The sequence below is a fragment of the Pseudomonas sp. R9.37 genome, assembly GCF_963878885.1.
Lineage (GTDB): Bacteria > Pseudomonadota > Gammaproteobacteria > Pseudomonadales > Pseudomonadaceae > Aquipseudomonas.
On record NZ_CAWNZA010000002.1, the window covers coordinates 57,672 to 106,176 of the forward strand.

The window sequence follows — 48,505 nt, forward strand, 5'->3', positions numbered from 1 at the left end:
AGATTGCCTTCGTGAACCCAAGCTACATGGCGTTCAAATCGAAACTGATCCCGGCTGCCGACATTGCCAAGCAAGGTCCACGCGTCAGCGAAACCGAAGGCGTACAGCCGAACAAAGGCGCGCCGTACGGCGTGATCCTCGAAGCGCTGCTGTCGCCTCTGGGCCTGCCGTGCCAGGCTCCGGCGTGGGGTTATGTGGCGGCGGTCGACCTGACCAACCACCAGACCATCTGGATGCACAAGAACGGCACCGTGCGCGACAGCTCGCCGGTTCCAATCCCGCTGACCATGGGCGTGCCTAGCCTGGGCGGGACATTCACCACCGCCGGTGGCGTGTCCTTCCTCAGCGGCACCCTCGACCAGTACCTGCGTGCCTATGACGTGAAAAACGGCAAGCAGCTGTGGGAAGGCCGCCTGCCAGCCGGCGCGCAAACCACACCGATGACCTACACCGGCAAGGACGGCAAGCAGTACGTGCTGGTCATGGCTGGCGGTCACGGCTCGCTGGGCACCAAGCAGGGTGACTATGTGATGGCGTTCAAACTGCCGGACTAAGTGTTAACCGGCGGTAAAACAAAGGCGGCTACCTGATGGGTAGCCGCCTTTTTTTGTGCCCATGTTCACTCATGTGGGAGCTGGCTTGCCTGCGATGGCGGTGCAACAGAAACAGATTTTTTGACTGCCACACCGCCATCGCGGGCAAGCCCGCTCCCACAGGGTTCAGGGGTGTTCAGGCGAGTGGGTTTACAGGGCAACCCGCTCTCGCCGCATCCACATCTCAAACGCCATGGCATTCAACGGCTTGCTGATCAGGTGACCCTGCGCCGTGTCGCACTTCCACTGCCTGAGCAGCTTCAGGCTGGGCTCGAACTCCACACCTTCGGCCACCACCTTGAGCCCCAGGTTGTGGCTCATTTCGATGGTCGAACGCACAATCACGCCGTCTCCGCTGGCGCTGTCGAGGTTGCGGATGAACGACTGGTCGATCTTCAATTCCTGCACCGGCAAACGCTGCAACTGCGCCAGGGATGAATAGCCGGTGCCGAAGTCGTCCACCGACAGGCTGATGCCACAGCTGCGCAATTGCTCCAGCACGCTGAGCGCCTGTTGCGGGTTGTGCATGATCGCGCTCTCGGTGATCTCGAAGGTCAGTTGTTGCGCCGCGACGCCGTATTGCATCAGCAAAGCGGTGACGCGAATGGCCAGGTCGTCATCGGCCAGGTCGTCCACCGAAATGTTGACCGACAGTTGAATGTGCAAACCGCGCCCTGCCCACTCGGCGATCTGCCGGATCGCCTCCTCGATCACCCACAGCGTCATGCTGCGCATGCTGCCGGTGCGTTCGGCCAAGGGAATGAACTCGGCGGGCGACACCTGGCCCAGCGTCGGATGCTGCCAGCGCAGCAAAGCTTCCGCCTGGCGTACGTGGCCATGAATGAGGTCGAGTTTGGGCTGGTAGCACAGGAACAATTCGCCTTCGACGACCGCGCGGCGCAGGTCGCGGATCAGCGTGATCTGGCGCTGGTGCGCCAGGTCGCGGTCTTGCTGGTAGATCTGCAGATGCCCGGGCAGGCTCGCCGCATCATGCCGGGCGATGGCGGCGCGGCTGATCAATTCTTCAACCTGCTGGCCGTCGGCCGGGTAGGCGGCAATGCCGATGCTGACTTCATGCCGCACTTCGTCGTTGCCGATGCGCTGGGGCTCGGTGAGCAGCGCATACAGGCGGTCGGCACGGGCGACCGCGCGGTCGATCTCGGTGTTTTCCAGCAACAGCAAAAACTCGCTGCCGGCGATCCGCGCGGCGGTGTCACTGGCCAACAGGCACATGGACAGGCACCGGCTGGCCTCACGCAACATTTCTTCCACGCCCTGCGGCCCGAAGCCTTCGTTGATCACCCGGTAATTTTCAATCCCCAGGTACAGCAACACCACCGGGCGCTGTGCACTGATCGCACTGCCCAGGCGCTCCATGGCCAACGCGCGATTGGGCAGGCCGGTGAGCGGATCATGCAGGGCGTTATGGGCCAGCTGCCGCTCGCGCACGGCGATGCCGCTTTGCATTGCATTGAAGGCCTGGGCCAGCAAGCCGAATTCATCGTGACTGCGCACCCGCACCGGTGTTCGATAATCACCGGCCCCAATCCGCTCGGCCGCTTCCACCAGGGCATTGAGCGGGCGTGACACGCGGCGCGCCAGCAACAACGCGGCGGCCAGCGACACCAACAACACCGCCAGGGCGATCCCGAGGAACTGCCGGTCCAGCGGCGCAAAAGACTCAAGCGCATGGTCCAGCGGGCTTTGCAGCAACACGCGCACCTCATCGCCCTCGCCGGTGTTGGCCAGCGGCAGCACCTGGCTGAGCACGCGTTGCCCATAGAACAGGTTGATCTGCGCATCAGGGTTGAGGTGCGCCTGGTGCAGCGTATCGATGATGGTGGCCCGATAGGCCTCTGGCTGGGTGCTGAACAACTCGCCGACCTGGCCGTTCTGCACGCTGAGGAACGACACTTCAAGGTTGCTCATGGAACGCAGTTCGTTGGCGAACAGCTTGTCCATGGGAAAGCCCATCACCACGCGGGCGATGGGCTGCGGGTCGAGGACGACATCCTGCACAAGCAGATAGGGCTGGCCGTCCATCGCGACGATAAGCATCTGCAAGCCGCTGCGTCGCGCATGACGCAAGGCCTCGTCGTATGGGAATAGCTGGCCGTGTGTCAGCACCGGCAAGGTACTGACCATCACCTTGCCATCCAGGCCCAGCACAAACACTTCGCTGGAACGCAGGCCGGTGCCATGCCGTTGCAGCGCGGCTATCACCGTTTCGGGGTTGCCCTCGGCGACCGCCAGTTTGAAGGGGCCGTCGGCGGTGAGCCAATCCAGCCCGTATTGCAGACGACGCCCGCGCAGGTCGAGCAAACGTTCGAACACTTGGCTGCCGGTGCTGAGCTGAACCTGGGCCTGGTTCTCCACGGCGCGGGTGGTGGCGGCCTTGACGGCGAAGTAGGTCGCGGCCACGACCACCAGCAGCAATAGCGCCAACACCCCGGCAATGCGGGTCTGAAATGTGTGGCGCCACTTCATTGCCGTGGCCTCTGGCAGCACGCGCCTCTCTGTGCCGATCCGTCCCTTTGTCATACGCATTCCTGGCGGCTGCTGACCTGGCGTCAAAAAAACATCCGTTTTTAATGAATGGTTGGTTCAAGCAGATTAGCTGGGGGCTGGGATATGTACACCCAACAAGGACGGGGATGTGCCTGTCAGTTTATTGGCGGCAAACGCTTGGCTTGGCGGGCTGCTGGGGCATTGCCCCTGAGGGAATGAAGGGGGAGTACTGATCACACCCGTGCGCGCATGAAGTCCCCCCACCGCCGCACCAGATAATTGTGCTCATCCATCACCGAGTTCCACACCGCAATGTGGCCCATGCGCTGCTCATAGGAGCCACCATCGCGCACCTCGCCGACGTCGATCAACGGCAAGCCATCACTGCCGAGCAGTTCCTCACGGGCGGGCTTGCCGGCATACCAGTAATCCCACTCGGCGCTGCTCAAATGATCGCGCGTGCGCGCCGGGTTACCGATGTAATAGCCCTGACGCGCCATCACCGCCCCTGGCCAGCCGGATAACCACCAATTGAGATAAGCATAAGCCGCATCCAGCACCGGCCCCTGAGCATGGCGCGACAACGACAACCCACCAAACCATCCGCGGTACCCTTCACGGGGCACCGCCAGCCGATACTTCACGCCTGCCCGGTGCAAGCGCATCAGGGTCGGCGACCACAGACTCTGGATATCAATGCTGGGGCTCAGCATCAACTGCGCGGCCTCTTCATCATCCGACCAGAACGCCGCAAAGTGCCCCTCCTTCTGCTTGCGCACCAGAATGTCAGCCAGTACATCGATCTCTTCGATGCTCATATTGCCGATGTCCCTGAACTGCGCCAGCCCTGCCCCCTGCACCGCCAATGCGGCATCCAGCGCGCCAATCGCGGCATCGCTTTGCAGCGCAGTGCGCGCGCTCCAGGCCGGGTCGAGCAGCCAGCCCCAGCTTTCATTGCCGTGGCTGAAGCCTTCGGGCAAACGCTCCGGGCGGTAGGCAAAACTGTCGGCGTTATGGGTCAACGGCAGCATGCTGATGCGCTCGGTGACGCTGCTGCCGAGGCTGCCGTCGTGCTGCACGAACAGGCGCTCGCTGGGTACGCTGCCGCTGCCCAACCGGTCATTGGCCGACAAGCGACCCCGCTTGGGCAAGTCATTGATCTCGTGCCACAAGGCGATGCGCCGCGTGTCGATAGGCTGGATCGCCCGCGCCGGCCAGACGAAATCAACGTTGTGAAACCATTGGTCGTAGAGGTCGTAGCTGTCGGGCTGCATCACGGCGATGCGCTGGGCCTGCGCCACGTCGTGCACCTGATAGACCAGGCGAATACCCAGCTCTTTTTCGGCGCGAACGCGCAAGCATTCCAGCAGGGTCACGGACGTACCGAGCACACGTAATGTGATCATGCTGCGAAGCGCCGTGAGAACACCTCGAACGAGCGCCGCAACAGCGCCGGGTCGAGGCCGCGCAGGATAAACACCAGCCGCGACTGGCGGTCGGTGCCGGGCCACGCGGGCAAGTGCACCGGGGCGTGCAGGCAATGCTGCACGCCATGAATAACGATGGGAGCCGAGCTTGCGTTCACGTTGAGCAGTCCTTTGACGCGGAGGATTCGTTCGCCGTGGCATCTTAACAGCATCGACAACCAGACCCCGAAACCGACCCAGTCCAGCGGTTGCTCAAAGGTCAGGCAGCATACTTGCGCCGCGCCGTGGCGGGCCGTGGTGGTTTGATGCAGCTGCCAGCGGCTGACTTCAACGGCCGGTTCGGCGCTGCGCAAGCCTTCGCCAAGCAGCAACTGATCGCCGCTGTGAACCTCATGGGTGTCAAGAATCGGCGTCCCCGCATTGAGTGCCCGCAAGTGCGCGCGCAGTGCTTCACAATCGCCGGCCAAGTCGGTCTTGCTCAGCAGCAAACGGTCGGCCGCCGCAACCTGGGCCAGCCATTCCGGGTGCAGGCGCTCTTGCAACGTGGCGTGACTGGCATCGACCAGCGTGATCACCAGGCCGATGTGAAAACGCCCGCGCAGTTGCACATCGTTGTTCAGCGTGGCCAGGATCGGCGCCGGATCGGCCAGGCCGGTGGTCTCCAGGATCACCCGCTTGAACGCCGGAATTTCACCGCGCTCGCGCCGTTGCAACAGGCCGAGCAATGCATCTTTGAGCTCGCCGCGAATCGAACAGCACACGCAGCCGCTGGGCAGCAGCACGGTGTCCGGCGCAATTTCTTCCACCAGCAGATGATCAATCCCGACATCGCCAAATTCGTTGATCAGCAACGCGGTGTCACCCAGGCTTTCGCCCTGCAACAGGCGCTGGAGCAAGGTGGTCTTGCCGCTGCCGAGGAAACCGGTGATGACGTTGAGGGCAATGCTCATGATGACTCCAGGTGATCAAGCAAGCGGGGATCCAGCGGATCCAGCGGGCGGCCGAGCATGCCTTCAGCCGCTTGCCAGAGTTGATCCAGGCCACTGGCCAATGCCTGCTTGCCGGTGGCGCCCAACAACAGGTAAGACGCGCCCTGGAAGTCTTCGACCTTGAGCCGGAACACCGCCAGCACCTGGTTGATCGCCGCAATCCGGCGCAGGCGTTCACGGCGTCTTGGCAGTTCATCGCCCAAAGGATCGCTCCAGTGCAGGTCTTCGCCGAGTAATCCGCAGAGTCCGCACATGGTTACACCTCGCTCATGGCATGACATCGCCGGAGTTCGGGCCCAGCGTCTGGCCCACGAACAGGTTGCCGCCCGGCTCACTGGCCAGCAGCACGGCGGTGGGCGCCACCTCGTCGGCCAGGCCGAAACGGCCCAGGGGCAACTCGGCCGCCTTGGCCTGCTTCCAGGTGTCGCTGATCCCACCCACCAATGGCGTTTCAATAGGGCCGGGCGCAATGGCGTTGACCAGCACATTGTCCTTGGCCACTTCCAGCGCCAGCGATTTGGTGAAACCGATCACGCCAGCCTTGGCCGCAGCGTAATGGGTCAGTTCAGCGCCGCCCTTGATGCCCAACTGCGAGGCGACATTGATGATCCGCCCCCAACGTTGCGCCAGCATGTGCGGCAAGGCGCGCTGGCTGGCGATGAACACGCTGGTGAGGTCAACGCGCAGCATGTCGTTCCACATCTCGATGGAGAGGTCGACGCAACGGGCCTGGGTGAGCATGCCGGCATTGTTGACTAAAATATCGATACCGCCGAAGTGCTCGACACAGCGGTCGACACTGGCCTGGGCGCCTTCGACAGTGCCGACGTCGGCCAGGCACTCGAACACCTCGGCGCCGAGATTGCGGCAAGTGATGGCGGTTTCCGCAAGGCCGGCGGCGTTGCGGTCGGCCAGCAACAGCCGCGCGCCTTCGGCGGCGTAGGCACGAGCGATGGCGGCACCGATGCCGCTGCCGGCGCCGGTGATGACGGCGCGTCGATTAGTGAGTTGCGGCATACAAAATCTCCTAAAACAAACACGGTCCCTGTGGGAGCTGGCTTGCCTGCGAAAGCGGTGGATCAGTCAGTACATGTGGGGCTGAAACTCCGCTATCGCAGGCAAGCCAGCTCCCACATTTTTTTGCACCGCGTGCGGTCAGTCAGGCCAGCGCACGGTCAAGCCACCGTCGATGACGATGCTCTGCCCGGTCAGATAACTCGATGCCTCACTGGTCAAAAACTGCACCAGCGAGGCCACCTCATCCGCCCGCCCTACGCGGCCCAATGGAATCGCGCGCGCCGCCTTCGCCAACCCTTCAGGCCCCAGCGAATTCTTCGCATCCAACGACTGCGGCGTCTCGATCAACCCCGGAATCACCGCATTGCAACGGATGCCCAATGGCGCCAACTCCACCGCCAGCGACCGGCACAACCCCGGCACGCCGGCCTTGGCCGCCGCGTAATGGCTGTGCTCCTGCCAGCCATACACGCCGCCGGCAATCGACGAAATCGCTACCAGCGCGCCGCCCTCGCCCATATGCCGGGTGGCCGCGCGAAAGGTGCGCATCACCCCCGTCAGGTCGACGTTGAGCATCTCGTTCCACAACGCATCGGTCATCTCCAACAACGGTGCGCGACGCAGCAAACCGGCATTGGCCACCGCGTAATCCAGGCGGCCGAAATGCTGCACGGCTTGCGCGGCCAGTGCGTCTACCGAGGCGGTGTCGCCCACGTCCAGCGGTAGCATCAGGCACTCACCACCGGCTTCTTCCACCCGCGCTACGGTGGAGTGCGGGTCGTGCGGGTCGGCCGGGTAATACCCGCCCACCACCGCCACGCCATTGCGCGCATAGGCCACGGCCAGGGCTTGTCCGATGCCGCTGGCGGCACCGGTAATCAGGGCAACTTTACGGCTCATCTCACACTCCTCATTGAACGGTTTCCGGGCGCACATGGCGCGCGGCAAACATCAGCGCACCGGACAAAAAGCACGGCAGCGCGCCGAACCACAGCGCGGCGGTCTGCCAGTCGCTGCCGGCGGACAACACCTGCGTGGCGCCGAAACCGGCCACCACCGCCCCTATCGGGCCCATGGCATGAATGATCGCGCCACCGGTGGCGCGGATGCTGGTGGGGAAACTCTCGCTGATAAAAAACAGCGCCGCCGAGTACGGCCCGATCAGGAAGAACAGGCCCAGGCTGTAGAGCCCCACCACCATCGCCATATTGCTTGGCCCAAACAGCATCCCGGCGAACGCCAGGCCGCCGAGCATCCAGCCCAGACCGATGACATTGCGACGGCCGATTTTGTCGCCCATCCAGCCATGACTCAGGTAACCGCAGTACCCCACCAGGTTCGACAGCACGAGGATGATCAGCGAGTTCTCGAACGAAATATGGTGCACGCTGACGATCACCGAAGTCCCCAGCACGCTGAACACCTGGATGGCCGCCCAGTTGAGCAACAGCGCGGCGCCGATCACCAGCGTGGCGCGGCGGGCCGGGCCACGGAAGGCGGCTTTGAGGCCGGCCTTGCTGTGTTCGTCATAGTCCACGCCGTAGGTCACGGCGACGTTCTGCGCCTCTTTCACTGCGCCACTTTTACGCAGTTCGCTGATGCGCTGGTGAACCTGGAACTGCGGGCTCTCCTTGAGCTTGCGCGCCATGATCGCAATCACGATGGCCGGGATGGCGGCAAAGATGAAGCAACCCTGCCAGCCGATGATCGGCAACAGCAGCGCGGTCAACCCGGCGGCGATCAACGCACCGACCGGCCAGCCGCCCTGCACCAGGCTGTAGATAAACCCGCGCCGTTTGGTCAGGCGCGGGTCTTCAGAGGCGCCATACAGCTCGCTCAAATACGTGGCGTTGACGGTTTCCTCGGCATAGCCCAGGCCGCCCAACGAGCGGATCAGAATCAGCGGCGACTTGCCCCACGCTCCGCCGATCGCGGTGAGTGCCGAGCACAGCGCGGAACCGGCCACGGTGAAAATAATGCCTTTGCGCCGTCCCAACTTATCGACAACGGGGCCAATGGCAAAGGCAACCACCGCTGTGCCCACCGCCACCCAGGTCGCGATTTCAGCTTGCTCCACCTCACCCCAGCCGAAATGCCGGCCGATTTCCGGCAACAAGGTGCCGAAGAGGATGAAGTCATACACCGCAAACACCCAGGCGAAAAACGCGATCCAGGTGGCGAAGCGCACTTCCTGGGACGTCAGTTGCCGGGGTTTCCAGCCAGTCAGGTCAAGCTTGTTGTAGATGGACATAAATCGCGCCTCGGGGGTGTGGGCTAAGGGTCAGGAACGCGGTTGGCGGCGGATAAAGTCGTCGGCGATTTCGTCGAAAGTGACGAAGCGCACGCCGGCATGGCTCTGGATGTGTTCGATCAAGCGCTCGAGCATCAGCAGCACCTGCGGGCGACCGGACACGTCGGGGTGAATGGTCATGGTGAACACGGCGTGTTCGTGTTCGCGGTAGACCCAGTCGAACTGGTCGCGCCACATTTCTTCCAGGTGGCGCGGGTTGACGAAGCCGTGGCTGTTGGGGGCTTTCTTGATGAACATCATTGGCGGCAGGTCGTCGAGGTACCAGTTGGCCGGGATCTCCACCAGGTCGGTCTCTTCGCCGCGCACCAGCGGTTTCATCCAGGTGTCGGGGTGCTGGCTGTAGTCGATCTTCGTCCAGCTGTCGCCCTTGCGCACGTAGTAGGGGTGAAAGTCGTTGTGCATCAGGCTGTGGTCGTACTTGATGCCTTTTTTCAGCAGCAGTTCGTTGGTGACCTTGCTGAATTCCCACCATGGCGCGACATAGCCGGTCGGGCGTTTGCCGGTGGCCTGAGTGATCAGCTCGATGGATTTATCCAGGACGATTTCTTCCTGCTCGGCCGTCATCGCAATCGGGTTTTCATGGCTGTAGCCATGCACGCCGATTTCGTGACCGGCGTCGGCCACCGCCTTCATCTGCTCGGGGAAGGTTTCCATCGAGTGGCCGGGAATAAACCAGGTGGTGCGCAGGCCATAGCGTTCGAACAATTTGAGCAAGCGCGGCGCGCCGACTTCACCGGCGAACAGGCCGCGCGAGATGTCGTCCGGCGAGTCTTCACCGCCGTAGGAACCGAGCCAGCCGGCGACGGCGTCAACGTCGACGCCAAATGCACAGAGAATGTCTTTAGCCATGATGTGTCTCCTTAAATAGTCATTACGGATTCGACGGACAACGCCACGCGCAACAGGCGTGCGTCTTCTCCCGACGGGGCACTGAGCAGCAGCCCGGTGGGCAGGCCCAGGGCATCGCGGCCGCTGGGCAGGCTCACGCCAGGCATGTCGAGCAGACTGCCGGGCATGGTCAGGCGCAGGGTGGCGAGGTTGGTTTTCACGAACAGCTCGTCGTCGGCTTCCAGCGGGGCCAACGGGGGGGCGACATGGGCAACGGTCGGGGTAATCAGCACGGCGCCGTCGAGCTCGTCGACCAGTTGGTACTGCAGGCGACGGCGTGCGTCGATCAGGTGCAGCAACTGACTGGCGGGCAGTGAACGCGCGGCTTCGAGGCGGCGGCGTACGCGCGGGTCGAGCAGGTCGGCGTCACCGCTGTCGAGCAAGGCCTCGTGCAGCGCGAAGGCTTCGAATGAGCCGAGCCAGCCGTCCTGCTTGATCAGGTTGAGCGTGGCCTGGAAGGTGGCAGACGGGCGCACCTCGATCAGCGCACCTGCGGCCTTGATGAGGTCCACGGCGCGCAGCAGGTTATTGCGTACGGCCGGTTCGATGTCTTCCAGCGCGCCTTGCTCCAGCACAAAGCGTTGCCCCTTGAGGCTGCGGGCAACATGGGTTTGCGCGCGGCCATTGAGCAGGTCGTCGATCACCAGTGCATCGCGCACGCTGCGGGTCAGCGGGCCGAGGCTGTCGAGGGTGTGCGCCAGCGGGAATACCCCGTCGCGGCTGTAGCGCCGGCTGCTGCTGCGGTAGCCCACCACGCCGTTGAGCGCGGCCGGAATGCGGATCGAGCCAGCGGTGTCGGTGCCCATGGCGATCGGCACAATGCCGCCGGCCACGGCGACGGCCGAGCCGGATGACGAGCCACCGGGAATACGCGGTTGATCGCTGCCGTTCGGGTTATACGGCGTGCCGAAATGCGGGTTCAGGCCCAAGCCGGAATAAGCCAGTTCGCTGAGGTTGGTCTTGCCGAGACTGACCATCCCGGCGCGGCACAACAGGCCCACACTCGGCGCATCGAGCAACGCCGCTGGCGCCTCGCGACGGTAAGCGGCGCCGGCGGTCGTGATGCTGCCGGCGACATCAAACAGGTCCTTCCAGGCCAGCGGCACACCGTCGAACACGCTCAACGGCTGCCCGGCACGCCAACGGGCGGCGGCGGCTTCAGCTTCGCGACGGGCGCGCTCGGCGGTCAGGGAAATAAACACTGTGGGCGCCATGCTCGCGTGCAGCAGCGCCTGCTCGAGGACTTGCACCGGGTCGCTGCGACCGCTGGCGAACGCTTCGGCCATTGATGTGGCGTCTGACATCAGACTGCACCTCACAAAACGTACATATTAATAAAATGTACGTTTTACAAAGGCAGCTTTCGTGCCAGTCTTTGCTGTCGGCATTTGTGCACAAGCGAGTTTTCTGGCCTTGAGCTACGGGCTAGATGGTTTTGTAGGAAACAAAAAGGGTGGCAAAGGCGTGGGCACAGGCCTTGAATGGAATAATGTATCTTTTATTAATAAGTACATTTTGGTGCAGAAAAGTAACAGGGTTACGGCCAAGGCCCCAAAAAAGTGCCAGCACCGTGGCGCAGAGTGACAGGGGTAACTATGAGAGAATCCCCAGCCACTTTCCTACAAGCCCTTCAACTCTTTACCTAGAGAAGCAGATGAAAGCAGTGTCCGCCTCGGCCTCCCGTTACGCGATGATTCACACGCTGTTGCGGGATGCGATCGTTAACGGCACCGCCCGGCACGGGCTGGTCTTGCTGGAAGCGCCGCTGGCCGAGTTGTTCGGCACCAGCCGCGTGCCGGTGCGCAAGGCGCTGGACCTGCTGCACGACGAAGGCCTGATCTGCCGCTTCAATGGCCGCGGCTACCTGATCAACCCCGAAGGCCTGGCCATGGAGCCGCTGCGCCTGCCCTTGAGCCATGCGCACCTGGGCCTCAACGGCGATGACGAGTTGGTAGACACCCGGCCGCTCGGCGAACGGATCGTCGAGGAAATCGGCGCGGCGTTGTCCACCTGCATTGCCTTCGGTCATTACCGCCTGGATGAGCAAGCCGCCGCCGACCATTACGGCGTCAGCCGCGCCGTGGTGCGTGAAGCACTGATGCGCTTGCGCGACCGTGGCCTGGTGGAAAAAGAACCCTACTCCCAATGGCTGGCGGGGCCGCTGACCGCGCGCGAGGTCACCGAAGACTACGAACTGCGGGCCTGCCTGGAACCCGAAGCCCTGCGCCAGAGCGCGCCGAACCTCGACCGAGACATGCTCGAAGCCATGTTGCAGCGCGTGCTGGATGCTCAGCAAAGCCCGCAGTGCAGCCTGCAAGCCATTGAGCAGATCGAAGAGGACTTGCACCAGCGCTGCCTCGCCGGCCTGCAAAACCGCAAGATCGCCGCGCTGATTCGCCAGGGCCAGAGCCCGATGATCATCAGCCGGATTTTCTACCGGTTACTGGGGATCGGCGCCGATCCCGCGATGCTCGCCGAGCACCGCTTGATTCTGGAGCTGCTGCTGCACGGCGCATATGACGCGGCGGCGCTGAATCTGCGTGAGCATTTGCAGCGGGCACGCCAGCGCATGCTGCAACGCTTGAAGGTGTTGTCGGTGCTGCCGGAACAGCCATTGCCGGCTTATCTGCACAAAATCAGCTGACGGCGCTCGGTACACAAGGTGGGAGCTGGCTTGCCTGCGCCCACAGGGAAGGCGGTGTTTCGTAAATATCATGCAATTTGTTGCTAACTGCGCCCCGCCATTGAAACCACCGCTGCCCCGCCCCATCTAACCTGCATACTTCCTTATGCAGGTGCCCCATGAGCGACCAGCAAGAATTCCCGGACATCGACCTGAACGATTACGCCGACCCCGAAAACGCTGAACACCAAGCTTCGTCCAACACCGGCCTGGCCCTGCCTGGGCAAAACCTGCCGGACAAGGTCTACATCATCCCGATCCACAATCGGCCGTTCTTCCCGGCGCAAGTGCTGCCGGTCATCGTCAATGAAGAACCGTGGGCCGAGACCCTGGAACTGGTGAGCAAATCCGACCACCACTCCCTTGCGCTGTTTTTCATGGACACCCCGCCAGAAGATCCGCGCCATTTCGATACCTCCAGCCTGCCGCTGTACGGCACGCTGGTGAAGGTGCACCACGCCAGCCGCGAGAACGGCAAATTGCAATTCGTCGCCCAGGGCCTGACCCGCGTGCGCATCAAAACCTGGCTCAAGCACCACCGCCCACCGTACCTGGTGGAAGTCGAATACCCGCACCAGCCGACCGAGCCGACCGACGAGGTCAAGGCCTACGGCATGGCGCTGATCAATGCGATCAAGGAACTGCTGCCGCTCAACCCGCTGTACAGCGAAGAGTTGAAGAACTACCTCAACCGCTTCAGCCCCAACGACCCGTCGCCACTCACCGACTTCGCCGCCGCGTTGACCTCGGCCACCGGCAACGAGCTGCAGGAAGTGCTGGACTGTGTGCCCATGCTCAAGCGCATGGAAAAAGTCTTGCCGATGCTGCGCAAGGAGGTCGAAGTCGCGCGCCTGCAAAAAGAAATCTCTGCCGAGGTGAACCGCAAGATCGGTGAGCACCAGCGCGAGTTCTTCCTCAAGGAACAGCTCAAGGTCATCCAGCAGGAGCTGGGCCTGACCAAGGACGACCGCAGCGCGGACGTCGAGCAGTTCGAACAACGCCTGGTGGGCAAAGTACTGCCGACCCAGGCGCAAAAACGCATCAGCGAAGAAATGAACAAACTGTCGATCCTGGAAACGGGTTCGCCGGAATACGCCGTCACGCGCAACTACCTGGACTGGGCCACCTCAGTGCCGTGGGGCGTGTACGGCGAAGACAAGCTCGACCTGAAACACGCACGCAAGGTGCTGGACAAGCACCATGCGGGCCTGGATGACATCAAGAGCCGCATCCTCGAGTTTCTTGCGGTGGGCGCCTATAAAGGCGAAGTCGCCGGTTCCATCGTGCTGCTGGTCGGCCCGCCGGGCGTGGGCAAGACCAGCGTGGGTAAATCCATCGCCGAGTCCCTGGGCCGGCCGTTCTATCGCTTCAGCGTCGGCGGCATGCGCGACGAGGCCGAGATCAAGGGCCATCGCCGTACCTACATCGGTGCCCTGCCGGGCAAGCTGGTGCAGGCGCTCAAAGATGTGGAGGTGATGAACCCGGTGATCATGCTCGATGAGATCGACAAGATGGGCCAGAGCTTCCAGGGCGACCCGGCATCGGCATTGCTGGAAACCCTCGACCCGGAACAGAACGTCGAATTCCTCGATCACTACCTCGACCTGCGCCTGGACCTGTCCAAGGTGTTGTTCGTCTGCACGGCGAACACGCTTGATTCGATCCCGGGCCCACTGCTGGACCGGATGGAAGTGATTCGCCTGTCGGGCTATATCACCGAAGAAAAGGTCGCCATCGCCAAGCGCCACCTGTGGCCAAAACAGTTGGAAAAGGCCGGTGTGTCGAAAAACAGCCTGTCCATCAGCGACGGCGCCCTGCGCGCGCTGATCGACGGCTACGCACGCGAAGCCGGGGTGCGCCAGCTGGAAAAACAGCTGGGCAAACTGGTGCGCAAGGCCGTGGTCAAGCTGCTGGACGAGCCGGACTCGGTGATCAAGATCGGCAACAAGGATTTGGAAAGCTCCTTGGGCATGCCGGTGTTTCGCAATGAGCAAGTGCTGTCCGGTACCGGTGTGATCACTGGCCTGGCCTGGACCAGCATGGGCGGCGCGACCCTGCCGATCGAGGCGACGCGCATCCACACACTCAATCGTGGCTTCAAGCTCACCGGGCAACTGGGTGAGGTGATGAAAGAGTCCGCCGAGATTGCCTACAGCTACATCAGCTCCAACCTCAAGTCGTTTGGCGGCGATCCGAAGTTCTTCGACGAAGCCTTCGTGCACTTGCACGTGCCGGAAGGCGCTACGCCCAAAGATGGCCCGAGCGCGGGCGTGACCATGGCCAGTGCCTTGCTGTCGCTGGCGCGTAATCAGCCGCCGAAAAAAGGCGTGGCCATGACCGGCGAGCTGACGCTGACCGGGCATGTACTGCCGATTGGCGGTGTACGTGAGAAGGTGATTGCGGCGCGGCGCCAGAAGATCCATGAGCTGATTTTGCCGGAGCCCAACCGTGGCAGTTTTGAAGAGCTGCCGGAGTACCTGAAAGAAGGCATGACGGTGCACTTCGCCAAGCGCTTTGCGGATGTGGCGAAGGTGCTTTTCTGACAGATCTCTAGCGCCTGAGCTGGCCTAATCGGGGGCAAGCCCCCCCCCACAGTTGACCGAGTAGATCCTTTGGAATGCAGTCAAATTGTGGGAGGGGGCTTGCCCCCGATTAGGCCAGACCTGCCAACACAAAAGCCCGCCTTGTCACACCTTGTCTCATCTTCGGTTATGCTCGCCCTTCGTCGCCATACAACGGAGCCCCCATGACCGCTGCCCGCCTGCTTCTCCCCTTGAGCCTTGCCCTGCTGGCCGCCTGCGCCAGTGCCCCCAAGCAAAACGTCACAGTGGAAAACCAGAGCGCCTGCCCGCTCCAGCTTAAAACCGGGCAAAACCTGATCCTCACCTTGCCGAGCAACCCCACCACCGGCTATCGCTGGGCCATCCAGGATTCCGCCGGCGGCGTGCTGCGTGCACTCAGCCCTGAGGTTTACAGCAGCACCGAGTCAGGTGTGATCGGCGGTGGCGGCCAATCCACTTGGCGTTTCCAGGCCTTCGCGGCCGGCCAGGGCCGTTTGCGCCTGACCTCCCAGCAACCTTGGGAACCGGAAGCCGAGCCTGCCGAAACCTTCGACTGCGCCATCACGGTGAACTGATATGCCTTGGCTGATTCTTGCGTTGATGGGCGCCGGCACCTTTGTCTACGGTTTGAGCACCCACGCGGCGTTATTGTGCCTGCTGGTCAAACCGTTGCCGGTGCTGGCGTTGCTGGGCTGGCTGCATGACGCGCCGCCCACCGACTATCGACGCTGGATCAGCCTGGGGCTGATTTTTTCCCTGGTGGGCGACGTGTTGCTCGCGTGGCCGGGCGACCTGTTTATCTTCGGCCTGGGCGCCTTCCTGTTTGCGCACCTGGCGTATTTAAAAGCCTATTTCAGCGATTGCCGGCGCCTGGCGTTGTTGCCACTGGTATTGGCACTGGGCGTGGGCGCGATTCTGCTGAGCGTTCTGATTGCCCATGGCCTGGGCGAGTTGCTGATTCCGGTGGTGGTGTATGCGCTGGTGATCAGCGCCATGCTCTGGCGTGCGTTGGCGCGCCTGGGCAGTGAGGTGCCCAAGCGCTCGGCCCTGCTGGCGGCGGCGGGTGCGGTGTCGTTTGTGTTTTCCGACACGCTGATTGGTATCAATCGGTTCGTGGTCGCCTTTGAGGCGGCGCCCTATTTGTTGATCAGCACGTATTGGCTGGGACAGTGGGGCATCACCGCCTCGGCTTTCCATCAGACAACCCGCGCACACGAGGGCCAATTTGGCTAAAATGCCGGCCTTTCCCCCCTCGTCGCCGGAACAACCGTGAGCAAAGAACCCGATCGCCTATTCGCCCAGCCCCTGCCCCAGGTGCCGGACTTCGCCTTTAACGAGGACGTGGTGCGGGTGTTCCCGGACATGATCAAGCGCTCGGTGCCCGGTTACCCGACCATCGTCGAGAACCTCGGCGTGCTCGCCGCGCAGTTTGCGCAACCCAACAGCGTGCTCTACGACCTGGGCTCCTCCCTTGGCGCGGTCACCCAGGCGCTGCGCCGCCATGTGCGCACCGACGGATGCCGGGTAATCGCCGTGGATAACTCGGCAGCGATGGTCGAGCGCTGCCGCGAATACCTCAATGGCCAGGACTCGATGTTCCAGGAGTTGCTGCCGGTTGAGGTGATCGAGGGCGATATCCTCGCGCTGCAGTTCCAACCGGCCTCGGTGGTGGCGCTGAATTTCACCCTGCAATTTATCGCCCCTGATGAACGCCTGGCATTGCTGGGGCGCATCCGCCAGTCGCTGCTGCCCGGCGGCGCGTTGATCCTCTCGGAAAAGCTGCGGTTCAACGACCCGCAAGAGCACGCATTGCTCACCGACCTGCACATCGCGTTCAAACGCGCCAACGGTTACAGCGAACTGGAAATCGCCCAGAAGCGCAGCGCCATCGAAAACGTCATGAAGCCTGACAGCCTCGAAGAACACCGTGAACGCCTGTTGGCGGCCGGGTTCTCGAAAGTCGTGCCGTGGTTCCAGTGTCTTAACTTTGCCTCGTTGATTGCCTTGCCATGATTGATCTGTCCCCCCTCGCCCGCCATCTGGTCGGCACTCCGTTGGCCGTGTGGGCCCAAGGCCTGCAAGCGCAACTCGATAGCAAGATGGAAAAGGGTCATGGCGACCTGGAGCGTTGGCAGAGTGCGCTGGATGCGCTGCCGCAGATCCAGCCCAGCGAAGTCGATTTGCTCAATGGCCTGACCCTTGATACCGATTGCGACGACGCCACCCGCGCACAGATGCGCACTGCGCTGATGGGCCTGAGCCCGTGGCGCAAAGGCCCGTTCAACCTGTTTGGCGTGCATGTGGACACCGAATGGCGTTCGGACTGGAAGTGGTCGCGGGTTGCCCCGCACCTGAATTTGAACGGCAAGCGCATCCTCGATGTGGGTTGCGGCAACGGCTACTACATGTGGCGCATGCTCGGCGCCGGCGCCGACAGCGTGATTGGCGTGGACCCGAACTGGCTGTTTTTCTGCCAGTTCCAGGCCGTTCAACGCTACCTGAACGAGCCGAAGGCCTGGCACTTGCCGTTCCCGTTTGAGGACCTGCCGCCGAACCTGGAAGGCTTCGACACGGTGTTTTCCATGGGCGTGTTCTATCACCGGCGCTCGCCGATCGAGCATTTGCTGGCGTTGAAAGATTGCCTGGTCAAAGGCGGCGAACTGGTGCTGGAAACCTTGGTGGTGGAAGGCGATCAGCAGCAAGTGCTGGTGCCGGAAGACCGCTACGCACAGATGCGTAATGTGTGGTTCCTGCCGTCGGTGCCGGCGTTGATGCTGTGGCTACGGCGTGCGGGCTTCAGTGAGGTGCGTTGTGTGGATGTGAGCGTGACCACGGTTGAAGAACAGCGCGGGACGGAGTGGATGAAGTATCAGTCGTTGAGTGATTTCCTCGATCCCGAGGATCACAGCAAGACGATTGAAGGGCTGCCGGCGCCGATGCGGGCGGTGATTATCGCGAAGAAGTGAGCACTGATTTCCCTGCTTAAACAGAGATCAAAATGTGGGAGCTGGATTGCCTGCGATAGCTATCTTTCAGTCAATTGATCAGTGACTGACGCACCGCTATCGCAGGCAAGCCAGCTCCCACATTGGTTTTCAGTGTTCGTTAGAGTGTGGGCTTGGCTCTTCTGGCCTTGAAGAACTCACTCAACACCGTCCCGCATTCCTCAGCCAACACCCCGCCTTCAAACAGCACCCGATGGTTGAGAAACCCCTGGGTAAAAAACTGCCCCTGGCTTTGCACGATCCCAGCCTTGGGCTCCAGCGCGCCGTACACCACCCGCGCGATGCGCGAATGCACGATCAGGCCCGCGCACATGCTGCATGGTTCCAGCGTTACATACAGCGTGCTGCCGACCAGGCGATAGTTGCTGATCGCCTGCGCGGCGGCGCGGATGGCGACCATTTCGGCGTGGGCGCTGGGGTCATTGCCGCTGATCGGGCAATTGAAACCCCGACCGATGATTTCACCGTCCTGCACCAGCACCGCGCCCACGGGCACTTCGCCAAGGGCGGCGCCTTGAGCGGCGAGGGCCAGGGCTTCGCGCATGAAGTGCTGATCGCGGCTGCGGTCGATAATCGCCATTGGGCGAATCTGGCGCATCACGCCACCTCGATGGCGGCCATCAGGCCGGTTTCCATGTGATCGATCACGTGGCAATGGAACATCCACACCCCCGGGTTATCCGCCACCAACGCCACGCGCGCGCGTTCGTTTTTGCCCAGCAAGTAAGTGTCGGTGAAGTACGGGATCACCTTGTGGCGGTTCGAGGCGATCACCTTGAAACTCATGCCGTGCAGGTGAATCGGGTGCTGGTACTGGGTCATGTTCTTCAATTCGAAAATGTAGCTCTTGCCCTTCTCAAGCTTGGCAATCGGGCGGTCGGCACAGGTCTTGTCGGTGATGTCCCAGGCCTTGCCGTTGATTTGCCACAAGCTCGGCGGTTTGCCGTCATCGACCGACACCGTACCGACCCATTCGAAATTGAAGTTGAGTTTCTCGGCATTCGCCAGGTCCGGCTCGGCGATCGGGTTGGCGGGCAGCGCCGGCGGCCATTCGGTGGGCGCATCGGTATTGGCGACGGAGCGAAAAGTGCCCAGGCGCACCGGACCGTTGCGGATGGAGAGTTCTTCACCGGCAGGCGGTGCCTTGATCGCCAGACAAATACGCATGCCCGGGCCCAGCCAGTATTCCTTGCCCAATGGGCGCGGCTCGACGGGGTTGCCGTCCAGCGCGTAGATCTGCGCATCGACGTCGGGAATGTTGATGCGATAGGTCAGCGTGTTGTCGAGATTGAGCAGGCGCACGCGGGTGATTTGCCCAGCCGGCAAATCGATCACCGCCTGGGGCACGCCGTTGATCGTCGACAGGCGCCCGGCGGTGCCGCCACGCGCGGCTTCACGGGGAACGCTGAACGCCACGAAGGCGCCCTCTTCGTCCACGTGCCAGCTTTTCAGGCTCAAGGTGCGTTCGTGGTTGAAACCGGTGGGCTCGCGCTCTTCGATGATCAGCGGGCCCACCAGGCCACGGCCGAGTTCTTCGCTGCTGTTCACGTGTGGGTGATACCAGTAGCTGCCGGCGTCCGGCACGCGGAATTTGTAATCGAAGTATTCGCCGGGCAACACCGGCAACTGCGAGACGTAAGGGACGCCGTCCATTTCCAGCGGCAAGCGGATGCCGTGCCAGTGAATGGTGGTGGCGACCGGCAAGTGGTTGATAAAGCGCACCCGCAGCCACTCACCCTGGCGCACACGCAACTCGGTGCCCGGCGCCGAGAGGCCAAATGCCCAGGCTTCGGTTTTGTGGCCTGGCACCAGTTCCACGTCCAGCGGCGCGGCGATCAGTTCGTAATCGTGCCCGGCTTCAGCCTCGGCAACTTTCCCCAGCCAGTAGCGATAGCCGCCACCGGCACCGACGCCCACTACGGCCAGGCCCGCGAGACCACCCAGGATTTGTCGACGGGAAAAGGATCGGGACACAACAACCTCACGTATCTGCCGCAGGCCAGAGGCCCGCAAAGGGCAGATACGATACACCTGACCCGGCTAAACAGTAAGGCTTCGCATTGCCGCATGGCTGAATTCAAAGGGTTTAGCTGGGTAACCACAACTCTGGACACACCGAAAATCACTGTGGGAGGGGGCTTGCCCCCGATTGCAGAGGGTCAGCACAGATAGGCTGACTGACACACCGCTATCGGGGGCAAGCCCCCTCCCACATTTTGATCTTCAGTGATTTTTAGACTGCGCTCACTTGGAGCCGGCAGCAGCCAGAATCAGCGCTTTCATCTCGGCCACCGCGCCTTTGAAACCGACGAACAGCGCGTGCGCCACCAGCGCGTGGCCGATGTTGAGTTCGTTGATGCCCTTGATCGCAGCCACGGCTTCGACGTTGTGGTAGTGCAAACCATGGCCGGCGTTAACGATCAGGCCTTCATTGAGGCCGCACGTTACGCCGTCGATAATGCGCTGCAGTTCGTCAGCGACTTCGGTGGGTGTGGTGGCATCGGCATAGCGGCCTGTGTGCAGCTCGATGGCCGGCGCGCCAACACGGCGCGAGGCTTCGATCTGACGCTCGTCGGCGTCGATGAACAGCGAGACTTCGCTGCCGATCTTCGACAGACGCTCGACCGCAGCCTTGATCCGCGCTTCCTGGCCGGCCACATCGAGGCCGCCTTCGGTGGTGAGCTCCTGGCGCGTTTCGGGCACCAGGCAGATGTGCGCCGGGCGGATGCGTTCAGCGAACGCCATCATTTCTTCGGTGACGCCCATTTCGAAGTTCATGCGGGTTTGCAGCACGTCCTTGAGCAGCAACACATCGCGCTCCTGGATGTGGCGGCGGTCCTCGCGCAGGTGCACGGTGATGCCGTCGGCGCCCGCTTCCTCGGCGTCCAGCGCAGCCTTGACCGGATCAGGGTAACGGGTGCCCCGGGCCTGGCGCAGGGTAGCGACGTGGTCGATGTTGACGCCAAGAAGAATGCGATTGCTGGTGCTCACGGAAGCGCTCCTGAAAAGGGATAGAAACGCCGCACAGCATACACGGGGTTGTCAGGGCTTTCGAAACAACTCGCGACTGACCAGCGGCCGCCCGCCCAAGTGCACGGCGAGCGCCTGGCGCATCAAGCGCTTGGCCGCAGACAAGGCGCCAGGGGCAGTCCAGTCGGCTTCGCTCATGGCCAGCAACTCGGTGCCCTGGAACAGGCCGGGTTGCAGCAGGTAAACACGTTCCAGGCCGGCGTCGACTTGCAGGCGGTACATGCCGTCTGCGGCGATGGGGTCGCCGTGCAGGTCGTTGCTCAGTTCAAAGCCGTAGCCCAGGTCGTCGAGCAGGCGCCATTCGAAGGCGCGCAGCAGCGGTTCCAGCGGGCGGCCTTCGGCCAGCGCAATGAGCGTCGCGGCGTAGTGATCGAAGACCCCAGGGTGTGGGTCTTCGGCGGGCAGCAGGCGGATCAGCAGCTCGTTGAGGTACAGGCCGCTGAACAGGGCTTCACCATTGAGCCAGGCGGAGTTGCCGACACTTTCCAGACGACCGACGTTTTTCAGTTCGCCCTTGCCACGAAACTCCACGTCCAGGGCCACGAACGGCCGTGCCAGCGTACCCGCCTTGCCCCGCGCGCTGCGCAAGACTGCGCGCAGGCGGCCTTGGGGCGTGAGGAAGTCCACCAACGCGCTGGTCTCGCGGTAGGCGCGGCTGTGCAGGACGTAGGCGAGTTGGCTGGTGGGTTGGGACATGGATGCTCACTGCTGCAATGCATTTTTGAAAACTACACAAACCTAATGTGGGAGGGGGCTTGCCCCCGATGGCAGTGTGTCAGTCACTTTTTGTTAACTGACCCACCGCTATCGGGGGCGAGCCCCCTCCCACATTTTCAGCCCTGTGGTGTATTCAAGACCCTACAGGTCGCCGTAGCCCAGGGAGCGCAGCGCGCGCTCGTCATCGGACCAACCACCCTTAACCTTCACCCACAGGTTGAGCATGATCTTGGAATCAAACAGTAATTCCATGTCCTTGCGCGCTTCGGTGCCGATGCGCTTGATGCGCTCGCCCTTGTCGCCAATGATGATTTTCTTCTGGCCGTCACGCTCGACGAGGATCAGCGCATGAATATGCAGGGTTTTGCCCTGCTGCTTGAACTCTTCGATTTCGACGGTGATCTGGTACGGCAGCTCGGCGCCCATCTGGCGCATGATTTTCTCGCGCACCAGTTCAGCGGCGAGGAAACGGCTGCTGCGGTCGGTGATCTGATCTTCCGGGAAGAAGTGCTCGTTCTCGGGCAGGTAACCCGCGATCACGCGCTCCAGGGCCTCAAGGTTGTGACCGTGCTGGGCCGAGATCGGCATGATCTGGGCGTTCGGCAGTTGCTCTTGCAGCCAGGTCAGGTGCGGCATCAGCTCGGCTTTGTCTTCGATGCGGTCGGTCTTGTTCAGCGCGACGATCAACGGGCCGGTGACGTACTGCACGCGCTCAAGAACCATCTGGTCTTCGTCGGTCCACTTGGTGCGGTCAACCACGAAGATCACCACGTCGACGTCTTTCAACGCCGCCGAAGCGGTCTTGTTCATGTAGCGGTTCAGGGCTTTCTCGCCACCTTTGTGCATGCCCGGGGTATCAACATAGACCGCTTGCACGTTGCCTTCGGTCTTGATGCCCAGCATGTTGTGACGGGTGGTCTGCGGCTTGCGCGAAGTGATCGCAAGCTTCTGGCCCAGGATGTGGTTCAGCAGCGTGGACTTGCCCACGTTCGGACGGCCGACGATGGCAACATAGCCACAGCGTGTTGCGGTTGAATCAGTCATGGCCATTCTCCACGCCCAGGGCAATCAGTGCTGCAGCGGCCGCTACCTGTTCGGCAATACGACGGCTCACACCCTGACCTCGGCTTTTTTCATTCAATAAGGTGATTTCACATTCCACGAAGAATACGCGGCAATGCGGCTCACCCTGGATATCCACCACTTCGTAGCGTGGCAGTTCACAACCGCGCGACTGCAGGAATTCCTGCAAGCGGGTCTTGGGATCTTTGTTGGTGTCGACCAGCGTCAGGCTCTCGATCTCCGAAGCCAGCCAGGCCACCACGCGCTCCTTGGCCGTCTCCATGCCTGCATCCAGGTAGATCGCACCGATCAACGCTTCGAGGGCATCAGCCAGGATCGACTCGCGACGAAAACCACCGCTTTTCAGTTCACCGGAACCCAGGCGCAAGTATTCGCCCAGGCCGAAACCGCGGGCCAGCACGGCCAGGGTCTCGCCTTTCACCAGCCGCGCACGCAGGCGTGACAGCTGGCCTTCGCGCGCTTGCGGGAAACGCTCGAACAGCGCCTCTCCGGCGGCGAAGTTGAGGATGGCATCACCGAGAAATTCCAGGCGCTCGTTATTACGCCCTGCAAAACTGCGGTGTGTGAGGGCAAGGACCATCAATTCCTGGTCCTTGAAGGTGTAGCCGAGCTGACGCTCGAGACGACTTAGAGAAACGGTCACGGTTTATCCATATCTAGTTGGTGGCACCGGCGGCCATCGACGATTGACGCAGTGTTCAAATTCAAATCCTGGTTGGTGCCGCTTGAGGCCGGACGACGCATTGTCCGAACCCCAGAAAAGCATTCGGCGCTGTGTTCACAGCGCCGCCTGTATTACTTGATCAGCCCGACCCGCGAGAAGTTCGGCAGGTGGCTGAGTTTGGGTTCCGGCCAACTCATCCAGACCGCAAAGGCCTTGCCGACAATGTTCTCGTCGGGAACCATGCCCAGCAGGTCCTTGGGAATATTGGGGTCATCCCAGTAACGGCTGTCGTTTGAGTTGTCGCGGTTGTCGCCCATCATGAAGTAGTGCCCGGCAGGCACTTTCCATTCGCCATCAGGCATCGCACGGTAGCGGCTCATTTCCTTACGGATTTCGTGCTCTACCGCACCGAGTTTTTCCTGGTACAGCTCGGCGCTGCCCAAGGTGTTCGGTTCGGCGCCGATCAGTTTCTCGGCCACCGACTCACCATTGATGAACAGACGCTTGTCACTGGTGTAGCGAATCACGTCGCCCGGCAGCCCGACGACACGCTTGATGTAGTTGACGTTCGGGTCGCTTGGGTAGCGAAACACCATCACATCGCCGCGCTGCGGGTCACCGACAGGGATGACTTTCTTGTCGAGCACCGGCAGGCGGATCCCGTAGGAAAACTTGTTCACCAGGATGAAGTCGCCCACGTCCAGGGTCGGTTTCATCGACCCCGAAGGGATTTGAAACGGCTCCACCAGGAACGAACGCAGCACCAGCACGATGAACAACACCGGGAAGAACGACTTGCCGTATTCAACCAGCAGAGGCTCTTTGTTCAGCTTCTCGACCACCACCGCATCGGGCTGGCTGACGCTGCCCTGATAGGAAGCGATAGCCGCCCGCCGACGCGGGGCGAAGAACACCAGATCGAGCAACGCCAGGAGGCCGCAAACGGCAACGGCGATGACCAGCAACAGCGGGAAATTTAGTGACATAGGACCTAACTATCCAACCTGAGCACCGCAAGGAAGGCTTCTTGTGGAATTTCCACGTTGCCCACTTGCTTCATGCGTTTTTTACCGGCCTTTTGCTTCTCAAGCAGCTTGCGCTTACGGCTTACGTCACCGCCGTAGCATTTGGCCAGTACGTTCTTTCTGAGAGCCTTGACGGAGGTCCGTGCAATGATCTGCCCGCCAATGGCGGCCTGGATCGCGACGTCGAACATCTGGCGCGGAATCAGTTCTTTCATCTTTTCGGTCAACTGCCGACCTTTGTAGTGCGCGTTGTCCTTGTGCACGATCAGTGCCAGTGCATCTACCTTGTCGCCGTTGATCAGCACATCCAGTTTCACCAGATTAGCCGATTGGTAACGATCGAAATGGTAATCCAGCGAAGCATAGCCGCGACTGGTGGATTTGAGACGGTCGAAGAAGTCCAGGACCACTTCGTTCATCGGCAAATCGTAGGTCACTTGCACCTGGGTACCAAGGAACAACATGTCGTGCTGTACGCCACGTTTTTCGATACACAGGGTAATGACGTTGCCCAGGTGTTCCTGCGGCACAAGAATATTGGCCCGCACGATCGGCTCGCGCATGTCCTCGATGGAGGACAGATCCGGAAGCTTGGACGGGTTGTCGACGTAAATCGTTTCACCGGTTTTCAGCGCCAGCTCAAAAATAACCGTTGGCGCGGTGGTGATCAGGTCCAGGTCGTATTCGCGCTCAAGGCGCTCCTGGATGATCTCCATGTGCAGCATGCCCAGGAACCCGCAGCGGAAGCCAAAGCCCAGCGCGTCGGAGCTTTCCGGGGTGTACTGCAAAGACGAGTCGTTGAGCGTCAGCTTCTGCAGGGCTTCGCGGAAGTCTTCGAAGTCGTCGGAGCTGACCGGGAACAGGCCGGCGTAAACCTGCGGCTGGATGCGTTTGAAACCCGGCAGCACGTCTACATCAGGGGTGGAGCTCAGGGTCAGGGTGTCACCGACCGGTGCACCGTGAATGTCTTTGATGCCGGCGATGATGAAGCCCACTTCACCGGCTTTCAGGTCGGTGGTGGCGGTGTGTTTCGGGTTGAACACGCCGACGCTGTCTACCAGGTGGATCTTGCCGGTGGACTTGACCAGGATCTTGTCGCCCTTCTTCACACGGCCGTGGCGTACACGTACCAGGGAAACAACGCCCAGGTAGTTGTCGAACCAGGAGTCGATGATCAACGCTTGCAGCGGATCTTCGTAGTTGCCGGTAGGTGCGGGGATGGTCTTGACCAGGCGCTCGAGCACTTCGTCGACGCCCACGCCGGTCTTGGCGCTGCACTCGACGGCGTCGGTGGCGTCAATGCCGATGATCTTCTCGATCTCTTCTTTGACCCGGTCCGGATCGGCCTGAGGCAGGTCGATCTTGTTCAGCACCGGCATGACCTCAAGGCCTTGCTCGATGGCGGTGTAGCAGTTGGCCACAGACTGGGCTTCGACGCCCTGGCCCGCGTCCACTACCAGCAACGCACCTTCACAGGCCGCCAGGGAACGGCTGACTTCATAGGTGAAGTCAACGTGGCCCGGGGTGTCAATGAAGTTGAGCTGGTACTTGATACCGTCTTTGGCGGTGTAGTACAGGGTAACGCTGTGCGCCTTGATGGTGATCCCGCGCTCGCGCTCGAGGTCCATGGAGTCCAGTACCTGGGCCTCCATTTCACGCTCGGCAAGGCCGCCGCACATCTGGATGAATCGATCGGCCAGCGTCGACTTACCATGGTCAATGTGGGCGATGATGGAGAAATTGCGGATATGACTCAAATCACTCACGGATCAACACTCAAAAAGGCTGCAGGCAGATTGCCCGCTGAAAAATAGCCGGGAATTGTACCTGATGCTCAGGCCAGACGTCATCTTTGCTGACCAGAACAAAAATGCCCCGATCTCTCGAACGGGGCATTTTTTGTTCATAAGCGCAGTATCAACCCGCGCGGCGCAACAGCCAGAACCCGGCCAGGGCGCAAATCGCTGTCGGCACCAGCACCGCAAACAGCGGCGAGAAACCGAACACCAGGCTCGACGGACCGAGCAAGTCCTGGGCGATACGGAAGGTAAAGCCCACCAGTACGCCGGTGAACACCCGCTGACCGAGGGTCACGGAACGCAACGGGCCGAAGATGAACGAGATCGCCATCAATACCAGCGCGGCGGTGACCACCGGCTGCAGCACCTTGACCCAGAACGCCAGCCAGTAGCGGCCATTATTCAGGCCCTGATCCTTGAGGTAGTGGATATAGCTCCACAAACCGGTAATCGGCAGGCTCTCCGGGATCATCACCACCGTGTTGAGCAGTTCGGGCTTCAGGGCGATATCCCATTGCTCGCTCGGCACATTGATCACTTCGGTGCTGGCCTTGGTGCCCTGGCCGACATTGCGGAAATACGTGGTGGTGACGTCACTCAGCGTCCATTTCTCGGCGTCGTATTGCGCGCGCCTGGCGAAACTGGAGGTCAGCATATGCCGTTCCTTGTCGAACGTATAACGCGTCACACCCACCAACAAGCCGCCCGGCTGCACGGCGTTGATGTGGATGAACTCATCCCCCTGTCGGTGCCAGAGGCCGTGCTTGGCGCTTTGCGCATCCCCCGAACCCTGGGCCAGGGCGCGATTGGCCTGAGCGGTGGCTTCGGCCGGCGGCGCCACGTACTCGCCGATCAGCACGCTGCACGCCATCAGCAGGAGCATGGGCTTCATTACCGCCCAGACAATACGCCCGATCGATACACCGGCGGCGCGCATGATGGTCAGTTCGCTGCTGCTGGCCAGGCTGCCCAGCCCGATCAGGCAACCGATCAGCGCGGCCATCGGCATCATGTCGTAGAGCCGGCGCGGCGCAGTCAGCGCCACGTAACTCAACACATCCATGACGGTGTAGGTGTCGGTGACGTTGCCCACTTCGTCAATAAAGGCGAACAACGAGGCCAGGCCGAGAATAATGCCCAATACCGCCAGAATGGCGATCAGTACGCTGCTACCAATGTAGCGATCGAGCTTAGCCACGAGCCAACTCCTTCAGGCCACGACGGCTCTTCATTTTCAAACGGATAGGTTCCCAGTAGAGCAGCCCCAGGCCGATCAACAGGAAGATCCCGTGCACGCCCCACAGGCCGAGGGCCGGCGACAACTTGCCTTTCTCCATGGAACCACGGGCGGAAATCAGCAGGGTCAGGTAGGCCATGTACAACAAAATTGCCGGCAACAGCTTGAGGAAGCGACCCTGACGCGGGTTGACGCGCGACAGCGGCACGGCCATCAACGTCACGATAAATACCAGCAGCGGCAGCGACAGCCGCCATTGCAGCTCGGCGATGGAACGCAGTTCCTTATTGTTGAACAGCGACGATGTCGGCAGCGCATCGCGGTCAGTGACCTCTTCGCTGATGTCTGGCCTGGCAAGCATGACGCCATAAGTGTCGTACTTGATCGCCCGATAATCGGCGAGGCCAGGGCTGCCGTCGTAGCGGTAGCCATTTTCCAGGATCAGGTAACGGCTGCCATCAGGTCGTACTTCCTGGCGCCCGCTGTTGGCCACCAGAATCGAAATGCCACGGTCTTTCTGGTTCTGCCCGAGATTTTTCTGCGAAATAAACACGCCGCCCAGGTTGGCACGGTCATCCGTCATGGTCTCGGTGTAGGTCACCCGCGTGCCATCGTTCAGCGCTTGAAAGCGCCCAGGCTCAAGGGTGTCGAACTCAGTCATCGCATCCTGCTTGTTCAGCAGCAGCTGGAACTGCATGGCGCCCTGAGGCGCCAGGCTCATGCTCAGCCATGCCACCACCAGGGCAACGCCGGTGGCCGGTACCATGGTCATGGCCAGCAGACGCTGCTGGCTCATGCCGGTGGCCGACAGCACAGTCATTTCACTCTCAAGGTACAGCCGGCCATAGGCCAGCAAAATGCCGAGAAACAGGCCAAGTGGCAGGATCAGTTGCAAAAAGCCCGGCAGGCGAAAGCCCATGATCAGGAACAGCGAGCCCGGATCCAGAGCACCCGAAGCGGCCTGGGCCAGGAATTTGACGAAACGACCACTCATGGTGATGACCAGCAATACCGCACTCACGGCACTCAGGGTCAACAGGACTTCGCGGGACAGATAACGGAAGACGATCAAACCAGACACTCCAGGGTTGTCAGGCTAAGGCGGCCAAACAAGCAAGCATACCGAGTCGACCCGTTTGCACAGGCCGGCTAAAAAGATGGCGCATTATCCTGTGATTGACCGCGCCTGTCACGGTGCTTGCTCATACGCGTGCACAAAGCACGCGGCAAGGGTTGTCAGGCTCCGCCGGCGAGGTTCAAACTGCGGCCTTTGTCGCTGGCGGTTTACAGAGCTGCCACGCTTTAAAGCCTGAGTACAGACTCAGGCTCACAGACCTTTATAAGGGACCCGAAAATGGAATTGGTTGTAAAAAGCGTTAGCCCCGAAACGTTGAAAACCGCCACCCTCGTGGTCGCTGTCGGCGAAGGCCGCAAGCTCGGCGTCGCCGCCAAGCAACTGGATGAACTCAGCGGTGGCGCCATCAGCGCCGTGCTCAAGCGCGGCGACCTGGCCGGCAAAGTCGGCCAAAGCCTGCTGCTGCAGAGCCTGCCCAACCTTAAAGCCGACCGCGTATTGCTGGTGGGCGTGGGCAAGGACGCCGAACTGGGCGACCGTCCGTTCCGCAAGATCATCAGCGGCATTCTCAACACCCTCAAGGGCCTGGGCGGCAGCGATGCAGCCCTGGCTCTGGATGAAATCGTCGTAAAAGGCCGTGACAGCTACGGCAAGACCCGCCTGCTGGCCGAAAGCCTGGTGGATGGCAGCTACGTCTTCGACCAGTTCAAGAGCCAGAAAGCCGAACCGCGCGCCCTGAAAAAAATCACCCTGCTGACCATCAAGGCCGCCCAGGCTGAAGTCGAACGCGCCGTGACCCACGCCCAGGCCATCGCCGCCGGCATGTCGTTCACCCGCGACCTGGGTAACCTGCCGCCGAATATCTGCCACCCGACTTACCTGGGCGAACAAGCCAAGGCGCTGGGCAAAGAATTCAAGGGCCTGAAGGTTGAGGTGCTGGACGAGAAAAAAATCAAGGACCTGGGCATGGGCTCCTTCTATGCCGTGGGCCAGGGCAGCGACCAGCCGCCACGCCTGATCGTGATGCAATACAACGGCGGCAAGAAGTCCGAGAAGCCTTACGCGCTGGTCGGCAAAGGCATCACTTTCGACACCGGCGGCATCAGCCTCAAGCCGGGCGCAGGCATGGATGAGATGAAGTACGACATGGGCGGCGCCGCCAGCGTGTTCGGCACCCTGCGTGCCGTGCTCGAGCTCAAGCTGCCGATCAACCTGGTGTGCATCCTGGCGTGTGCCGAGAACATGCCGAGCGGCGGCGCGACCCGTCCTGGCGATATCGTCACCACCCTGAGCGGCCAGACCGTCGAAATCCTCAACACCGACGCCGAAGGCCGTCTGGTGCTGTGCGATGCGCTGACCTACGCCGAACGCTTCAAGCCCCAGGCCGTGATCGACATCGCTACCCTGACCGGTGCCTGCGTGGTTGCCCTGGGCGCCCACACTTCGGGCCTGCTGGGCAACAACGACGAGTTGATCGAGCAACTGCTCAGCGCCGGCAAGGCTGCCGACGACCGCGCCTGGCAATTGCCGCTGTTCGATGAATATCAAGAGCAGCTGGACAGCCCGTTCGCCGACATCGCCAATATCGGCGGCCCGAAAGCCGGCACCATCACCGCGGCCTGCTTCCTGTCGCGCTTTGCCAAAAACCTCAACTGGGCTCACCTGGACATCGCCGGCACGGCCTGGACCAGCGGCGGCAAGGACAAGGGCGCCACTGGCCGTCCGGTGCCACTGCTGACCCAATACCTGCTGGACCGCGCCAAAGCCTGAAACTGAAGATTCCGGGGCGGCCCTCACGCCGCTCCGGTCTCAGGAACCGCAATGACCCAAGTCGACTTCTATATATTGCCCAGCGCCGATCCTTCCGCGCGCCTGGACTTTGCCTGCAAGCTCACCGAAAAAGCCTGGCGCATGGGCCACCGCATCTACCTGCATTGCAGCGATGGCGCCCAACGTGACGACCTCGATGCCCGCTTATGGCGCTTCAAGGGTGAAAGCTTCGTGCCGCACGGCCCTGCCGAGTCCGAACCCGAAGGCCTGGTTGTGCTGGGCCTGGGTGACAGCTGCGGCGATCACAAAGACCTGTTGGTCAACCTGGACCTGAAAGTACCCGCCTTTGCCAAGGCATTTGCCCGTGTGGCAGAAGTGGTGGTGGAAGATCCGGCTATTCGTCAGGCCGCGCGGGAGAGTTTCCGTTTCTACCGCGAACAGGGCTATTCTCTGCAGGATCACCGGCTACAACGACTTTGAGTACATGATGGACACGCCAAACCCTATAAAAAAAGACGACCACCTGCTGGACGACCTCGAGTCGATCCGTCAGTTGCTCGGTGATGATGGCTTGCAACCGCCGCTGCTGACCGAAACGGTCGACGCCGAGGTACAGATTCCGCTGTTGTTCGACATGGTCAGCGGCAAGCCCGTTGCGCCTGAGCCTGTCGCTGCCGCTCCCGTGGCACAGCCCGCACCCGCCGCAGAAAAAGCGCCCGACGCCTTGCTGCTGCATCTGGACAATGAGTTGCGCGCCGCTGCGCAGTTGATCATGCAGGATGTGATCGACGACTTTGCTCCGCATATCGAAACCGAGATCAAACGCCGCCTGGATGCGCGCATGGAGCGGTTGCTCAGCCAATATCAGTCCTGAGCCACACCTGGCTCTACTGTGGCAGGGGGCTTGCCCCCGATAGCGCCGGGTCAGCCAGCTTATCCGCCACTGACCCACTGCTATCGGGGCAAGCCCCCTCTCACATTTGCTTGGCGTACGCCTCAAGCCTGTCTTCGCCTCGCCCTGCGCCCTATCCCCCGTTATACTTGCCGGCTTTCCTGAATTAATGCCAACTAGGGTCCCGCCGCGCATGGATAAGACCTACCAGCCGCACGCTATTGAAACTTCCTGGTACGAGACCTGGGAGTCCGAGAATTATTTCGCTCCGCAAGGCGCGGGTGATTCCTACACCATCATGATTCCGCCACCGAACGTCACTGGCAGCCTGCACATGGGCCATGGCTTCAACAATGCGATCATGGATGCGTTGATCCGTTTCCGCCGCATGCAGGGCCGCAACACCCTGTGGCAACCGGGCACCGACCACGCCGGTATCGCCACCCAGATGCTGGTGGAACGCCAACTCGAAGCCACCGGCCAGAACCGTCATGACCTGGGTCGCGAGAAATTCCTGGAAAAAATCTGGGAATGGAAAGACCAGTCCGGCGGTAACATCAGCCGTCAGATCCGTCGCCTGGGCTCGTCCGTAGACTGGAGCCGTGAGCGCTTCACCATGGACGACGGCCTGTCGGAAGCCGTGAAAGAAGCCTTCGTGCGCCTGCACGAAGACGGCCTGATCTACCGCGGCAAGCGTCTGGTCAACTGGGACACCAAGCTGCACACGGCGATTTCCGACCTCGAAGTGGAAAACCACGACGAGAAAGGCTTCCTGTGGAACCTCAAGTACCCGCTGGCCGATGGCGCCAAGACCGCCGAAGGCAACGACTACCTGATCGTCGCCACCACTCGTCCGGAAACCATGCTGGGCGACGCCGCCGTCGCGGTTAACCCGAACGACGAGCGCTACCAGGCGCTGATCGGCAAGTTCGTTGAGCTGCCGCTGGTGGGCCGTCGCATCCCGATCATCGCGGATGATTACTGCGACCCTGAATTCGGCACCGGCTGCGTGAAAATCACCCCGGCCCACGATTTCAATGACTACGAAGTCGGCAAGCGCCACAACCTGCCGCTGCTGAACATCTTCGATAAAAACGCCGCTGTCCTGCCGGCCTGCCAGGTATTCAACCTCGACGGCACGCTGAACGAGAGCATCGACGGCAAGATCCCGGCCGAATACGCCGGCCTCGACCGTTTTGAAGCGCGCAAGCAGATCGTGGCTGCGTTCGACGCTGCCGGTTTGCTGGTGAGCGTTGACGACCACGCACTGAAAGTGCCGAAAGGCGACCGCTCCGGCACCGTCATCGAGCCGTGGCTGACCGACCAGTGGTACGTGTCCACCAAGCCTTTGGCTGAACCTGCGATTGCCGCCGTGGAAGACGGCCGTATCCAGTTCGTGCCCAAGCAGTACGAAAACATGTACTTCTCGTGGATGCGTGACATCCAGGATTGGTGCATCAGCCGTCAGCTGTGGTGGGGCCACCGGATTCCGGCCTGGTACGACGAGTCGGGCAAGGTCTACGTTGGCCGCGACGAAGCCGAAGTACGCGCCAAGCACAACCTCGGCCCGGACGTGGCGCTGCAACAGGACAACGACGTACTGGACACCTGGTTCAGCTCGGGCCTGTGGACATTCTCCACACTCGGCTGGCCGCAACAGACCGAGTTCCTGAAAAAATTCCACTCCACCGACGTGCTGGTCACCGGCTTCGACATCATTTTCTTCTGGGTTGCCCGGATGATCATGCTCACCATGCATTTGGTGAAGAACGAAGACGGCACGCCGCAAGTGCCGTTCAAGACCGTGTACGTGCACGGCCTGGTGCGTGATGGCCAGGGCCAGAAGATGTCCAAGTCCAAGGGTAACGTCCTGGACCCGCTGGACATCATCGACGGCATCGACCTGGAAACCCTGGTGCAGAAACGCACCTCGGGCCTGATGCAGCCGAAACTGGCGAAGAAGATCGAGAAGCAGACCCGCGACGAGTTCGCCGACGGCATTGCCAGCTATGGCACTGACGCCCTGCGCTTCACCTTCTGCTCGCTGGCGTCCACCGGTCGCGACATCAAGTTCGACATGGGCCGCGTCGAAGGCTATCGCAACTTCTGCAACAAGATCTGGAACGCCGCGCGCTACGTGCTGGATAAAGGCGAAGACTGCGGCCAGAACGGCGAAGCCTATGAGCTGAGCCTGGCTGATCGCTGGATCATCTCGCAGTTGCAGCGCACTGAAGCCGAAGTGACCCGCCAACTCGACCAGTTCCGTTTCGACCTGGCCGCACAAGCCTTGTACGAGTTCATCTGGAACCAGTATTGCGACTGGTACCTGGAACTGTCCAAGCCTGTGCTGTGGGACGAAAACGCGCCGATCGAACGCCAGCGTGGCACCCGCCGCACCCTGGTGCGCGTGCTTGAAGTGGCCCTGCGCCTGGCGCACCCGTTCATGCCGTTCATCACCGAAGAAATCTGGCAGCGCCTCGCGCCGCTGGCCGGTATCGAAGGCAAGACCATCATGTTGCAGCCTTGGCCGGTGGCCAACGAAGCGCGCATTGATGAGGCGGCCGAAAGCGATATCGAATGGCTCAAGACCTTGATGCTCGGCACGCGCAACATCCGCGCCGAGATGAACATCGGGCCGGGCAAGCCATTGGCGGTGTTCGTGAAGAATGCCAGCGCCGAAGATCAGCGTCGCCTCACCGAGAACGACGCGCTGCTCAAGAAGCTGGCAAAACTGGAGTCGATCACCGTATTGGCTGATGGCGCCGAAGCACCGCTGTCCGCGACTGCGTTGGTCGGCGACATGGAAGTGCTGGTGCCGATGGCTGGCCTGATCGACAAGGGCGCGGAACTGGCCCGTCTCGACAAGGAAATTGGCCGCCTGCAAGGCGAAGTGCAGCGAGTGGGCGGCAAGCTGTCCAACGCGGCGTTCGTCGACAAGGCGCCGGCTGAAGTGATCGACAAAGAACGCGCCAAGCTGGCCGAGGCTGAACAGGCCTTGGGCAAGCTGGCCGAGCAACATGCGCGGATTTCCAGCCTGTAAGGTGAACCCCGTGTAAAAAAGAGGCCTTCGGGCCTCTTTTTTTGCCGGGAATTTTCCAAGCCTTGCTGGCGATCCAGTCAATGTGGGAGGGGGCTTGCCCCCGATGGCGGTGTATCAGTCTGAATATTTTTGACTCTCACACCGCAATCGGGGGCAAGCCCCCTCCCACATTTGCCCGAGAGGGTCTCAGGATGTGTGACAATGCCCACCACTTTGAGCCAACACCAGAATCAACATGACCGCCCCCAGCACACCTAAACCGTCGCGCAAGAAGCCTAAATCCGCCGCCCCGGCCAAACCCGTGGCACCGCGCAAAGAGGCAACCCTGCACCCGCGCAACCGCCACACAGGCCGTTACGACTTCCCGGCGCTGATCAAGACCACGCCGGAACTGGCGCAATTTGTGATCATCAACCCGTACGGCAAAGAGAGCATCGACTTTGCCAGCCCGGACGCAGTGCGGGTGTTCAACCGGGCGCTGTTGAAGGCGTTCTATGGCATCCAGCATTGGGACATCCCGGCGGATTACCTTTGCCCGCCGGTGCCGGGGCGCGCCGACTACGTGCACTTCCTGGCCGACCTGCTGGCCAGCGTCAACGACGGCAAGATCCCGCGCGGTTCAATCGTCAAGGTGCTGGACATCGGCATGGGCGCCAACTGCGTCTACCCGTTGATTGGGTATATGGAGTACCGCTGGAACTTCCTCGGCTCCGAAGTCGACCCTATTGCGGTGTCCGCCGCCAAGGCCATCGTACAGTCCAATGACCTGAGCAAAGTTATCCAACTGCGTCAGCAACCCAACCCCAAGCAGATCCTGCTGGGCCTGCTGGAGCCGGGCGAACGCTTTGACCTGACCATGTGCAACCCGCCGTTCCACGCGTCCATGGAAGAGGCTACCAAGGGCAGCGAGCGTAAGTGGCGCGCCCTGGGCAAGGCCGACCCCAAGCGCAAGTTGCCGGTCCTGAACTTCGGTGGCCAGTCGGCGGAGCTGTGGTGTGAGGGCGGTGAAGCGCGCTTCGTCACGCAGCTTATCGCCGAAAGTGCGCACTTTGCCCACAAGGTGCTGTGGTTCAGCACCCTGGTGTCAAAAGCGTCGAACTTGCCCGCGATCCAGACAGCCCTCAAAAAAGCCGGCGTACTTGAAAGCCAGGTGGTGGAAATGTCCCAGGGCCAGAAGCAAAGCCGCTTCGTGGCGTGGACCTTCCAGACCAAGAACGAGCACCAGATCTGGCGTCAGCGCTGGGTGCGCGACTGAACCAGTGGCGAGAGCGCTTGTTCCCTCGCCCCGGTTGAGCCGCCACTGCAGTCAAATCGCAGGCAACAAAAAACCGTGCCCGGATTGCTCCGGAGCACGGTTTTTTTTGCTGCGTCTTACTTGTTAACAGCGTCGGTCAGGCCTTTGGCCACAACCAGCTTGATAACTTTCTTGGCAGCGATTTCGATGGCAGCGCCAGTCGAAGGGTTACGGCCAGTACGGGCTGGACGCTCAGTCACTTTCAGTTTGCCAACGCCTGGCAGAGTGATTTCGCCGCCGTTTTCCAGCTGATCAGCAACAACTTGGCTCAGTTGGTCCAGCAGAGCGCGCACGGTAGTTTTCGGTGCGTCTACTGCTTCAGCCAGGTCAGCGATCAGTTGGTCTTTAGTAATAGCCATTGTGGTGTTCCTTCCCTATCAAATTCATATGGATTGCAGAGTGCAGTGTCAGCCGTCGAGCCTGACCGTCAAGGCCTGGCACCCCCGGCCATAACCACGGGATCGGGGTTATAGATGCTTGAAACGGGGATTGGTTCGACCTGACAGATGCTGAATGCACGCTTAACGCCGAGTCTTGGCGTAAGACGGGGCAAAACTAGCACAGAGACGGGGAAATATCCGCCTCAACATACCCATTTGGTCAGCTTTATCGCTCTAAACCGTGAAAAAAAGGCATATAGCCCGTGGGAGGTCGCCCAAAACAGCCTTGCAAGCGCGTCATGGCCAATGGGTGCGGTACACTGGCGACTTTTTGGGGAGGCTTACCGCTCCCCTTCAACCAGCCGAGAAGCCTATGCCGATCCGTCACTGCATCGTCCACCTGATCGACAAAAAACCCGACGGCACACCCGCAGTTCTGCATGCCCGCGATTCGGAGCTTGCCGAGTCGGCCGCCATCGAGAACATGCTTGCCGACCTCAACGAGAGCTACAACGCCAAACAAGGCAAGGCCTGGGGTTTCTTCCACGCCGAGTCCGGCGCGCACCCGTTCAGCGGCTGGTTGAAGGAATATTTCGACGGCAGTCAGGATTTCACCCGTTTCAGCCGCACGGCGGTCGAGCACCTGCAAAAGCTGATGGAGGAGTCCAACCTGTCTACCGGCGGCCACGTGTTGTTTGCCCACTACCAGCAAGGCATGACCGACTACCTGGCGATCGCCCTGCTGCACCACAGCGAAGGCGTGGCGGTGACCGATGAGCTGGACGTGACCCCCTCGCGCCACCTGGACCTGGGCCAACTGCACCTGGCGGCGCGGATCAACGTCTCCGAGTGGCAGAACAACAAGCAATCCAAGCAGTACATCTCGTTTATCAAGGGCAAAAACGGCAAGAAGGTCTCGGAATACTTCCGCGACTTTATCGGCTGCCAGGAAGGCGTCGACGGCCCGGGCGAAACCCGTACCCTGCTCAAAGCGTTCAGCGACTTTGTCGAGAGCGAAGACCTGCCCGACGAATCTGCCCGCGAAAAAACCAAAACCCTGGTGGACTACGCCAGCAGCCAGGCCAAACTCGGCGAGCCCATGGGCCTGGAAGAACTTTCGGGATTGATCGATGAAGATCGGCCAAAAGCGTTCTACGACCATATCCGCAACAAGGATTACGGCCTGTCGCCGGAAATCCCGGCAGACAAACGCACCCTCAACCAGTTCCGCCGCTTCACCGGTCGCGCCGAAGGCTTGTCCATCAGTTTTGAAGCGCACCTGTTGGGCGACAAGATCGAGTACGACGAAGCCGCCGGCACTTTGATCATCAAAGGCCTGCCGACCCAACTGACTGACCAGCTCAAGCGCCGTAACTGATGCTCGGCGGGGTCTTCAAGAAAGTCCTGTTGGTGTTGCTGGTCGTGGTGGTGATCCAGAACTGGGGCAAGATCGAGCGGCTGTTCAACCCCTCGCAGGTGGTTTCGGAGCAAGTGCGCACATCGGCGCATGTGGTGCTCTATTCCACCGAGTGGTGTGGCTACTGCAAGCAGATCCGACGTTTTCTGGACCAGAAAGGCATTCCGTACCAGGCGCTGGACATTGAGAAGGATGCCCAGGCGCGCACAACCTATGAGGCATTGGGCGGTGGCGGGATTCCGTTTGTGGACGTGAACGGCACGCTGATTCGCGAGTTCAACCCTGAAGCGATCATGGCCGCGTTGAAATAGCTGATCTGCAAAACACTGCAGAACTAATGTCGGGGACGGGCTTGCTCGCGAAAGCGGAGTGTCAGTTGTTACCTGTATTGACTGATCCACCGCCTTCGCGAGCAAGCCTGCTCCCACATTTTGCTCTGCGCCAGCCTGAGTTAGAAGTTGGCTTCCAGCGACACCATCGCCGTGCGCTCTTCCCCCACGTTGTAAAACGCCGTACTCGGCGCCAGGCCGTTAACCGGTACCGAGTTGAACGCCACAGTGCGCGCCGAGCTCAGGTATTCCTTGTCGAATACGTTGAGCATCGAAAACCGCAGGGTCGCCGACTTGATGACTTTCTTGTCCACCGGCAAGTAAATACCGGCGTTCAGGTCAAACACGGTGCGGCCTTCAATTTTTTCCTTGTTGGTCAAATCGCCATAAAAACTGCCGACGTATTTGCCTGCCGCGTTGGCGTAGAAACGCGAGTCGTCATAACCGAACACCAGGTTGAACATGTTTTCCGGCACGTTGGCCAATTGCTTGCCCGAGGTCGGCAACAGCACATTCTTGCTGAGCAAATCGTCTTGCTGCTCGGACTTTGTGTAGGTGTACGAGGCGTAGTAGTTGAAGTTATGCGGCAACAAACCGCTCCACTCCAGTTCCAGGCCTTTGTTATCCACGCTGCCGACGTTGAGCACCATGTAGTCGCCGGCAGAGTCGGTGGTCGACACCTGGCGATCCTTGAAGCTGATGTAGAACAGAGTCGCGCTCAACGCCATGTCATCTTCGGTGTAGCGCCAGCCCAGTTCCTGGTTCCAGCTCAACTCAGACTTGAGGCTGACCGAGTCGCCCTTGTTGTACAGCACGTAGTTAGGCGGCGTGCGCATGTTGCGGGTGACGTTGTAGAAGGTCTGGTTGCTTTCGTCGACCTGGTACTTGGCGCTGAAACTCGGCAGGAACTGGTGATAGCGGGTGTTACGTTTTTCTGGCTTGTCGTACAGGCTGCCCAAGTTGTTACCGTCACGCTCGACGTATTGGTATGCCACGCCGCCGACAAAACTCAGGTCCGGCGTGGCCTGCCAGCTGTCCTGCACCCAGAGTTTCTGCGACGGGGTGACGGTGTAATAGTGGCGGCCCTGGACAGTCGCGCCGTTCTTGTCGACGACCTGCCCGCCGCTGTTATAATCGCCCCACACGTCATCGGGCGCGCCTTCGCGGTTGATGCCGATAAATGGCTGGGTCTGGCGCTGGCGTGCGCGTTCATACCAGTAGCCATAGTCCAGGCTGTGTTCTTCGTTGATGTCCCATTTCATTTTCGCGGTGACGCCAGGGCGCCAGGTTTCGGTCCACGATGGCCGGTAATAGTTGGCCGATTGCAGGTTGCTCAGGTTGTAGTTGCCGGCTTTATCAGACTTCGGCCCCAGGTTCGATGCGGTCTGGCCGCTGAAGCTGCCACCGTTGGCCCAGTAGTAATAGGGCGTGACCGTCAGCGCCAGGTTGTCCTGCAACTGCCAGCGCTGGGTGAGCGTGGCGTTGACGCTTTCGAACGGGTTGCGATTGAGCTTGTAGGACGACGACAGCAAGCCCGACTTGTACACCGGCGTTTGCGAGTAGTCCTTGCGGCGTCCGTCAGTCTCGAACTGCGACTTGCTCAAGGTGTTGTAGTTGTAGTTTTCCTGGTTGTTGTACTTCACTGTCGCCAGGGTCGAGTTGCCATTGCCGTCTTCGAACAGGCTGCTCCACTCGACTTTGTCACTGCGCAGCGTGCCTTTGCCGCGCCACTTGTCACCCTCCAGGTGAGAGGCCGACACCCAGCTCTTGAGGCCGCCAAAATCGCCCGTGTTCACCCGCACGAACGTCTTGCGCAGGTCATTGGCACCGACGATCTGTTTGGCGAACAGCCCGGACTCTTTGGTCGGGCGAATCGTGATCATGCCGATGTTGCCGCCACTGGAGCCGATATGCGGGCCATCTGCCTCGGAAGAGCCCTGGGTGGCAAATACTTCGGCGAGGTTTTCCGGGTCGCCGAGTTGGTTTGAATACACGCTGTAGTTGCCCGAGTCGTTGATCGGCACGCCGTCAACGGACACCCCGACCTGGTCCGAGCTCATGCCCCGCATGGTGAAGTTGGTGCCGCTGGTGCCGCTGGCGTCGTCGCTGGATACGTTGATGCCCGGCGTGTATTTAAGCTTGTCGATGGCGTTGGCGGTCGCGGACATTTCGTCCATGGCTTCCTTGGTTACCGTCGACCGCGCCTTGGCACTTTCTTCGCGAATCATGTGCCCATTGCCCAGGGTTTGTTTGCCGGCAACATTCACCGAACCGACATCCTGAGTGGTGTCTGCCAAAACCAGCGGCGCAAAGCTACCTAGGCCCGATGCTAAAAGCAGGGCAGAGAGTGTGTTGATCGTCACGAGTAGATCCCTTACGTGCATCTATCTGTTGTTATGGAGGGAGGTACTGGCTGTCAGAACCGGGTGAACGGCGACGCCAATCTTCCTGACCACCTGCTCAGGAATCCGGGGATCATCCTCGGCCCGTGTAACGGTTTGGTGACAAGTTTTGGCAATTGGGATGAAGGTTAAATGAACGATCTACAGGCACCGGAATACCTGGCCTACAGCGCCCTGTAAAAAACCGGCAAGAGGAATTTTTTGAAAAAATCGTCACGTTGAAAGTGACGATCGAAGCATTCGTGTCTAGCGCAATACAATCATGCGACCCAGCACAGCGTGTTGCTCAAAACCCAGAACGGCCTGCAAGGCACTCAAAACTGCCAAGGGATCCTTGCTTGGGAAACTGCCACTGACGCGCTTGGCGCCCATCTCGTCGTTGAGCAGAAGTATCCGACCCGGGTAGTAACGGCCAAGGTCCCTGACCACATCCGCCAACGGCACCTTGTAGTAGTTGAGCCAGCCATCGCGCCATGCCAGACGTGATTCGCTGTCGACCGCGTGCAGGGGATCGGCCACACCGTCGGCGTAGGCCACTTGCTGGCCTGCCGTAAGAATTTGCTGTTGGCCCTGGCGTGACGGTGTGACACCCACGCGGCCGGACAGCACCGTCACCTGAGCGCCGGCCGGTTGCAGGCGCACTTCAAACTGCGTGCCGAGCACTCGCGCTTCGCCACTGCCAGCCGCCACCACAAAGGGCTGGCCGGTGTGGGTCACGCTGAAAAACCCCGCCCCGCGGCGCAACTGAATGTGGCGCTCGCCGTGGCTGAAGTCGACGGCAATGGCGCTGTCGGCATCCAGAGTGACTTGGGATTGATCGGCCAGGGTCACGGTCTGCACTTGCCCCGGCGCCGTCACGTAATCAGCACCGAAGTCATCGACCCAGCGCGACGGCTGCCAGCCGGCGCCCATCGACACCATCACCAGCAGGCACGCGGCCGCGGCCAGGGCGCCGGACCAACGCACCGCACGCGAGCGCTTCGAGGGGTTCATCGCGTTGAGGTAGCCCTGCAAGGCCAAGGCCTCTTCGTCCGCCAGTTTGCGTGCCGGCACCTCGCTCAATTCCCACAACACCTGGGCCTGAGCATAGGCCTCGACATGCGCGGGGTCGGCACGCAACCAGCGGCTGAACGTGGCCTGGTCACCGCTGCTGGGCTGGTCATGCAACAAGCTCAACCATTCGAGTGCGGCCTGCTCCTGGGCGGGCGTGGGGGAGACGTTCACGGTGCTTTCCCTGGCGTGCGTGGGGACGAGGGTTCGCGAAGGCTGGCTTTGCAGGCTTCGAGGGCACGCATCATATGTTTTTCCACGGCACTTTGGGACAGCCCCATGGCCTGGGCAATTTGCGCATATTTGCGGCCGTGGATGCGGTTGAGCAGGAAAATCTGCCGAGTGCGCTCCGGCAGGCTGCGCAGGGCTGCTTCTACATGGCGCAGGTCATTGCCCGCTTCAAACGCCGCCTGGGGCTCGGAACCCTGGTTGTCTTGCTGCTCTGGCAACCAGCCCTCACTGCTGCGCACCCGGGCGCCTTCGCTGCGCAAGTGATCAATGGCGATGTTGCCGGCGCAGCGCAACAAGTAGGTGCTGAGTTCTTCGACCTGCACCAACGGCCGGCGCCAGAAGCGCAGGAACAGGTCCTGCACCAGGTCGGCCGCCGTCGCCCGGCAGCCTACGCGTCGGCTGACCAGCGCTTCCATCTGCGAGCGCTGCGACAAAAACACCTGCAGGAAATGCGCACGCCCACCGGCCGCATCGGTGTGCTGGCTGTCCTGGGATTCCGGTGGGGGGGTGATCATCATGGGAAGCTCAGAGTAAGGCGAACGCCGCAACAGGGCTGGCCAGCAGGCCGACGCCCGCCAGAATCAAGGCCAGCCTTGGCCGATACGGCAACAGCAACACCAGCAACAGTGCGCTGAGCATCAAAACGGCGCACCACTCCACCAACCCCTGCGCCCAATTCGAGGCCGCCACGGCCGGCGACATCGACAGCGCCAGCAGCAGCCAACCGGCCACACGCAACGTGAGGCGTCGGGGTGGTGAGGGTTTGCTGTGCAGCAATTCACCGTGATGGCGGTCGGTGGACAGGCACAGCGCGGTAAACCCGGCGTAGCACATCAACAGGGCGAGCAGCATTCAGTTCGCCTCCTGCTTGAGCGTCAGTCCACGTGCGCGTTCGGCCTTGAGCTGCGGCGCCGCGCGGCGCTGCATCTTCCAGGCCGCCCAGGTCAGGAACAGGCCGCTGGCCAGGCACGTCAGGTCGAAACCGGCCATGGCCCAATCACCGCTGACCAGTGACACGCCCAAGTGCTGCGACGTGGTCAATGCGTTGAGCAGTGGAATGGCCACAAACAGCAAGGCGCCAAGGCTCAGTTGCTCAACCCAGCCCTGGCGGCCTCGCCGCAGCACGGCATGCAACAGGCTCAGGCCCCAGGCAATAAAGAAGGTTTGCACCTCCCAGTCGGACCGCTCGGCGAAGCTCACCGGCAACAACCGGTTGGCCCAGAAAAACGCCGCGATGGCGATCATCAGCCCGGCCATACTGGCCATGTTCAGCACTTCAACCAGCCGCAGTTCAAACGGCATAGCAGCAGTTTTGGCGTGCTTGAGCTGGCGCTTGCCGAGCCAAATCACAAGGCCCGTGCCGATCATCGCCGTGCCCGCCAGCCCGCAGATAAAGTACAACCAACGCAGCACCGGGCCGGCGAAATGGCCCATGTGCAAGCCGTAGAAACTGCCGCCAATTGCCGCTGGCAACGACTGTTCACCGCTGACCCGCAACAACTCGCCGGTGGTGCCGTTGAACGACACGCTGCTGCCGAAATCGTGCACCACACGGTCGGCACCTGCGCGGACCACATTGACCGAGGCGTTCACATCGCCAGGGTTGTTGACCACCAAACGACCAACATGCCCACCCGCCCATTGCTGGCGCGCCTGCTCGTACATCGGCCCTAACGGCAGCAATACACCCGGCTGGCCGAGCGCCGGCGCGTTGTTGGTATTGGGGAACACTTCATTGAAAAACGCACGGCTGTCGTCGCCGTAGGAAGCCACGATCGGCGCGGGCATCACCATGCTCATGAAGATCACCAGACTGCTGTAGGTGATCATCAAGTGAAATGGCAGCACCAGCACGCCCACCGCGTTATGCCCGTCGAGCCAGGAGCGCTGGCCTTTGCGTGGGCGGAAGGTGAAGAAGTCCTTGAAGATTTTCTTGTGGGTGATGATGCCGGTGATCAGTGCGACAAACATCACCATCGCGGCGATGGTCGACAGCCAGCGCCCCCACGGGTAAGGCATCTGCAGCTGAAAGTGGAAGCGATAGAAGAACTCGCCGCCCATGCTTTCACGCGCCTGCACGGGCTGGCTGGTGACGGGATCGAGAACTTTCTGGATGAAGTTGCCGCGTTTGCCCGGGTCGACCTTGTCTTGCCACATCACCGACAGGCCGGGATCGCGGCTGTCCGGCAGGGTGATAAACCAGCGCGCGGCATTGGGCGCCTGTTGCTGCAGATAGGTTTGGGCGGCGGCGAGACTACGCGCGTCATCCAACGGATAAGCCTGCACTTCGGGCTGCATCCAATGGGTAATTTCGTCCTTGAAATAGGACAAGGTCCCTGTCAGGAAAATCGCAAACAGCAGCCAGCCAAAGATCAGTCCAGCCCAGGTGTGCAACCAGGCCATCGCCTGGCGAAAGCCCTCTTTCATGTGCGCGTCATCCACAAACCGATGCCCGCCAGCGTGGCAAACATCGCACTCGGAAGCATCACGCCAAACCAGGCTCGCCCTGCCGTGCGGCAGGCAAAACACCAGATTACCGCCAACAGGTAGAACACAAACGAACTCATCATCCCGGTGATCACCGCGTCGGCGCGGGACGTGGGCATCCACAACGCCAGGCAGACGGCTGCCAGGGACGCCATCAGGTAACCGCCGACCACGGCAGCCAGCACGCGCGAAGTTACGGCGAGGCGATAGACAACGGGAAGTGAGGGTTTGCTTTTCATGCGGGAGGCGCCAGGGTCATCAGCGCGCAATATTAATGATAAATATTCTCATAAGCAAAAGAGAACGGATGAATCACCGGTCCTGGCGGATTGCCGAACCTCGTCACGCGCCCTACAATGCGAACAATTCTTGTTCTCTAAAGCACGCCGATGCTTACGGAGTGATTGCGTTGCAGCCGTCCACCCTCGTTGAAGTTCTGTACAACGACCATCACCACTGGCTTACCGGCTGGTTGCGACGCAAACTCGGCTGCCCGGAAAGCGCGGCCGACCTGGCCCAGGACACTTTCATCCGTGTGCTTACCGCGCGGGACGCGCCAACGCTGATCGAACCCCGCGCGTTCCTCACCACCGTGGCCAAGCGCGTGCTGTTCAACTTCTATCGCCGTCAGGACCTGGAACGCGCCTACCTCGACGCACTGGCGCAGATGCCCGAACACGTAGCGCCGTCGGAAGAAGAACGCGCAATCATCCTGCAGACCTTGCTGGAGCTCGACCAACTGCTCGACGGCCTGCCCGTTCAGGTCAAACGCGCCTTCCTGCTGGCCCAGCTCGACGGCCTGACCTACGCGCAAATCGGCGCCGAGCTGGGTATCTCCATCGCCACCGTCAAGCGCCACCTGAATAAAGCCGCCATGCGCTGCTACTTCGCCCTATGAACTTCTCCACGCAAGTCGCCGAACAAGCCGTGCACTGGCTGATGGAAATGCAGCAAGGCGCACTCAACCCGCGCCAGCAAGCGGCCTGGCAGCAATGGCTGGACGCCCACAGCGAACATCAGCGCGCGTGGGACCATATCCAGCGCGTCAACCAACGCCTGCGCGGCATGCCCTCACCCTTGGCGCACGCCGCCTTGAACGCGCCGAAAACCAGCAGCCGGCGCCAGGCCCTCAAACTGCTGCTGATCCTCGGTGCCGGTTCGGCCGCGGCCTGGAGCCTGCGCCAGCAACATATTCTGCCGCCGCTGAGCGCCGACTACCGCAGCCCCGTGGGCCAACGACGCAACGTGCAGCTGGCCGATGGCAGCCAGTTGCAGCTCAACACCGGCAGCGCTGTGGATGTGCATTTTGACAGCAGTCAACGGTTGGTGCGCTTGCTCGAAGGCGAGATCTTGCTGACCGCACGCCCCGGCGATACGCCGCTGCACGTGCTGACCGGCCAAGGCCTGCTCAGCAGCCAGGCGGCGCGGCTGAACGTGCGTCAGTTCAACGACCATACGCAACTGGCAGTTTTCGATGGCCATGTAGAGGTAATGCCCAACCACTACAGCGGCCTGCCGCTGAACATCGAGGCCTCGCGCCAAGTCAATTTCACCCGCAAAGGCTGGGACACCCCGCGCCCGACCGACGCCAACAGCGGCGCCTGGGCCGACGGCATGCTGGTGGCCGCGCACATGCGCCTGGACGATTTCCTCGCCGAGTTGGGTCGCTATCGCCGAGGCCAGATCAATTGCGACCCGCAAGTGGCCAACCTGCTGCTGTCCGGCAGTTACCCGCTGGATGACAGCGAACGCATCCTCGACCTGTTGGAGGTCAGCCTGCCGGTGAAAGTACGGCGTTTTACCCGCTACTGGGTGACCGTCCAGGCACGCGCGTAAATTATTTTAAAAAATATGAGCCGTTTTCCACACCTCGCGTGACAGAGAAGGAAAGCCACCTTGATCCTACCTTCTCAGGACCGCCCTTCATGCCCCAGCAACCGACGCTTCTTGCCCGCACCTTGCGCCAACTCCTACTGGGCGCCAGCCTGAGTTTTACCGCACTGCCCTCTGTAATGGCCGCGGATGCCAAGCCTTACCACATCGCCCCAGCAACCCTGGAAGCCGCGCTGAACCAATTTGGTCGCGAGGCCGGCGTGCTGATTTCGTTCGGCTCCCAGGTCACAGCGGGTATGCAGAGTCGGGGTTTGTCGGGCAATTTCAGCGCCGACGAAGGCTTGCAAAAACTCTTGGAAGGCACCGGCCTGCAAGCGCGCGCCGAGGGCGATAACGCCTACAGCCTGCAACCGGCCAGCGCCCCGGCCACTGTCCAATTGCAAACGTCAAACGTGGTCGGCGACTGGCTCGGCGATGCGGCGCAAACCAACGTGTTCGAACACCCTGGCGCGCGTGATGTGATCCGCCGCGACGAGTTCGAGCGCCAGGGTGCCACCCAGGCGCGTGACGTGCTCAACCGCATTCCCGGCGTCAACGCCCCGGAAAACAACGGCACCGGCAGCCACGACATGGCGCTGAACTTCGGCATCCGTGGGCTCAACCCACGCCTCGCCTCGCGCTCCACCGTCTTGATGGATGGCATCCCGGTGCCCTTCGCGCCGTATGGCCAACCGCAGCTGTCCTTTGCCCCAATCAGCATGGGCAACATGGACGCCGTGGACGTGGTACGCGGCGGCGGCGCGGTACGTTATGGCCCGCAAAACGTCGGTGGCATCGTCAACTTCGTGACCCGCGCAATCCCTGACGCCCCCACCGTCAAAGGCGGCTTGCAGACCGAGACCAGCCCGTCCTCCAGCCATGATGGCTTCAAGACCACCGGCAACCTGCTGGCAGGCGGGACGGCTGACAATGGCCTGGGCGGCGCCATTTTGTATTCCGGCACCCGTGGCGGCGACTGGCGCGAAAACAGCAACACGCGCATTGACGACTTGATCCTCAAAGGCAAATACCAGTTGGACGACGCCAACAGCTTCAACGCCATGGCGCAGTACTACGAAGGCCAGGCCGATATGCCCGGGGGTTTGAGCGTCAAGGACTACAAGGCCGACCCATACCAGTCCACCCGCCCCTACGACAAATTCTGGGGCCGCCGCACGATGTTCAACGCCGGTTACCGCTACCAGGAAGATCGCCGCGAATTCACCGCCAACACCTTCTTCACCACCACGTTGCGTAATGGCTATCTGGATCAGGGCAACTTCCTTTCGCTGTCGCCGCGCGAGTACTGGGTACGCGGCCTCGAAACCCGCTTCGCCCAAGGCTTCGACCTTGGCCCCACCAGCCACGAAATGGGCATCGGCTACCGCTACATCAACGAAGCCGGGCACGAGTTGCGCTACCGCACGCCGATCAGCGCCAACCAGCAACTGCCCGACACCAACAGCCGCAACGACCGCGACACGCGTGGCGCCACCGAGGCCAACGCGTTTTTCGTCGATGACCGCATCGATATCGGCAAGTGGACCATCACCCCAGGTATCCGCTACGAGATGATCGAGTCCCAGCAGACCAACAACCTGACCAACGTCAAGTACAAAGGCGACTACAACACCGCGCTGCCGGCGTTGAACGTGCTTTACCACCTGACCGAAGACTGGAACCTCTACGCCAACACTGAAGGCTCGTTCGGCAGCGTGCAGTACAGCCAGATGCCGAACCGCGTGACCAGCGGCGAAGTGAAACCGGAAAAAGCCCGCACCTGGGAACTCGGCACGCGTTATGACAACGGCACCCTGCGTGCGGAAATCGGCGCGTTCCTGATCAACTTCGACAACCAGTACGACAGCAACCAGACCAACGACTCGGTGATCGCCCGCGGCGAAACGCGCCATCAAGGCATCGAGTCGAGCCTCAACTACGCCCTCGACGGGCTAAGCCCGGCGCTGGCCGGTTTTGACGTGTATGCCACCTACGCCTACGTCGACGCGACCATCCGCGAAGACGGCCCGAACAAGGGTAATCGCGTGCCCTTCTCCTCCAAGCACAAAGGCACCGTGGGCGTCGGTTACACCGAAGGTCGCTGGAAACTCAACCTGGACAGCAGCTACCAGAGCAGCCAGTTCGCCGACAACGCCAACACCCAGGCGGAAAGTGCCGACGGCAGTACCGGACGCATCCCAGGCTACATGCTGTTCAGCAGCCGCGCGGCGTACGACTTCGGCCCACAGCTGTCGGATTTGAACGTGGCAGTCGGTGTGAAAAATATCCTCAACAAGCAGTACTACACCCGCTCGTTCGACGATAACAACAAAGGCAAATACGTCGGTGAGCCGCGCACGGTGTATGTGCAGACGTCCATCGCGTTCTGATTGCCTGAGTCATAAAAGCACCGGCCAAGGACTGGGATCTTACAAAACACGCAACCCCCTGTGGGAGCTGTCGAGCCCCGGCGAGGCTGCGAAGGCGGCGGCACAGGCGCTATCCAAGGCGCCTGACCCACCGCTTTCGCAGCCCGCTAAAGCTCGACAGCTCCCACAGGGGATTTGTTTTTGTCAGTCAAACCTCGGCTCACAACAGCATCGCGACAAGTACAAATCTCGCCCGCAATAGAGATTAACTGTGGGAGCTGTCGAGCCCCGGCGAGGCTGCGAAGGCGGCGGTACTGGCGATATCCAAGGTGCCTGACCCACCGCTTTCGCAGCCTCGCT

43 protein-coding genes (1 of these 43 running past the window's edge) are annotated in these 48,505 nt (G+C 61.3%); 17 read left to right on the top strand and 26 right to left on the bottom strand.

The window, feature by feature from the left end; all coding sequences use genetic code 11:
* Positions 1-554, top strand: partial view of a glucose/quinate/shikimate family membrane-bound PQQ-dependent dehydrogenase gene (locus AACU78_RS01340; protein ID WP_106579445.1) — the 3' portion only. Its footprint begins 1,864 nt before the window's first position; the window shows 554 of its 2,418 coding nt (coding positions 1,865-2,418); its start codon lies beyond the left edge, outside the window; its stop codon occupies positions 552-554.
* Positions 555-743: 189 nt separating this feature from the next.
* On the opposite strand, the gene AACU78_RS01345 is transcribed toward AACU78_RS01340, so the two are convergent.
* From AACU78_RS01345 to AACU78_RS01385, 9 genes are all read right to left on the bottom strand, one after another.
* On the bottom strand, positions 744-3,080 hold the full coding sequence (locus tag AACU78_RS01345) for a putative bifunctional diguanylate cyclase/phosphodiesterase (RefSeq protein WP_106579446.1): 2,337 nt from the start codon (positions 3,078-3,080) through the stop codon (positions 744-746).
* Between the two features lie 254 nt (positions 3,081-3,334).
* A complete protein-coding gene (locus tag AACU78_RS01350; RefSeq protein ID WP_106579447.1) occupies positions 3,335-4,507 on the bottom strand; it encodes an ABC transporter substrate-binding protein in 1,173 nt (390 codons plus the stop codon).
* The gene (locus tag AACU78_RS01355; RefSeq protein ID WP_106579448.1) at positions 4,504-5,478 is read right to left on the bottom strand and encodes a CobW family GTP-binding protein; all 975 of its coding nucleotides are present in this window, start codon (positions 5,476-5,478) and stop codon (positions 4,504-4,506) included. Before AACU78_RS01355 ends, AACU78_RS01350 begins: the two co-directional genes overlap by 4 nt.
* Positions 5,475-5,771 carry a hypothetical protein gene (locus tag AACU78_RS01360; protein WP_106579449.1) on the bottom strand — a complete coding sequence of 99 codons (297 nt, stop codon included), beginning with the start codon at positions 5,769-5,771 and terminating at the stop codon, positions 5,475-5,477. Before AACU78_RS01360 ends, AACU78_RS01355 begins: the two co-directional genes overlap by 4 nt.
* Positions 5,772-5,784: 13 nt before the next feature.
* A complete protein-coding gene (locus AACU78_RS01365) occupies positions 5,785-6,534 on the bottom strand; it encodes an SDR family NAD(P)-dependent oxidoreductase (RefSeq protein WP_106579450.1) in 750 nt (249 codons plus the stop codon).
* A 138-nt stretch (positions 6,535-6,672) separates the two neighbouring features.
* Positions 6,673-7,434 (bottom strand): SDR family NAD(P)-dependent oxidoreductase, encoded by a 762-nt coding sequence (locus AACU78_RS01370; protein ID WP_106579451.1) that lies wholly within the window; start codon positions 7,432-7,434, stop codon positions 6,673-6,675.
* A 10-nt stretch (positions 7,435-7,444) separates the two neighbouring features.
* Entirely contained in the window at positions 7,445-8,785 is a 1,341-nt protein-coding gene (locus tag AACU78_RS01375; RefSeq protein ID WP_106579452.1) for an MFS transporter, read from the bottom strand.
* Positions 8,786-8,815: 30 nt separating this feature from the next.
* A complete protein-coding gene (locus AACU78_RS01380; protein ID WP_106579453.1) occupies positions 8,816-9,694 on the bottom strand; it encodes a polysaccharide deacetylase family protein in 879 nt (292 codons plus the stop codon).
* 11 nt (positions 9,695-9,705) lie between these two features.
* Complete coding sequence (locus AACU78_RS01385; RefSeq protein WP_106579454.1) at positions 9,706-11,037, bottom strand: amidase; 1,332 nt, start codon at positions 11,035-11,037, stop codon at positions 9,706-9,708.
* 350 nt (positions 11,038-11,387) lie between these two features.
* Between AACU78_RS01385 and AACU78_RS01390 the strand changes: the two genes are divergently transcribed.
* From AACU78_RS01390 to cmoB, 6 genes are all read left to right on the top strand, one after another.
* Positions 11,388-12,377, top strand: coding sequence for a GntR family transcriptional regulator (locus AACU78_RS01390; RefSeq protein WP_106579455.1), 990 nt, complete (start codon positions 11,388-11,390; stop codon positions 12,375-12,377).
* A gap of 158 nt (positions 12,378-12,535) precedes the next feature.
* Positions 12,536-14,959 (top strand): endopeptidase La, encoded by a 2,424-nt coding sequence (gene lon / locus AACU78_RS01395; RefSeq protein ID WP_106579456.1) that lies wholly within the window; start codon positions 12,536-12,538, stop codon positions 14,957-14,959.
* Between the two features lie 203 nt (positions 14,960-15,162).
* A complete protein-coding gene (locus AACU78_RS01400) occupies positions 15,163-15,552 on the top strand; it encodes a protease inhibitor I42 family protein (RefSeq protein ID WP_106579457.1) in 390 nt (129 codons plus the stop codon).
* A 1-nt stretch (position 15,553) separates the two neighbouring features.
* The gene (locus AACU78_RS01405) at positions 15,554-16,210 is read left to right on the top strand and encodes a lysoplasmalogenase (protein WP_106579458.1); all 657 of its coding nucleotides are present in this window, start codon (positions 15,554-15,556) and stop codon (positions 16,208-16,210) included.
* Positions 16,211-16,246: 36 nt separating this feature from the next.
* Positions 16,247-16,990 (top strand): carboxy-S-adenosyl-L-methionine synthase CmoA, encoded by a 744-nt coding sequence (gene cmoA / locus AACU78_RS01410; protein WP_106579459.1) that lies wholly within the window; start codon positions 16,247-16,249, stop codon positions 16,988-16,990.
* Positions 16,987-17,943, top strand: a complete 957-nt coding sequence (gene cmoB, locus AACU78_RS01415) for a tRNA 5-methoxyuridine(34)/uridine 5-oxyacetic acid(34) synthase CmoB (protein ID WP_106579460.1) — start codon at positions 16,987-16,989, stop codon at positions 17,941-17,943. Before cmoA ends, cmoB begins: the two co-directional genes overlap by 4 nt.
* Positions 17,944-18,082: 139 nt before the next feature.
* Here the strand turns inward: cmoB and tadA are convergent, their stop codons facing one another.
* From tadA to lptF, 10 genes are all read right to left on the bottom strand, one after another.
* On the bottom strand, positions 18,083-18,580 hold the full coding sequence (gene tadA / locus AACU78_RS01420) for a tRNA adenosine(34) deaminase TadA (RefSeq protein WP_106579461.1): 498 nt from the start codon (positions 18,578-18,580) through the stop codon (positions 18,083-18,085).
* Positions 18,580-19,956 (bottom strand): multicopper oxidase family protein, encoded by a 1,377-nt coding sequence (locus AACU78_RS01425; protein ID WP_106579462.1) that lies wholly within the window; start codon positions 19,954-19,956, stop codon positions 18,580-18,582. The genes tadA and AACU78_RS01425 overlap by 1 nt, the downstream gene beginning before the upstream one ends.
* A gap of 270 nt (positions 19,957-20,226) precedes the next feature.
* Positions 20,227-20,973 carry a pyridoxine 5'-phosphate synthase gene (pdxJ, locus tag AACU78_RS01430; RefSeq protein WP_106579463.1) on the bottom strand — a complete coding sequence of 249 codons (747 nt, stop codon included), beginning with the start codon at positions 20,971-20,973 and terminating at the stop codon, positions 20,227-20,229.
* A gap of 51 nt (positions 20,974-21,024) precedes the next feature.
* Complete coding sequence (gene recO, locus AACU78_RS01435) at positions 21,025-21,708, bottom strand: DNA repair protein RecO (protein ID WP_106579464.1); 684 nt, start codon at positions 21,706-21,708, stop codon at positions 21,025-21,027.
* Between the two features lie 162 nt (positions 21,709-21,870).
* Positions 21,871-22,773 carry a GTPase Era gene (gene era, locus AACU78_RS01440; protein WP_005785147.1) on the bottom strand — a complete coding sequence of 301 codons (903 nt, stop codon included), beginning with the start codon at positions 22,771-22,773 and terminating at the stop codon, positions 21,871-21,873.
* On the bottom strand, positions 22,766-23,455 hold the full coding sequence (gene rnc / locus AACU78_RS01445) for a ribonuclease III (protein ID WP_094951369.1): 690 nt from the start codon (positions 23,453-23,455) through the stop codon (positions 22,766-22,768). Before rnc ends, era begins: the two co-directional genes overlap by 8 nt.
* 152 nt (positions 23,456-23,607) lie before the next feature.
* Positions 23,608-24,462: a signal peptidase I gene (gene lepB / locus AACU78_RS01450; RefSeq protein WP_106579465.1), complete on the bottom strand. Its 855-nt coding sequence runs from the start codon at positions 24,460-24,462 to the stop codon at positions 23,608-23,610.
* A gap of 5 nt (positions 24,463-24,467) precedes the next feature.
* Positions 24,468-26,267 carry a translation elongation factor 4 gene (gene lepA, locus AACU78_RS01455; protein WP_106579466.1) on the bottom strand — a complete coding sequence of 600 codons (1,800 nt, stop codon included), beginning with the start codon at positions 26,265-26,267 and terminating at the stop codon, positions 24,468-24,470.
* A gap of 151 nt (positions 26,268-26,418) precedes the next feature.
* Complete coding sequence (lptG, locus tag AACU78_RS01460; protein ID WP_106579467.1) at positions 26,419-27,498, bottom strand: LPS export ABC transporter permease LptG; 1,080 nt, start codon at positions 27,496-27,498, stop codon at positions 26,419-26,421.
* Positions 27,491-28,609, bottom strand: coding sequence for an LPS export ABC transporter permease LptF (gene lptF, locus AACU78_RS01465; protein WP_106579468.1), 1,119 nt, complete (start codon positions 28,607-28,609; stop codon positions 27,491-27,493). Before lptF ends, lptG begins: the two co-directional genes overlap by 8 nt.
* A 282-nt stretch (positions 28,610-28,891) precedes the next feature.
* Here lptF and AACU78_RS01470 point away from each other — a divergent pair, with 282 nt between their 5' ends.
* The 5 genes from AACU78_RS01470 (at position 28,892) to rlmF (ending at position 35,569) form a co-directional block, all read left to right on the top strand.
* Positions 28,892-30,382 (top strand): leucyl aminopeptidase, encoded by a 1,491-nt coding sequence (locus AACU78_RS01470; RefSeq protein WP_106579469.1) that lies wholly within the window; start codon positions 28,892-28,894, stop codon positions 30,380-30,382.
* 51 nt (positions 30,383-30,433) lie between these two features.
* Positions 30,434-30,862 (top strand): DNA polymerase III subunit chi, encoded by a 429-nt coding sequence (locus AACU78_RS01475; RefSeq protein ID WP_106579470.1) that lies wholly within the window; start codon positions 30,434-30,436, stop codon positions 30,860-30,862.
* Positions 30,863-30,869: 7 nt separating this feature from the next.
* Entirely contained in the window at positions 30,870-31,256 is a 387-nt protein-coding gene (locus AACU78_RS01480) for a DNA polymerase III subunit chi (RefSeq protein ID WP_106579471.1), read from the top strand.
* A gap of 211 nt (positions 31,257-31,467) precedes the next feature.
* A complete protein-coding gene (locus tag AACU78_RS01485; protein ID WP_106579472.1) occupies positions 31,468-34,314 on the top strand; it encodes a valine--tRNA ligase in 2,847 nt (948 codons plus the stop codon).
* Between the two features lie 235 nt (positions 34,315-34,549).
* Positions 34,550-35,569: a 23S rRNA (adenine(1618)-N(6))-methyltransferase RlmF gene (rlmF, locus tag AACU78_RS01490; RefSeq protein ID WP_106579473.1), complete on the top strand. Its 1,020-nt coding sequence runs from the start codon at positions 34,550-34,552 to the stop codon at positions 35,567-35,569.
* A gap of 116 nt (positions 35,570-35,685) precedes the next feature.
* Here rlmF and AACU78_RS01495 read toward each other — a convergent pair whose 3' ends face one another.
* The gene (locus AACU78_RS01495) at positions 35,686-35,967 is read right to left on the bottom strand and encodes an HU family DNA-binding protein (protein ID WP_003188840.1); all 282 of its coding nucleotides are present in this window, start codon (positions 35,965-35,967) and stop codon (positions 35,686-35,688) included.
* Between the two features lie 394 nt (positions 35,968-36,361).
* Between AACU78_RS01495 and yejK the strand changes: the two genes are divergently transcribed.
* Positions 36,362-37,366: a nucleoid-associated protein YejK gene (gene yejK, locus AACU78_RS01500; protein WP_106579474.1), complete on the top strand. Its 1,005-nt coding sequence runs from the start codon at positions 36,362-36,364 to the stop codon at positions 37,364-37,366.
* Entirely contained in the window at positions 37,366-37,716 is a 351-nt protein-coding gene (locus AACU78_RS01505; protein ID WP_106579475.1) for a glutaredoxin family protein, read from the top strand. The genes yejK and AACU78_RS01505 overlap by 1 nt, the downstream gene beginning before the upstream one ends.
* 140 nt (positions 37,717-37,856) lie before the next feature.
* Here the strand turns inward: AACU78_RS01505 and AACU78_RS01510 are convergent, their stop codons facing one another.
* From AACU78_RS01510 to AACU78_RS01535, 6 genes are all read right to left on the bottom strand, one after another.
* On the bottom strand, positions 37,857-40,097 hold the full coding sequence (locus tag AACU78_RS01510) for a TonB-dependent receptor (RefSeq protein WP_106579476.1): 2,241 nt from the start codon (positions 40,095-40,097) through the stop codon (positions 37,857-37,859).
* A 285-nt stretch (positions 40,098-40,382) separates the two neighbouring features.
* Positions 40,383-41,360 carry a FecR family protein gene (locus AACU78_RS01515; RefSeq protein WP_106579477.1) on the bottom strand — a complete coding sequence of 326 codons (978 nt, stop codon included), beginning with the start codon at positions 41,358-41,360 and terminating at the stop codon, positions 40,383-40,385.
* Positions 41,357-41,935, bottom strand: coding sequence for an RNA polymerase sigma factor (locus AACU78_RS01520; RefSeq protein ID WP_106579478.1), 579 nt, complete (start codon positions 41,933-41,935; stop codon positions 41,357-41,359). The genes AACU78_RS01515 and AACU78_RS01520 overlap by 4 nt, the downstream gene beginning before the upstream one ends.
* A gap of 7 nt (positions 41,936-41,942) precedes the next feature.
* Entirely contained in the window at positions 41,943-42,269 is a 327-nt protein-coding gene (locus tag AACU78_RS01525; RefSeq protein ID WP_106579479.1) for a DUF3325 domain-containing protein, read from the bottom strand.
* Positions 42,270-43,844, bottom strand: a complete 1,575-nt coding sequence (locus tag AACU78_RS01530) for a PepSY-associated TM helix domain-containing protein (RefSeq protein ID WP_106579480.1) — start codon at positions 43,842-43,844, stop codon at positions 42,270-42,272.
* A complete protein-coding gene (locus AACU78_RS01535; protein ID WP_106579481.1) occupies positions 43,841-44,143 on the bottom strand; it encodes a DUF3649 domain-containing protein in 303 nt (100 codons plus the stop codon). Before AACU78_RS01535 ends, AACU78_RS01530 begins: the two co-directional genes overlap by 4 nt.
* 170 nt (positions 44,144-44,313) lie before the next feature.
* Here AACU78_RS01535 and AACU78_RS01540 point away from each other — a divergent pair, with 170 nt between their 5' ends.
* The 3 genes from AACU78_RS01540 to fecA all read left to right on the top strand — a co-directional run bounded on the left by AACU78_RS01540 (position 44,314) and on the right by fecA (position 48,166).
* Entirely contained in the window at positions 44,314-44,802 is a 489-nt protein-coding gene (locus tag AACU78_RS01540; protein ID WP_106579482.1) for a sigma-70 family RNA polymerase sigma factor, read from the top strand.
* Positions 44,799-45,740 (top strand): FecR domain-containing protein, encoded by a 942-nt coding sequence (locus tag AACU78_RS01545; protein WP_106579483.1) that lies wholly within the window; start codon positions 44,799-44,801, stop codon positions 45,738-45,740. Before AACU78_RS01540 ends, AACU78_RS01545 begins: the two co-directional genes overlap by 4 nt.
* Before the next feature lie 89 nt (positions 45,741-45,829).
* The gene (gene fecA / locus AACU78_RS01550; RefSeq protein WP_106579484.1) at positions 45,830-48,166 is read left to right on the top strand and encodes a TonB-dependent Fe(3+) dicitrate receptor FecA; all 2,337 of its coding nucleotides are present in this window, start codon (positions 45,830-45,832) and stop codon (positions 48,164-48,166) included.
* Positions 48,167-48,505 lie beyond the last annotated feature (339 nt).

What these genes read in the sequence shown, in the direction of transcription:
- AACU78_RS01475 (WP_106579470.1), top strand. Translation starts at nt 30,434, where the DNA reads ATGACCCAAGTCGACTTCTATATATTGCCCAGCGCCGATCCTTCCGCG.
- AACU78_RS01525 (WP_106579479.1), bottom strand. Translation starts at nt 42,269, where the DNA reads ATGCTGCTCGCCCTGTTGATGTGCTACGCCGGGTTTACCGCGCTGTGC.
- AACU78_RS01400 (WP_106579457.1), top strand. Translation starts at nt 15,163, where the DNA reads ATGACCGCTGCCCGCCTGCTTCTCCCCTTGAGCCTTGCCCTGCTGGCC.
- lon (WP_106579456.1), top strand. Translation starts at nt 12,536, where the DNA reads ATGAGCGACCAGCAAGAATTCCCGGACATCGACCTGAACGATTACGCC.
- AACU78_RS01355 (WP_106579448.1), bottom strand. Translation starts at nt 5,478, where the DNA reads ATGAGCATTGCCCTCAACGTCATCACCGGTTTCCTCGGCAGCGGCAAG.
- rlmF (WP_106579473.1), top strand. Translation starts at nt 34,550, where the DNA reads ATGACCGCCCCCAGCACACCTAAACCGTCGCGCAAGAAGCCTAAATCC.
- AACU78_RS01470 (WP_106579469.1), top strand. Translation starts at nt 28,892, where the DNA reads ATGGAATTGGTTGTAAAAAGCGTTAGCCCCGAAACGTTGAAAACCGCC.
- AACU78_RS01365 (WP_106579450.1), bottom strand. Translation starts at nt 6,534, where the DNA reads ATGCCGCAACTCACTAATCGACGCGCCGTCATCACCGGCGCCGGCAGC.
- AACU78_RS01495 (WP_003188840.1), bottom strand. Translation starts at nt 35,967, where the DNA reads ATGGCTATTACTAAAGACCAACTGATCGCTGACCTGGCTGAAGCAGTA.
- AACU78_RS01480 (WP_106579471.1), top strand. Translation starts at nt 30,870, where the DNA reads ATGGACACGCCAAACCCTATAAAAAAAGACGACCACCTGCTGGACGAC.
- AACU78_RS01380 (WP_106579453.1), bottom strand. Translation starts at nt 9,694, where the DNA reads ATGGCTAAAGACATTCTCTGTGCATTTGGCGTCGACGTTGACGCCGTC.
- AACU78_RS01405 (WP_106579458.1), top strand. Translation starts at nt 15,554, where the DNA reads ATGCCTTGGCTGATTCTTGCGTTGATGGGCGCCGGCACCTTTGTCTAC.
- AACU78_RS01360 (WP_106579449.1), bottom strand. Translation starts at nt 5,771, where the DNA reads ATGTGCGGACTCTGCGGATTACTCGGCGAAGACCTGCACTGGAGCGAT.
- AACU78_RS01535 (WP_106579481.1), bottom strand. Translation starts at nt 44,143, where the DNA reads ATGAAAAGCAAACCCTCACTTCCCGTTGTCTATCGCCTCGCCGTAACT.
- recO (WP_106579464.1), bottom strand. Translation starts at nt 21,708, where the DNA reads ATGTCCCAACCCACCAGCCAACTCGCCTACGTCCTGCACAGCCGCGCC.
- fecA (WP_106579484.1), top strand. Translation starts at nt 45,830, where the DNA reads ATGCCCCAGCAACCGACGCTTCTTGCCCGCACCTTGCGCCAACTCCTA.
- AACU78_RS01530 (WP_106579480.1), bottom strand. Translation starts at nt 43,844, where the DNA reads ATGAAAGAGGGCTTTCGCCAGGCGATGGCCTGGTTGCACACCTGGGCT.
- AACU78_RS01350 (WP_106579447.1), bottom strand. Translation starts at nt 4,507, where the DNA reads ATGATCACATTACGTGTGCTCGGTACGTCCGTGACCCTGCTGGAATGC.
- AACU78_RS01545 (WP_106579483.1), top strand. Translation starts at nt 44,799, where the DNA reads ATGAACTTCTCCACGCAAGTCGCCGAACAAGCCGTGCACTGGCTGATG.
- lepB (WP_106579465.1), bottom strand. Translation starts at nt 24,462, where the DNA reads ATGTCACTAAATTTCCCGCTGTTGCTGGTCATCGCCGTTGCCGTTTGC.
- AACU78_RS01375 (WP_106579452.1), bottom strand. Translation starts at nt 8,785, where the DNA reads ATGTCCATCTACAACAAGCTTGACCTGACTGGCTGGAAACCCCGGCAA.
- cmoB (WP_106579460.1), top strand. Translation starts at nt 16,987, where the DNA reads ATGATTGATCTGTCCCCCCTCGCCCGCCATCTGGTCGGCACTCCGTTG.
- tadA (WP_106579461.1), bottom strand. Translation starts at nt 18,580, where the DNA reads ATGCGCCAGATTCGCCCAATGGCGATTATCGACCGCAGCCGCGATCAG.
- AACU78_RS01505 (WP_106579475.1), top strand. Translation starts at nt 37,366, where the DNA reads ATGCTCGGCGGGGTCTTCAAGAAAGTCCTGTTGGTGTTGCTGGTCGTG.
- yejK (WP_106579474.1), top strand. Translation starts at nt 36,362, where the DNA reads ATGCCGATCCGTCACTGCATCGTCCACCTGATCGACAAAAAACCCGAC.
- AACU78_RS01485 (WP_106579472.1), top strand. Translation starts at nt 31,468, where the DNA reads ATGGATAAGACCTACCAGCCGCACGCTATTGAAACTTCCTGGTACGAG.
- AACU78_RS01345 (WP_106579446.1), bottom strand. Translation starts at nt 3,080, where the DNA reads ATGAAGTGGCGCCACACATTTCAGACCCGCATTGCCGGGGTGTTGGCG.
- AACU78_RS01370 (WP_106579451.1), bottom strand. Translation starts at nt 7,434, where the DNA reads ATGAGCCGTAAAGTTGCCCTGATTACCGGTGCCGCCAGCGGCATCGGA.
- era (WP_005785147.1), bottom strand. Translation starts at nt 22,773, where the DNA reads ATGACTGATTCAACCGCAACACGCTGTGGCTATGTTGCCATCGTCGGC.
- AACU78_RS01390 (WP_106579455.1), top strand. Translation starts at nt 11,388, where the DNA reads ATGAAAGCAGTGTCCGCCTCGGCCTCCCGTTACGCGATGATTCACACG.
- AACU78_RS01385 (WP_106579454.1), bottom strand. Translation starts at nt 11,037, where the DNA reads ATGTCAGACGCCACATCAATGGCCGAAGCGTTCGCCAGCGGTCGCAGC.
- AACU78_RS01520 (WP_106579478.1), bottom strand. Translation starts at nt 41,935, where the DNA reads ATGATGATCACCCCCCCACCGGAATCCCAGGACAGCCAGCACACCGAT.